Origin of the sequence: Paraburkholderia largidicola, assembly GCF_013426895.1 — a bacterium.
GTDB lineage: Bacteria > Pseudomonadota > Gammaproteobacteria > Burkholderiales > Burkholderiaceae > Paraburkholderia > Paraburkholderia largidicola.
This window is the reverse complement of sequence record NZ_AP023175.1, coordinates 2,167,053-2,223,392: the sequence shown is the minus strand read 5'-3', so window position 1 is coordinate 2,223,392 and position 56,340 is coordinate 2,167,053. Positions and strand designations below refer to the sequence as shown.

At 61.0% G+C, this 56,340-nt stretch carries 55 protein-coding genes, 1 pseudogene and 1 riboswitch (2 of these 57 running past the window's edge); of the genes and pseudogenes, 33 read left to right on the top strand and 23 right to left on the bottom strand.

The features are described 5' to 3' along the window. Both PPGU16_RS26570 and PPGU16_RS26565 read right to left on the bottom strand, forming a co-directional pair. Positions 1-512, bottom strand: partial view of a PDR/VanB family oxidoreductase gene (locus PPGU16_RS26570; RefSeq protein ID WP_180723362.1) — the 5' portion only. 481 nt of this gene lie to the left of the window's left edge; only the first 512 of its 993 coding nucleotides appear in the window; it begins with the start codon at positions 510-512; the stop codon falls past the left edge of the window. A 36-nt stretch (positions 513-548) separates the two neighbouring features. Next, a complete protein-coding gene (locus tag PPGU16_RS26565; protein ID WP_180723361.1) occupies positions 549-1,892 on the bottom strand; it encodes an aromatic ring-hydroxylating oxygenase subunit alpha in 1,344 nt (447 codons plus the stop codon). Positions 1,893-2,177: 285 nt separating this feature from the next. Between PPGU16_RS26565 and PPGU16_RS26560 the strand changes: the two genes are divergently transcribed. From PPGU16_RS26560 to gnd, 5 genes are all read left to right on the top strand, one after another. Continuing rightward, positions 2,178-3,296: an FAD-dependent monooxygenase gene (locus PPGU16_RS26560; protein ID WP_180723360.1), complete on the top strand. Its 1,119-nt coding sequence runs from the start codon at positions 2,178-2,180 to the stop codon at positions 3,294-3,296. A gap of 39 nt (positions 3,297-3,335) precedes the next feature. Next, entirely contained in the window at positions 3,336-4,115 is a 780-nt protein-coding gene (locus PPGU16_RS26555; protein WP_180723359.1) for an IclR family transcriptional regulator, read from the top strand. 335 nt (positions 4,116-4,450) lie between these two features. After that, positions 4,451-5,560, top strand: coding sequence for a porin (locus PPGU16_RS26550; protein ID WP_180723358.1), 1,110 nt, complete (start codon positions 4,451-4,453; stop codon positions 5,558-5,560). A gap of 83 nt (positions 5,561-5,643) precedes the next feature. Then, on the top strand, positions 5,644-6,630 hold the full coding sequence (locus PPGU16_RS26545) for an AraC family transcriptional regulator (RefSeq protein WP_180723357.1): 987 nt from the start codon (positions 5,644-5,646) through the stop codon (positions 6,628-6,630). Between the two features lie 336 nt (positions 6,631-6,966). Further along, positions 6,967-7,992 carry a phosphogluconate dehydrogenase (NAD(+)-dependent, decarboxylating) gene (gene gnd / locus PPGU16_RS26540; RefSeq protein ID WP_180723356.1) on the top strand — a complete coding sequence of 342 codons (1,026 nt, stop codon included), beginning with the start codon at positions 6,967-6,969 and terminating at the stop codon, positions 7,990-7,992. A 141-nt stretch (positions 7,993-8,133) separates the two neighbouring features. On the opposite strand, the gene betA is transcribed toward gnd, so the two are convergent. The 3 genes from betA to PPGU16_RS26525 all read right to left on the bottom strand — a co-directional run bounded on the left by betA (position 8,134) and on the right by PPGU16_RS26525 (position 13,021). Continuing rightward, entirely contained in the window at positions 8,134-9,825 is a 1,692-nt protein-coding gene (betA, locus tag PPGU16_RS26535) for a choline dehydrogenase (protein ID WP_180723355.1), read from the bottom strand. Between the two features lie 43 nt (positions 9,826-9,868). Then, positions 9,869-11,395 carry a purine-cytosine permease family protein gene (locus tag PPGU16_RS26530; RefSeq protein WP_180723354.1) on the bottom strand — a complete coding sequence of 509 codons (1,527 nt, stop codon included), beginning with the start codon at positions 11,393-11,395 and terminating at the stop codon, positions 9,869-9,871. A 117-nt stretch (positions 11,396-11,512) separates the two neighbouring features. Further along, positions 11,513-13,021: an aldehyde dehydrogenase family protein gene (locus PPGU16_RS26525; protein ID WP_180723353.1), complete on the bottom strand. Its 1,509-nt coding sequence runs from the start codon at positions 13,019-13,021 to the stop codon at positions 11,513-11,515. A gap of 193 nt (positions 13,022-13,214) precedes the next feature. On the opposite strand from PPGU16_RS26525, the gene PPGU16_RS26520 reads away from it, so the two are divergent. After that, positions 13,215-14,141, top strand: coding sequence for a LysR family transcriptional regulator (locus tag PPGU16_RS26520; protein ID WP_180723352.1), 927 nt, complete (start codon positions 13,215-13,217; stop codon positions 14,139-14,141). 24 nt (positions 14,142-14,165) lie between these two features. Here PPGU16_RS26520 and PPGU16_RS26515 read toward each other — a convergent pair whose 3' ends face one another. After that, positions 14,166-15,305: a branched-chain amino acid ABC transporter substrate-binding protein gene (locus tag PPGU16_RS26515; protein WP_180725218.1), complete on the bottom strand. Its 1,140-nt coding sequence runs from the start codon at positions 15,303-15,305 to the stop codon at positions 14,166-14,168. A 145-nt stretch (positions 15,306-15,450) separates the two neighbouring features. Here PPGU16_RS26515 and PPGU16_RS26510 point away from each other — a divergent pair, with 145 nt between their 5' ends. Then, complete coding sequence (locus PPGU16_RS26510) at positions 15,451-16,374, top strand: LysR family transcriptional regulator (RefSeq protein ID WP_180723351.1); 924 nt, start codon at positions 15,451-15,453, stop codon at positions 16,372-16,374. Positions 16,375-16,385: 11 nt separating this feature from the next. Here the strand turns inward: PPGU16_RS26510 and speB are convergent, their stop codons facing one another. Continuing rightward, positions 16,386-17,363: an agmatinase gene (gene speB, locus PPGU16_RS26505; RefSeq protein WP_180723350.1), complete on the bottom strand. Its 978-nt coding sequence runs from the start codon at positions 17,361-17,363 to the stop codon at positions 16,386-16,388. 294 nt (positions 17,364-17,657) lie between these two features. After that, positions 17,658-17,747, top strand: a riboswitch (glycine riboswitch). A gap of 146 nt (positions 17,748-17,893) precedes the next feature. Here speB and PPGU16_RS26500 point away from each other — a divergent pair. Together PPGU16_RS26500 and PPGU16_RS26495 are read left to right on the top strand one after the other, a co-directional pair. Then, a complete protein-coding gene (locus tag PPGU16_RS26500; RefSeq protein WP_180723349.1) occupies positions 17,894-19,171 on the top strand; it encodes a D-amino acid dehydrogenase in 1,278 nt (425 codons plus the stop codon). 220 nt (positions 19,172-19,391) lie between these two features. Continuing rightward, positions 19,392-19,703 carry a DUF4148 domain-containing protein gene (locus PPGU16_RS26495; RefSeq protein ID WP_180723348.1) on the top strand — a complete coding sequence of 104 codons (312 nt, stop codon included), beginning with the start codon at positions 19,392-19,394 and terminating at the stop codon, positions 19,701-19,703. 109 nt (positions 19,704-19,812) lie between these two features. Here PPGU16_RS26495 and PPGU16_RS26490 read toward each other — a convergent pair whose 3' ends face one another. From PPGU16_RS26490 to PPGU16_RS26475, 4 genes are all read right to left on the bottom strand, one after another. Next, positions 19,813-20,427 carry a hypothetical protein gene (locus PPGU16_RS26490; RefSeq protein ID WP_180723347.1) on the bottom strand — a complete coding sequence of 205 codons (615 nt, stop codon included), beginning with the start codon at positions 20,425-20,427 and terminating at the stop codon, positions 19,813-19,815. 48 nt (positions 20,428-20,475) lie between these two features. Then, the gene (locus tag PPGU16_RS26485; RefSeq protein WP_180723346.1) at positions 20,476-21,249 is read right to left on the bottom strand and encodes a molybdopterin-dependent oxidoreductase; all 774 of its coding nucleotides are present in this window, start codon (positions 21,247-21,249) and stop codon (positions 20,476-20,478) included. A gap of 2 nt (positions 21,250-21,251) precedes the next feature. Beyond that, positions 21,252-21,845 carry a cytochrome b/b6 domain-containing protein gene (locus PPGU16_RS26480; RefSeq protein ID WP_180723345.1) on the bottom strand — a complete coding sequence of 198 codons (594 nt, stop codon included), beginning with the start codon at positions 21,843-21,845 and terminating at the stop codon, positions 21,252-21,254. A 183-nt stretch (positions 21,846-22,028) separates the two neighbouring features. Next, positions 22,029-22,358, bottom strand: a complete 330-nt coding sequence (locus PPGU16_RS26475) for a cupin domain-containing protein (RefSeq protein WP_180723344.1) — start codon at positions 22,356-22,358, stop codon at positions 22,029-22,031. Positions 22,359-22,463: 105 nt separating this feature from the next. On the opposite strand from PPGU16_RS26475, the gene PPGU16_RS26470 reads away from it, so the two are divergent. Beyond that, positions 22,464-23,333: a LysR substrate-binding domain-containing protein gene (locus tag PPGU16_RS26470; protein ID WP_180723343.1), complete on the top strand. Its 870-nt coding sequence runs from the start codon at positions 22,464-22,466 to the stop codon at positions 23,331-23,333. 61 nt (positions 23,334-23,394) lie between these two features. Here PPGU16_RS26470 and PPGU16_RS26465 read toward each other — a convergent pair whose 3' ends face one another. After that, entirely contained in the window at positions 23,395-23,517 is a 123-nt protein-coding gene (locus PPGU16_RS26465; RefSeq protein WP_243460665.1) for a YciI family protein, read from the bottom strand. 129 nt (positions 23,518-23,646) lie between these two features. On the opposite strand from PPGU16_RS26465, the gene PPGU16_RS26460 reads away from it, so the two are divergent. From PPGU16_RS26460 to PPGU16_RS26450, 3 genes are all read left to right on the top strand, one after another. After that, entirely contained in the window at positions 23,647-23,991 is a 345-nt protein-coding gene (locus PPGU16_RS26460; protein WP_180723341.1) for a BON domain-containing protein, read from the top strand. Between the two features lie 145 nt (positions 23,992-24,136). After that, positions 24,137-25,096 (top strand): catalase family peroxidase, encoded by a 960-nt coding sequence (locus tag PPGU16_RS26455; RefSeq protein ID WP_180723340.1) that lies wholly within the window; start codon positions 24,137-24,139, stop codon positions 25,094-25,096. Between the two features lie 339 nt (positions 25,097-25,435). Beyond that, entirely contained in the window at positions 25,436-26,188 is a 753-nt protein-coding gene (locus PPGU16_RS26450) for a response regulator (RefSeq protein WP_180723339.1), read from the top strand. Here the strand turns inward: PPGU16_RS26450 and PPGU16_RS26445 are convergent. Beyond that, positions 26,130-27,983 carry a hybrid sensor histidine kinase/response regulator gene (locus PPGU16_RS26445; RefSeq protein WP_180723338.1) on the bottom strand — a complete coding sequence of 618 codons (1,854 nt, stop codon included), beginning with the start codon at positions 27,981-27,983 and terminating at the stop codon, positions 26,130-26,132. The genes PPGU16_RS26450 and PPGU16_RS26445 overlap by 59 nt on opposite strands. A 401-nt stretch (positions 27,984-28,384) precedes the next feature. Here PPGU16_RS26445 and PPGU16_RS26440 point away from each other — a divergent pair, with 401 nt between their 5' ends. Further along, positions 28,385-28,705: a DUF4148 domain-containing protein gene (locus PPGU16_RS26440; RefSeq protein WP_180723337.1), complete on the top strand. Its 321-nt coding sequence runs from the start codon at positions 28,385-28,387 to the stop codon at positions 28,703-28,705. Positions 28,706-28,754: 49 nt separating this feature from the next. Here the strand turns inward: PPGU16_RS26440 and PPGU16_RS26435 are convergent. The 3 genes and pseudogenes from PPGU16_RS26435 to PPGU16_RS26425 all read right to left on the bottom strand — a co-directional run. Further along, a pseudogene (locus PPGU16_RS26435) lies at positions 28,755-28,868 on the bottom strand (SDR family oxidoreductase); the annotation flags it as partial. Between the two features lie 188 nt (positions 28,869-29,056). Further along, a complete protein-coding gene (locus PPGU16_RS26430; protein WP_180723335.1) occupies positions 29,057-29,401 on the bottom strand; it encodes a DoxX family protein in 345 nt (114 codons plus the stop codon). Positions 29,402-29,403: 2 nt separating this feature from the next. Further along, positions 29,404-30,327, bottom strand: a complete 924-nt coding sequence (locus PPGU16_RS26425; protein ID WP_180723334.1) for an NAD-dependent epimerase/dehydratase family protein — start codon at positions 30,325-30,327, stop codon at positions 29,404-29,406. Positions 30,328-30,454: 127 nt separating this feature from the next. Between PPGU16_RS26425 and PPGU16_RS26420 the strand changes: the two genes are divergently transcribed. The 9 genes from PPGU16_RS26420 (at position 30,455) to PPGU16_RS26380 (ending at position 38,670) form a co-directional block, all read left to right on the top strand. Continuing rightward, positions 30,455-31,060 (top strand): TetR/AcrR family transcriptional regulator, encoded by a 606-nt coding sequence (locus tag PPGU16_RS26420; RefSeq protein WP_180723333.1) that lies wholly within the window; start codon positions 30,455-30,457, stop codon positions 31,058-31,060. Positions 31,061-31,366: 306 nt separating this feature from the next. Next, on the top strand, positions 31,367-32,242 hold the full coding sequence (locus tag PPGU16_RS26415; RefSeq protein WP_180723332.1) for a helix-turn-helix domain-containing protein: 876 nt from the start codon (positions 31,367-31,369) through the stop codon (positions 32,240-32,242). A 120-nt stretch (positions 32,243-32,362) separates the two neighbouring features. Next, positions 32,363-33,223: a PhzF family phenazine biosynthesis protein gene (locus PPGU16_RS26410; protein WP_345961187.1), complete on the top strand. Its 861-nt coding sequence runs from the start codon at positions 32,363-32,365 to the stop codon at positions 33,221-33,223. Continuing rightward, a complete protein-coding gene (locus PPGU16_RS26405; protein ID WP_197986840.1) occupies positions 33,220-33,732 on the top strand; it encodes a RidA family protein in 513 nt (170 codons plus the stop codon). The genes PPGU16_RS26410 and PPGU16_RS26405 overlap by 4 nt, the downstream gene beginning before the upstream one ends. Positions 33,733-33,763: 31 nt before the next feature. Then, a complete protein-coding gene (locus PPGU16_RS26400) occupies positions 33,764-34,516 on the top strand; it encodes a transporter substrate-binding domain-containing protein (protein WP_180723330.1) in 753 nt (250 codons plus the stop codon). Then, positions 34,513-35,169: a glutamine ABC transporter permease GlnP gene (gene glnP / locus PPGU16_RS26395; RefSeq protein ID WP_180723329.1), complete on the top strand. Its 657-nt coding sequence runs from the start codon at positions 34,513-34,515 to the stop codon at positions 35,167-35,169. The genes PPGU16_RS26400 and glnP overlap by 4 nt, the downstream gene beginning before the upstream one ends. Beyond that, positions 35,166-35,894, top strand: a complete 729-nt coding sequence (gene glnQ / locus PPGU16_RS26390) for a glutamine ABC transporter ATP-binding protein GlnQ (protein ID WP_274599984.1) — start codon at positions 35,166-35,168, stop codon at positions 35,892-35,894. Before glnP ends, glnQ begins: the two co-directional genes overlap by 4 nt. Positions 35,895-35,940: 46 nt before the next feature. After that, positions 35,941-37,125 carry a serine hydrolase domain-containing protein gene (locus PPGU16_RS26385; RefSeq protein ID WP_180723328.1) on the top strand — a complete coding sequence of 395 codons (1,185 nt, stop codon included), beginning with the start codon at positions 35,941-35,943 and terminating at the stop codon, positions 37,123-37,125. A gap of 669 nt (positions 37,126-37,794) precedes the next feature. Continuing rightward, on the top strand, positions 37,795-38,670 hold the full coding sequence (locus PPGU16_RS26380) for a lipid A biosynthesis lauroyl acyltransferase (protein WP_180723327.1): 876 nt from the start codon (positions 37,795-37,797) through the stop codon (positions 38,668-38,670). 200 nt (positions 38,671-38,870) lie between these two features. On the opposite strand, the gene PPGU16_RS26375 is transcribed toward PPGU16_RS26380, so the two are convergent. Then, positions 38,871-39,122, bottom strand: a complete 252-nt coding sequence (locus PPGU16_RS26375; RefSeq protein ID WP_180723326.1) for a hypothetical protein — start codon at positions 39,120-39,122, stop codon at positions 38,871-38,873. A 413-nt stretch (positions 39,123-39,535) separates the two neighbouring features. Continuing rightward, positions 39,536-39,952: a hypothetical protein gene (locus PPGU16_RS26370; RefSeq protein ID WP_180723325.1), complete on the bottom strand. Its 417-nt coding sequence runs from the start codon at positions 39,950-39,952 to the stop codon at positions 39,536-39,538. Positions 39,953-40,897: 945 nt separating this feature from the next. Here PPGU16_RS26370 and PPGU16_RS26365 point away from each other — a divergent pair. Further along, complete coding sequence (locus tag PPGU16_RS26365) at positions 40,898-41,221, top strand: DUF4148 domain-containing protein (RefSeq protein ID WP_180725215.1); 324 nt, start codon at positions 40,898-40,900, stop codon at positions 41,219-41,221. A 175-nt stretch (positions 41,222-41,396) separates the two neighbouring features. On the opposite strand, the gene PPGU16_RS26360 is transcribed toward PPGU16_RS26365, so the two are convergent. Beyond that, the gene (locus tag PPGU16_RS26360) at positions 41,397-42,107 is read right to left on the bottom strand and encodes a TetR/AcrR family transcriptional regulator (RefSeq protein WP_243460616.1); all 711 of its coding nucleotides are present in this window, start codon (positions 42,105-42,107) and stop codon (positions 41,397-41,399) included. Positions 42,108-42,125: 18 nt separating this feature from the next. Between PPGU16_RS26360 and PPGU16_RS26355 the strand changes: the two genes are divergently transcribed. Together PPGU16_RS26355 and PPGU16_RS26350 are read left to right on the top strand one after the other, a co-directional pair. Further along, the gene (locus PPGU16_RS26355) at positions 42,126-43,226 is read left to right on the top strand and encodes an NmrA family NAD(P)-binding protein (RefSeq protein ID WP_180723324.1); all 1,101 of its coding nucleotides are present in this window, start codon (positions 42,126-42,128) and stop codon (positions 43,224-43,226) included. 44 nt (positions 43,227-43,270) lie between these two features. Then, on the top strand, positions 43,271-43,810 hold the full coding sequence (locus PPGU16_RS26350; protein ID WP_180723323.1) for a DUF8737 domain-containing protein: 540 nt from the start codon (positions 43,271-43,273) through the stop codon (positions 43,808-43,810). On the opposite strand, the gene PPGU16_RS26345 is transcribed toward PPGU16_RS26350, so the two are convergent. Next, positions 43,803-44,228 carry a hypothetical protein gene (locus PPGU16_RS26345; RefSeq protein WP_180723322.1) on the bottom strand — a complete coding sequence of 142 codons (426 nt, stop codon included), beginning with the start codon at positions 44,226-44,228 and terminating at the stop codon, positions 43,803-43,805. The genes PPGU16_RS26350 and PPGU16_RS26345 overlap by 8 nt on opposite strands. A 1,248-nt stretch (positions 44,229-45,476) precedes the next feature. On the opposite strand from PPGU16_RS26345, the gene PPGU16_RS26340 reads away from it, so the two are divergent. Together PPGU16_RS26340 and PPGU16_RS43290 are read left to right on the top strand one after the other, a co-directional pair. After that, positions 45,477-46,406, top strand: coding sequence for a hypothetical protein (locus tag PPGU16_RS26340; protein ID WP_180723321.1), 930 nt, complete (start codon positions 45,477-45,479; stop codon positions 46,404-46,406). 240 nt (positions 46,407-46,646) lie between these two features. Then, complete coding sequence (locus PPGU16_RS43290) at positions 46,647-46,859, top strand: ParB/Srx family N-terminal domain-containing protein (protein WP_180723320.1); 213 nt, start codon at positions 46,647-46,649, stop codon at positions 46,857-46,859. On the opposite strand, the gene PPGU16_RS26330 is transcribed toward PPGU16_RS43290, so the two are convergent. After that, positions 46,794-46,991 carry a hypothetical protein gene (locus tag PPGU16_RS26330; protein WP_180722661.1) on the bottom strand — a complete coding sequence of 66 codons (198 nt, stop codon included), beginning with the start codon at positions 46,989-46,991 and terminating at the stop codon, positions 46,794-46,796. The two genes, PPGU16_RS43290 and PPGU16_RS26330, sit on opposite strands and share 66 nt — an antisense overlap. A gap of 175 nt (positions 46,992-47,166) precedes the next feature. Then, on the bottom strand, positions 47,167-48,384 hold the full coding sequence (locus PPGU16_RS26325) for a DUF2252 domain-containing protein (protein WP_180723319.1): 1,218 nt from the start codon (positions 48,382-48,384) through the stop codon (positions 47,167-47,169). A 362-nt stretch (positions 48,385-48,746) separates the two neighbouring features. Here PPGU16_RS26325 and PPGU16_RS26320 point away from each other — a divergent pair, with 362 nt between their 5' ends. Further along, positions 48,747-49,226, top strand: a complete 480-nt coding sequence (locus tag PPGU16_RS26320; protein ID WP_180723318.1) for a hypothetical protein — start codon at positions 48,747-48,749, stop codon at positions 49,224-49,226. A 589-nt stretch (positions 49,227-49,815) separates the two neighbouring features. On the opposite strand, the gene PPGU16_RS26315 is transcribed toward PPGU16_RS26320, so the two are convergent. After that, positions 49,816-50,634, bottom strand: a complete 819-nt coding sequence (locus PPGU16_RS26315) for an alpha/beta fold hydrolase (protein ID WP_180723317.1) — start codon at positions 50,632-50,634, stop codon at positions 49,816-49,818. 341 nt (positions 50,635-50,975) lie between these two features. Here PPGU16_RS26315 and PPGU16_RS26310 point away from each other — a divergent pair, with 341 nt between their 5' ends. From PPGU16_RS26310 to PPGU16_RS26295, 4 genes are all read left to right on the top strand, one after another. After that, entirely contained in the window at positions 50,976-51,893 is a 918-nt protein-coding gene (locus PPGU16_RS26310) for a LysR family transcriptional regulator (RefSeq protein ID WP_180723316.1), read from the top strand. A gap of 599 nt (positions 51,894-52,492) precedes the next feature. Beyond that, on the top strand, positions 52,493-54,172 hold the full coding sequence (locus tag PPGU16_RS26305) for an ABC-F family ATP-binding cassette domain-containing protein (RefSeq protein WP_180723315.1): 1,680 nt from the start codon (positions 52,493-52,495) through the stop codon (positions 54,170-54,172). A gap of 509 nt (positions 54,173-54,681) precedes the next feature. Continuing rightward, positions 54,682-55,989 (top strand): hypothetical protein, encoded by a 1,308-nt coding sequence (locus PPGU16_RS26300; RefSeq protein WP_243460615.1) that lies wholly within the window; start codon positions 54,682-54,684, stop codon positions 55,987-55,989. A 17-nt stretch (positions 55,990-56,006) separates the two neighbouring features. Further along, positions 56,007-56,340: the 5' end (the start) of an SEL1-like repeat protein gene (locus PPGU16_RS26295; protein ID WP_243460614.1), read on the top strand. 2,537 nt of this gene lie beyond the right edge of the window; 334 of the gene's 2,871 nt are visible here — the first part of the coding sequence; it begins with the start codon at positions 56,007-56,009; the stop codon falls past the right edge of the window.

The following is a 56,340-nucleotide window of genomic DNA, read 5'->3' as shown; positions in this document are numbered from 1 at the left end:
CCGTCGGACGTATCGAGTTCACTCAGATAGGCGGCCTGCGACCGCTCGCGCGCGCAGTACACGAGACGCACCGTGCGACCGGCTTCACGCAGGCGCCGGTACATGCACAGCATCGGCGTGATGCCGATGCCGCCCGCGATCAGCACGGTCGACGCGGCGTTTTCGTTCAGCGCGAAGTTGTTGCGCGGCGCGCCGATCGTAATGACCGCGCCGCAGCGCAGCTGCTCGTGCACGTACCGCGAGCCGCCGCGGCTATTCGCGTCCGCGAGCACGCCGATCACGTATCGGTCCACGTCGTCCGGCGAATTCACGAGCGAGTAGCTGCGCGTGATGCCATCCGGAAGATGCAGATCGATATGTGCGCCTGGCGTGAAGCGCGGAAAGCTTCCATTACCCGCCGGCACGAGTTCGATGCCCAGCACACGCTCCGCTTCGTGGCGCAGCGTGCGCACCCGCGCTTCGATACGTGTCTGCGCGCGATTGGCGGCTGCACCGCCTGTTGGCTGTTGCATGGTTGCAGACTCTCGGTGAAATGACGGCACGTGTGGTTACGATGCTTCGTCCACAGGAACGGCGTCGCACGCGCTTTCGGTCGAAGCCTGCCGAGCGCCGTGCACCGAGAAGAACTGCGCGCGATTCACCTTCTGCCCGATAGCCGCTTCGTACGCCTCGCGCACGCTCTCCGGCTGTCCGTACTGACCGATGAAATCGCGCAGATACGCGCCGAGTAACGGATGCGCGGACAGCTCGGCGCGCGTCATGCCGTTGATCATTTCGTCGCGGCATGCCGAGGGCAAAAACACGTTGTGATTGCGCGCGCTGTCGGTGATGAGGCCTTTTGGCGCCGCGCCCGCAGCGACCGCTTCGAGTTCCTCGAAGAATCGCCGGCGCAACATCACGATGCCGCGGTCGCTTGCGCCAAGCGTTTCACGCGTGCGGTCGGTGATCGCGCCCTGGCCGACCCATGCCGCAAAGTCCTGATTTGCGACGTGACTGGTGATCCACTCGCCGTTCTCGTCGCGCAGCGGTCCATACCATGCCGGTATGTGCTGCTGGACGTACGGCTCCTGCTCTTGCGGCACCTTGTTGTAAACCCACAGCACGCTCAGCGTGTTTTCATCGTCGATCGGCACACGCCATTCGAAATGATGTCCGAGATAAAAGGCGTTCGGCCACAGCGTGACGCGCCCCGTGGTCCACATCGGGTTCTGCTCGGTTTCGTGCGCGCGCAACCGCTTGTAGACGAAGCCAAACTCGAACTCTTCGTACTTCGTCTCGAGGTGTGTCGGCACGTGCTCGGAGTGGCTGTTCTGCTGCCGCTCAGTCCAGTTGTTGTGCGTCCACTCGAAATGGATCGGGTCGATCGAATTTTCCTGGCATTGAAACCAGTTGCATGGAATCTCGGCCATCACCACCTGCGCAAAACCGTTCGTGTAGCTGAACGGTTCCCAGTCCGGCAACTCGGGCGCGGGTGACGGTCCCATATACGCCCACACCATGCCCGCCTTTGCGCGCACCTCGTAGGCCGTGACACGGGTCTTCTGACGCAGGCGCGCCTGCGTGTCCACGATCTCTTCGTACGGCTGATGCGTGCATTGGCCTTTCGCATCGAATTCCCAGCCGTGGTAGGCACAGCGCAAACCGCATTGCTCGACAAAGCCAAACGCGAGATCGGCGTTGCGATGTGGACAGCGACGCTGCACCAGACCGAAATTGCCGCTCAGGTCCTTGAACAGCACGAGGTCTTCGCCGAACAGGCGGATCGGACGCACGGACTTGTCGTCGAACTCGGCAACGCCCGCGATGGGATGCCAATACCGGCGCAGGTAGTCGCCCATCGGCGTGCCCGGCCCCACTTCGGTGAGTAGCCTGTTCTTTTCCTGACTCAGCATGTTGTGTGTCCTCGAATGTCGGAAACGCCGCCCGCCCTGTCCGGCGAGGCTCCAGCGATGAGCGAATTCTTGGCGACGCGTGGAAGCCAGACAACCTCTACAAAATCCAAAAAGGTTGCCGTTCGTCCACGCTTCCGGTGCGTTTTTCAGGGACGGATTGCCGGGTTTCGCAGGATGCGTTTTTCCCTTGCGATCAAAAATAAATGACCGCACAATCTCCGTTCAGTTTTGTTCTATATGTTCATAAATGAACAGATCACCAGCACATCTGGTTTGAGGAAAAGCATGAAGATCGGGATCATCGGCGGCGGGATTGGCGGGTTGGCGGCAGCAATAGCACTCCACAAAGCGGGGCATCACGTGAGCGTGTTCGAGCAGGCGGAGCGTTTCGGCCGGGTCGGTGCGGACATCAACCTGACGCCGAACGCGGTGCGGGCGCTCGACGGGCTCGGCGTCGGCGCGCAGTTGCGGGAAACGGCGGCGCGCCCGAATGCGCGAATCAGCCGGATGTGGGATACCGGCGAAGAAACCTCGCGGCTCGCGATGTCGGACGAAGCAGAACGCAAATACGGCGCACCGCAGCTGACGATGCACCGTGCGGACGTCATGGCCGCGCTGGAGCAGGCGCTGGCGCCGGGCCAACTGCAACTGGGCAAACGCAGCGTCGCTTTCGCCGATGCGGACGGCCAGGCCAGCGTGACGTTCTCCGACGGGTCGACGCACGCATTCGACCTGCTGGTCGGCGCTGACGGCATCCACTCCGGCGTTCGCAAGTTCCTCTTCGGCGAGGAACATCCGCAGTTCACGGGCATCGTGTCGTATCGCGCGGTGGTGCCCGCCGAACGCCTGAGCGGCAGCGATCTCGGCGCGTTCGTCAAATGGTGGGGACCGACGGATGATCTGCAGATCGTCACGTTTCCGCTCAATCGCGGCCGGGACGTGTTCATCTTCGCGACCACGTCGCAGGCAGACTGGACACATGAATCATGGACCACGCCCGGCGATGCCGACGCGCTGCGCCGCGCCTACGCGAATTTCCATCCGCAAGCGCGTGCCCTGCTGGATGCCTGCGACACCGTGCTGGCGTCGGCGCTCTATGTCCGCGATCCGTTGCCCTGCTGGACGGGTGCGCGCATGGCGCTGCTCGGCGACGCCTGTCATCCGATGATGCCGTTCATGGCGCAAGGCGCGGGAATGGCGATCGAAGACGCCGTCGTATTGTCGCGCGCGCTGGCGGGCGTCGAGGCCGGCGGGCTCGGTGCCGCGCTCAGGCGCTATGAAAGCGCGCGCCAGGAACGCACCGCCAGGATCCAGATCGGTTCGCGCGGCAATAACTGGCTGAAGGCGGGCGGCAATGCCGACTGGGTTTACGGGTACGATGCCTGGTCCGTGGCGCTGCCATGAGCCTCTGACGTCACTTGAACTGTCCAGACCACCCAGAAGATGACCAAACCATCGGACACAGCCGCCACCGACGCGTCGGCGTCGCCCGTCGAACGTGCGTTCCGCCTGTTGCGCTATATCGCCGACGGCGGCTCGACCGCGAACCTGAGCGACGTCGCGCGCCAGATCAATGTGAATCGCGTCACGGTGATGCGGCTACTCGAATCGTTGAAAGCGGCCGGGTTGATCGAAGCCGTTCCGCCCGGCGGCGCGCACCGGCTCGGCATGCCGTTCCTGACGCTGGCGGCGCGCGCGCTCGGCTCGGCGGATCTGACGTCGCGCGCGCGCCAGGTCTTGCCCGGACTGGTCGCGAAAACCGGCTTGTCGGCCTATCTGGCCGTGCTCGAAGGCACTGAGCTGATCTATCTGCTGTGCGAGACGCCAGACACGCCGCTCGTCAGCCGCATTCGCGTGGGCAGCCGGATTCCGGCCCATCGCGCAACGCCCGGACTCGCGATGCTGGCCGCGCTCGATGCGTCGGCGCTAGCCGAACTGTACGCGCGTCATCCTGCCGCGGACGTCGCCGATCAGCCGGACTGGCAAGCGCTGAACGCTGCGCTCGCCATCGCGCGCGAGACGGGATGCGCGTGGAGCTTTTCGGGGCTCGAAGCGGGCATCGATTCGTGCGCGGCAGCCGTCACGGATGGCCGCAGCAATGTGCTAGCCGCATTGAGCGTGGCCGGCCCGAACACCGCGTTCTCGAACGATGAATCCCTGCGCGCCACCGTCGAAGCGAGCGTCAAGGCAGCCGCCAGCGAACTGTCCCGATCGAGCCTGTAACGGCCCCCTTTACCGGTCGCTTTTCTCCCCCGTTTCGTCCCTGAAACGCCGCGTTTCGCCGGTGGTTGTCATCATTTGACAATGAGACGATCGGCTACTTTTCAGAGAGCCACGGTCCTTGGCGGCGTTTTTTGCGTCACCAAGAATTTCCCCATTCGCCCCACGCATACGACTCGCATGCAGCGCTATTGCGACGGGCGATGCGCAACGTACGCGACGGCACCGGCAACCATACCGGAGCCGTTCGACGCACGCCGCTTTTGGGGAGGCCGTTCGTTGCGACAGTCTCCAAACCCACAACGATAAGCAGAGCTGCAAACAAAGGCTTGGTGAACATGAAAGTCACACGAACGAGAACGACTGTCTCCACCGCACTGCTCGCCATCATCGGCGCGACGGCAGCGCTCGGCGCCGCGAGTGCCCACGCGCAAAGCAGCGTGACGCTATACGGCATCGTCGATACCGGCGTGCAGTACTACAACAATGCTGCGGGCGGCGGCTCGGTGGTCGGCATGCCGACGCTCACGGGCGAGGTGCCGTCGCGGTTCGGCTTGCGCGGCGTCGAAGATCTCGGCGGCGGGTACAAGACGTTCTTCGTTCTCGAGAACGGCTTCGCCGTCAATAGCGGCGCGCTGAATTACGGCGGGCGGCTATTCGGCCGACAGGCGAACGTCGGCGTGAGTTCGCCTTATGGCGCGCTGACGCTCGGACGTCAGATGAACATGTCGATGTATGTGCTGCAGAACGCCGACGTGATCGGCCCGTCGATTCATTCGATGGCGAGTTTCGACAGCTACCTGCCGAATGCCCGCAGCGACAACGCAGCCGGCTATCTCGGCAAGTTCGGCGGCCTCACCGTCGGCGGCACCTACAGCACAGGACGCGACGCAGCGGGGCCCGCCGGACCGTCGGCCACCAATTGCGCGGGCAATGTCGCAGGCGACCCCGTCGCGTGCCGCCAGTACACGATGATGCTTGCATACGACGCCGCGCAATTCGGCGTGGCAGCGTCGTACGACGTGATGCGCGGCGGCACGGGCGCATCGGCGCCGCTGTCGAACCCCGCCTATACCGACACACGCACGATCGTCGACGCGTATGCGAATATCGGCCCGGCGAAGATCGGCGGCGGCTGGATTCGCCGCAATACGTCGGCGGCCGCGCATAGCCAGTCGGACATCTATTTCGTCGGGGCGACGTATCACGCGAGCGCAGCGTTATCATTCGATGCACAGGTGCTGCGCTATCTGTTGCGCGAAACGTCGGACTCGACGCTGTTCGTCGGCCGCGTGAACTACCTGCTGTCGAAACGCACGACGGTGTATACGTCGGTGGGCTACATGGAAAACAGTTCGCGCGGCGCGGCGGCTGTGGCGGCAGGCGGATCGGTCGGCACCGGGCAGAACCAGCTGGGCGTGATGGCGGGCATCCAGCAGCGCTTCTGATGCATCGGCGCGCCCGAACCGGGACGATATGCGCATACGGGTCCACCCCACACAACCCCGGTGCGAACAACGGAGACACACCCATGGCAACCGACCTGCTGAGCGACATCCTCGCCGACTTGCGCGCGGACGCCGTCGTCACTGGCCGTTTCACGTTGAGCGCGCCGTGGGCGATCCGCAAGCCGGCCGTGTCGGGTGCGCCGTTCCGCATGTGCTCGGGCACACCGTTCCATCTGAGCGTTGCCGGCGAGCCGCCCGTCTATGTCCGACCGGGCGACTTCGTGCTGTTGCCTCATGGGCACGAGCACATCATGGCGTCGTCGCTGGAAGAGCAGCCTGTGCCGTTCGATTCGCTGATGGCCGACAAAGGTATCCAGCCGCGTTTCGACACGCCGCTCGAATTCACAGCGGGCGGCGGCGGCGAAACCAGCGATCTCTATACGGGCATCGTCGTGTATCGCGACATCATGCGCAGCCCCCTCTTCTCCGTGTTACCGCCGCTGATTCATGTCCGCGCGAACGATCCCGCCGTCGCGCCGTGGCTCGCGAGCACGCTGCAAACGTTCATTCAGGAATCGATGACCTGTCAGCCCGGCTGGGCGATTGCAGCGGCGCGGCTCGCGGATGTGCTGTTCGTGCAGTTGCTGCGCGCGCACCTGCAATCGACGGCCAATCACACCGGCTGGCTGCGCGGCCTCGCCGATCCGCAGATCGGCCGCGCGATGGCACTGATTCATCGCGATCCGCGCCGCGAATGGAGCGTCGCGAGTCTCGCGACGGCCGCGGGCATGTCGCGTTCGCGCTTCAGCGCGCGTTTCGCCGAGCTGGTGGGCGACACGCCGATCGGTCATCTGACGGCGTATCGCATGTACCTTGCAAGCGGCGAACTGACGAATGGCAAACGCAAGCTGATCGAAATTGCCGAGCGTGTCGGCTATTCGTCGGAGAAGGCTTTTTCCCGCGCGTTTCATCGCTGGTCGGGTATGGCGCCGAGGCGCTATGCGCGCAGTCCGCACGATCTTCACGATCTGTCGAAGTCGACCGTGAATGCGGATTTGTCGAACACGTGAGGACGAGTAGGTTCTACGAGGTGCCTGAGCGACTTCCTACCCGAACCCTGCAGATGTATCCAGAACAGCCATTCGACGCTTGAGGTCCAGGTTTGATCGGATATCCTTGTGTGGTCGACCAGAATGTCTTGTCCGCGGACCAGAGAGGCGGCGCAACGGGATTGCATGCTTTGCGTGCGCCGGCTAAACGCGCTAGCCGGAACTTTTCCCGCTGTCACGCGCTCTCGTAGAAGCACACGCCACGGATCGCGCGCAACGATCGACCGACACGATGCCGCTCATGAAAAGAGGCTGCGCGTGTGAAATCTCGCTCAACACTTATTTTGGGAGCGGCACATGCAACTTGGAATGATTGGACTTGGACGTATGGGCGCCGACATGGTGCGGCGGCTTTCGCAGGGCGGTCAGCGGTGCGTCGTGTTCGACGTCCAGCCGGCAGCGGTGCAGCGCCTCCAGCAGGAGGGGATCGACGGCGCGACGACGCTCGAAGATCTGGTAGCGAGGCTCGAGAAGCCACGCGCCGTGTGGCTCATGGTGCCCGCGGCCGTGGTGGACGCGACGCTCGACAAACTGGTGCCGCTGCTGGAACCGGGCGATATCGTGATCGACGGCGGCAACTCGCACTATCACGACGACATTCGCCGCGGCAACACACTCGCCGGGAAAAAACTGCATTACGTCGATGTCGGCACGAGCGGCGGCGTCGCGGGCCGCGAACGCGGCTATTGCCTGATGATCGGCGGCGAGACGGACATCGTGAAGCATCTCGACCCGGTATTCGCCGCGCTCGCGCCGGGCGTCGCGGCCGCGCCGCGCACCGCGGACCGTCAACAGGACGACAGCACGGCCGAACGGGGTTATCTGCATTGTGGGCCGCAAGGTGCGGGCCACTTCGTCAAGATGGTCCACAACGGGATCGAGTACGGGATGATGGCCGCGTATGCGGAAGGATTGAACATCCTGCGACACGCGAACGCGGGCAAGCAGTCGCGCGAAATCGATGCGGAAACCTCGCCGTTGCGCGACCCGCAGTTCTATCAATACGACCTCAATCTGGGCGATATCACCGAAGTGTGGCGGCGCGGGAGCGTGATCAGCTCGTGGCTGCTCGACCTGATTGCGGGCACGCTGTCGCGCGACGGCGAGTTGACGGACTTTGCGGGTCGTGTATCGGATTCGGGCGAAGGCCGCTGGACGATCGATGCCGCGATCGACGAAGGCGTGCCCGTGCCCGTGCTGAGCGCCGCGCTTTTCGCACGCTTCTCGTCGCGCGGCGAAGCGGACTTCGCGAATCGCGTGCTCTCGGCAATGCGTAGGGACTTCGGCGGTCATGCGGAAAAGCCGGGGTCGGCGAAGACTTGAGGGGAAGGCGGGCGACCGAAGTCCGTATAGCATGCGACGGTCGCCCGCCGCGCCCTCGCTAACGCTCTTCGGTCGCGGACGTTGCATCCTCTCTACCTGGTCGCCGGAAAGCGCCCCCGGTTCTCCGAGCCCGCAACCAACTTACTCGACAAACAGACTTCGCGCCGGCGCATGCGTGCGTTGCCGTGTCTCCCATCCCTCGGCGAGGCCCACGTCTGCATCGGACGGCGGCAACATCGGGACCCCGCGAAGCAGATCGGACGCACGCTCGGCAAGCATGATCGTCGGTGCGTTCAGATTGCCATTGGGCTCGGTCGGGAAGACGGATGAATCGATGACGCGTAAGCCTTCCATGCCACGAACCCGCAGTTCGGAATCGACCACCGCCATGTCATCCTCTCCCATGCGGCACGAACCACACGGATGCATCGTGCTTTCCAGGTTCGCCCTGACAAAGGCGTCGATTTGCTCATCCGTTTGCACGTGCGGGCCGGGAGCGAGTTCGGCATCGCGAAACCGGTCCATCGCCGGCTGTCCGATGATTTCTCTCGTCAACCGGACGCAGCGTCGAAAGCCCTCGCGATCCTCTTCGCGATCCAGATAGTTGAAGCGGATTTGCGGATGCGTATAGGGATCGGCCGACATCGTCCTCACGTAGCCCCGGCTCTTAGGCTTGTTCGGTCCGGTCAATATCATGAACCCGTGTCCCTTGAACGGCTTGTCACCGTCGTAGCGCATCGCGGCGGGCAAGAAATGGAACTGGATGTCAGGCCACCGCAATCCTGCTTCCGAACGGATGAATCCACCCGCCTCGAAATGGTTGCTTGCCCCAAGTCCATCCTTGAACAGGAGCCACCGCAGCCCGATCATGAACTTGCTGAACGGATCCATTTTCGAGTTGAGGGTGACGGGTTCCTTGCAGGCGTACTGAATATAGATTTCCGCGTGATCCTGCAGATTTTCGCCGACGCCGGGCAAGTCATGCTTCACCTGTATCCCAGCCTTGCGCAACACCTCGGCCGGCCCGATTCCTGAGCGTTGCAGCAGATGAGGCGAACCGATCGGACCCGAGGCGATCAATACTTCAGCACGGCATCGCGCGACGTGCGTCTTTCCGCCCTGATCGTACTCGACACCAACCGCGCGCTTGCCTTCGAGAATCACGCGGCGGGTCATCGCATTCGTCACCACTGACAAATTGGGCCGCTTCATTGCCGGACGCAGATAAGCATTGGCAGTCGACCAGCGCACACCGTCCTTGACAGTCATATGCATGGCGCCGAAGCCCTCCTGCATATGACCGTTGCAGTCTTCCGTCTTGATGTATCCCGCCTCTGCGCCTGCCTCGATCCAGGCGCCGTACAGCGGATTCGCCATGTTGTTGCCATTGTTCGTGGACAGGGGTCCGGCCGCGCCCCGGTACTCGTCGCCTCCGAACTTGTAGCTCTCAGCGCGCCTGAAGTACGGCAAACAGTTGCGATAGCCCCAGCCTCGCGCACCCAGTTCCTCCCACTCGTCGAAGTCGTAAGCGTGGCCGCGAATATAGACGAGGCCGTTGATCGACGACGATCCGCCCAGCACCTTGCCGCGCGGACAATGCAACTGGCGGCCATTCAGATGAGTTTCGGGGGCGGTCTGATAGCGCCAGTTGTACTTCGACGTGTTCATCGGCATGGAAAACGCGCTCGGCATCTGAATGATGACGCTGCGATCGCTTCCGCCGAATTCCAGCACCAGAACACGGACGGCCGGGTCCTCGGTGAGCCGGTTGGCCAATACACACCCGGCCGATCCAGCGCCAACAATGATGTAATCGAATTGCTCGGTAGCCATGATATTTGCCTGCTTCCTGAATCTTGATGGGGTCGTCTAGGTTTCAGTAGCGACCTTTGTCGCCGGTGGTGTATTGCGGTGATGTCTTCTCGATGGACGCGATCACCGCCTCTTCGCGCTTCAGATCGAGCGAGCGTGATAGTGCGTAGTACGCGAGCCCGGACACCAGCAGACCGACCAGCCACGCCAGATCGACGCTGCCCATCGCGCGGGCAAGCGGCCCGACATACACCTCGTTAGCGCCGTCGAGCACGCAGAAGAACGGAATCATCGAAGCGAATCCGATTGCGTAAGCAGTCAGACCGCGCGAGCCCCATGTCCCGTACAGGTTGTTATGAGGCAGGAAGAAGTGTGGAATGGCGTAGCGACCCTTGCGGACGAAAAAGTAGTCCGTCAGATTGACAGCCGTCCAGGGCACCAGAAAATACAGCATGACGACCAGGTAGATATTCAGGACGGAAAGACCTTTACCCGACGTATAGATGCTAAGCGCCACACCAAGCTGAAGGATCACCACGAAGATAATCGCGAGAATGCGAATCCTGGGCGTAGGCTGGAGTTTCCGGAATGAATCGACTCCCGTGATGGCGGTCAGTTTTGCGCTATAGATGTTCATCGCGATGACAGGGAAAAATGCCAGGATCGTGACGCCAACCACAACGCTGCCCATCCCCGGCGCGAGGTCGTTACCCACCTGATTCAATGCAACCAGCACGTCGGTTGCATGCAGATGGTCGGCCAGCCAGCCGCCAATCGCGATCATCCACGCACCCGACAGCGAGGCGCCAAGAAACACGGCCGCAATCAGTTTGCCGCTCGGCGTGTTCTTCGGCAGGTAGCGCGAGTAGTCGGATACGTACGGTGCGTAGGCGATGTTGTAACTGGCGGCCGCTGCGAACTGCGCGATGAAAGCGATCCAGCCGAAGCCCAGCGGCGGCGGTGGCGTGGCCCCCGGCGCGACAGCGGGAAGCGGCACGTCATGCACCCAATGCATCAGCACGGCGACCGTGACGAGTCCATAGAGGGGCAGCGACAGATACAACGCCCATTTGAAACTCCGGTGCATCCAGTCGTGACCGAGAATCGCCAGAATCGAAGCCGGCACGGTCACAGCCAGCGCGATCTTGACAGGGTCCCAGTTGAACAGTGCTTTGAGGCCTTGCATCATCAGCACGAGGTTGACGATGTTGAATCCGGCAAACACAAATAACGTAGCCAACAACACGACGATGACCCCGCGATAGCCGAACTGCGCTCTCGACTGAATCATCTGTGGCAAACCAAGGTGCGGACCTTGCGATCCATGAAAAGCCATGAACAAGGTGCCGAACATGATGCCCAGCGTGCCGGCTATGGTGGTCCACAGCGCGCTCAGTCCAATGCTGGGACCTACGAAGCCGATGGTCATGGTAAAGAACGTGAAATTGCCCAGAAACCAGAATGGCCCCTGTCTGGATAGTCTGTCTGTTCGTTCGTTATCCGGAATAAAGTCGATAGAATGGCCTTCAATGGCGCCGTGCTCGACTCCCGCTACGGTGCCTTTCACTGTTTCGTCTGCTGCCTGCATCATGCACCCCTGACTCGAGTGAGAGGTTGATGGAATGAGATAGACCGGTCATCCATGCGACGCCCCAACGCCCGCTTGCTGGGCTATATCCGGTTGGGACGCCGTCAGCGGATTGACGCGTCAGTGCAACGTGATCCAGACCGCCTTGCTCTCCATCAGATGATCGAGTTGTTCGGAGCCGAGGTCTTTGCCAAAGCCGGATTCCTTGAAACCACCGAATGGCATCGACGGGTCGATGGTGCTGTGCGCGTTGACATAGACCGTGCCGGCGCGCAACTCCGGAATCAGCTTATGTACCCGATTCAGGTCGTTGGAATAGATGGCGGCGGCAAGACCGTATGGCGAGTCATTCGCGAGCGTCAACGCGTCGCTGACATCGTCGAAGGGTGCAGTCACCAGCACGGGACCGAAGATTTCCTCGCGGACAATCTTCATGTCATTGCGGCAATGCGCAAAGATCGTCGGTTCGACGAAATAGCCCGGCCGATCCATTGAACGGCCACCGTACGCCACTTCCGCGCCTTCGCGCCGCCCTGCTTCAATATACGACTCGACACGATCCTTCTGGAGCGCGGAAACGAGCGGGCTGATGAAGCAATCCCGATCGAGGCCGGGCGCGATCTTCATCTGACGCGTGCGTTCGATCAACGCATCCATAAACCTGTCGTGAATGCCGCGCTGGATGTACACCCGTGTTCCCGCATCGCACACCTGTCCGGAATTGAAGAAGATGCCGTTTGCGACAGCCTGCGCAGCCGCCTCGATGTCGGCATCCCCCAGCACCAGCACCGGCGATTTGCCGCCCAGTTCGAGCGTGATGCGTTTGATGCCACTCACGGCGGCGTGCCCGACCGTGCGGCCCACTTCGGTCGAACCCGTGAACGTGATCTTGTCGATACCCGGATGGGCGGCCATCGCCGCCCCGATGTCGCGGCCTCGCCCCGTGATGACATTGACGACGCCGTCCGGAATCCCGGCCTCGCGCACTAACTCCGCGAAGCGAAGCGTCGACAGCGACGTCAGCTCGGCTGGTTTGATGACGGTCGTGCAACCTGCGGCGAGCGCGGCCGCTACCTTCCACGCCATCGTTTGCAGCGGGAAGTTCCAGGGGACGATGACGCCGATGACACCAATCGGCTCCTTGCGCGTGTAGGCCACATAATCGCCAGGCAGGGAGGGTTCTACCGTACGGCCATGAAGCTTCGACGCCCAACCTGCAAAATAGCGGAACGTGTCGATCGTGCCCTGCACGTCGACGTCACGCGCATTGGCGACTGACTTGCCGACATCGATCGATTCGATCTCGGCCAGCTCGGTTGCATTCGCTTCGATCAGATCGGCGAGACGATGAAGCATCCGTTCGCGCTCGAGGGGCTTGAGCTTTCGCCACGGTCCCCCGTCGAATTGTTTGCGAGCCGCTTCGACCGCGTGATCCAGATCGGCAGTCGTCGCCAGCGGAATCTGCGTGATCACGCCCCCGGTGGACGGTTCGAGCACCGCGCACGATTCCCGGTCGCCTTGTGAAACCCAGGCGCCGCCAATCAACATCTTCTGCGGCCTGGAGAGAAACCGTTGAGTGGCTTCGCAGATCCCGAACGTCTCCAGATAATTTTGTACGACTTTATCCATCATTGTCTCCTGTGATACGGATTAACTGCTGCACGGCCTCTGGTGGGCCATCGGCAAACATCGATATAAACGTGGCTTGTGGCAGCGCGGCCTTTTGAGAGACTATGAGCGACACGGCCGCGGGAAAAAATCACGTGGATCAGATATTCATATCGGAAATTCCGAAGCAAGCGGGATAAACGGAGCGACGACAGTGATCCAGTTGCAGGACGTGGACCTCAAGCTTTTAAGGGTCTTCATGACGGTGGTGCGATGCGGCGGCTTTTCCGCCGCCCAGGCGACCCTGAACGTCAGCCAGTCGACCATCAGCGAACAGATGACGACGCTCGAAACGCGCCTGGGGCTCAAGCTGTGTGAGAGGGGGCGCAGCGGCTTTCGCCTTACCGAACACGGCCAGGCGACTTACGAGGCCGCGCAGCGGTTGCAACTGGCGGTCGAAAATTTCTGTGTGGACACGGATGCACTGAAGAAGAACGTCTCAGGCAGGCTGTACCTCGGCATCATCGACAACACGGTGACCGACTCGGCTTCACCTCTGCCGCAGGCACTGCAGGCGTTCGTATCGAGGGGGCACGACGTGCATCTGGATGTCTACGTCGGTATGCCTGCCGAACTGGAGGAGCGGGTGCTCGATGGCCGGTTGCACATCGCAGTCGGGCATTTTCCGCTGCACGTACCGGGGCTCACCTACACCGACCTCTATGGCGAACCGGACGGACTGTATTGCGGGAAGCATCATGTGCTCGCTGGCCTTCCGCCCGACGATGCCTCACTCAAACAGGCCATCGCGTCCAGTCGCGTAGTCGCGCGCGGCTATCTGCAGCAGCACGACCTGCGCATGCTCAGCGCCAGTAAAGCCGCCGCGACCGTGGACAACATCGAGGCGCAAGCCATCCTGATTCTATCGGGCGCGTACATCGGCTTTCTGCCGATCCATTACGCTGCCCGCTGGGTCGCGCGCGACGAGATGCATCGCATATGCCCCGACCAGTTCGGCACCCGATGGCCGTTCTGCGCAATCACGAAGCGGGCCGCCGTGCCCCCTACCATCCTGCAGGTATTCATGACGGACTTGATGGAAAGCTACCGTCTGACCCAGCAGCCAGCGAACGTGACGTAGGGATGGCGAATCGTCCGCTTCGATCTAGGGCTGGGAAGAGGCCAGCGGCGTTGGCTCACCGTTTCGATAGGTATAAATGGTGATCGGCGAATCCTTCAGGTCGCGATTCTGGTCGAAACGATAGTGCCCTGAAACCCCCTGAAAATCGATCCCAGCAAGTGCGGCGCGGTACTGTGCCGGCTCGATCGCATTGGCCTTTTGCATGGCCCGCGCGACGATGTTCATGCCGTCGTATAACGCAGCGCTGTAGGTCAATGGATCGGTATGGAAGCGCTGCTTGTAATCCGCCTTGAACTGCCGCCCTTCCTGCGTTTGATCGAGAACGGGGCCACCCTGCGGACAGTACACGCCTGCATCGACCGTGTCCCCGCCGACTTTCGCCAGTTCGGCATTGCACATGGCGTCGCCGCCAAGCAGGTAGCCGTTCATCGCGAGGCGTTTCATCTGCTTGCGCAGCGCCCCGGCTTGCGCGTAATAGCCGCCGTAGAAAATCCCTTCCGCGTTCGCGCCTTTGATGTGCGTGAGGATCGAGACGAAATCGGTCGCTTTGTCGGTCGTGTATTCCCGATCCACGATCTCGATGCCGTTGGCTTTGGCTGCGTCGATATATTCGTCGGCGAGGCCCTGACCGTACGCTGTCCGGTCGTCGATCACGGCGATCCGTTTGATCTTCAACTTTTTGGCCGCAAATTCGCCCATGCGGCTGCCAAGCTGCGTGTCGCTCGCGGAGATACGAAACACGTACGGATAGCCGTGTTGCGTGATCGACGGGTTCGATGCGACGGTCGCCATCACGATCCCCGCGACATTCACCAAACTTGAAATCGGAATTGCGACGCCCGAATTGAACGGCCCAAAGATGACCTTCACGTTGTCGTCGACGAGGCGCTGCGCAACCGTCATACCGGTACGCGGATCGGCGGCATCATCTTGCGAGACCAGTTCGAAGCGGGTCTTCCGACCACCGATCACGAGCCCCTGGGCATTCAGCCGCTCGATCGCCATCCTGACGCCGTTTTCATCGTCCTTGCCGATGGCGGCCTGCGGGCCGGTCAAGGGTCCCGTCAAGCCGATCTTCACCACCTGCTCCTCCGTCGCCGCGTGCGCCGACACCATCGTCAGAACGACTGCCGCCAACCATGCGCTTGCGCTCAATTTTTTCATCGTGCTCTCCTCACATCGTGAAGTATCAACTCGCCCTGCCTCCGGAGGCAGTTGAGAGCAATTCTGCGTAGCCAAATTCCCCAATAAAATGCACCATTGATGAAACACATTTCGGCAATTTCCGAAGTAACCGAGGGACCGTACGATGCAAGTTCAGGACACAGATCTCAAGCTGTTGCGGATCTTCGAAACCATCGTCCGTTGCGGCGGCTTCGCCGCAGCACAACCGATGCTCAACATCGGCGCATCGAGCATCAGCGAATACATGTCGCAACTGGAGACACGCCTCGGACTACGGCTGTGTGAGCGCGGACGCGCGGGTTTCCGGCTGACGGACGAAGGGGCGGAGCTGCACGCCGCCGCACAGCGTCTGCTCGGCGCGGTCGATACGTTTCAGATGGAAGCCGGTACGTTGCGCAATCAGCTTTCGGGTGTCTTGCGCTTCGGCATGATCGAAGCAACCTTGACCGACAAATACTCGCCGCTGCCGACAGCGATCCGTGAGTTCGGCCAGATGGCGCCCGACGTCCGTCTGCATGTGCAGATCGACACGCCTGGCAGCATGGAGCAGCACGTTCTGGACGGGCGACTGCATCTGGCCGTGGGGCCATTTCCCGCGCAGATTCCCGGTCTCGACTACTTGCCGCTCTACAGGGAGGAACAGGGGCTCTACTGCGCATCGACGCACCCGTTATACGAGCGGGCGAGCGGCCGTGTCCCGTTGTCGGTGCTAAGCAAACAACGCCTCGCTGCGCGTGCTTACCTTGGCAGCCAGGAACTCAAGCTGCTGCACATGACAGAGGCCGCGGCCTCGGTCGACAACGTCGAAGGCCGCGCGATGCTGATTCTATCGGGCAACTACGTGGGCTTTCTGCCGCCTCACTATGCGCAGCCCTGGGTCGACAGTGGACTATTGGCACGCATCGATCCCGAGCACTATGTGACGCATCTGGATTTTCAGATCATCACGCGCAAAGGCGCCGAATCGGCGCGAGTCGTGCAGGCGTTTAGCAACCAGCTGCGAGCGGCGGCCAGGAAAGTCAGCCGGACCGCACGCAGCAGCAAATAGCTAAACAGAACTTAGCGGGAAAGGTTTCGTTTGACTTTGCGTTGATGCATTACGCGGCCAATCGTATTCAGCAGCAGTTGCGCCGCCAGGATCGACGTCGAGCCCGAATGGTCGTAGTCCGGTGCGACTTCCACGAGGTCGATACCGATCACGTCACCCTGCTCGGCAAGACCAGCGAAGAGTTCGAGTCCTTCGTAGTACAGCAGGCCGCCGTGGCTCGGCGTGCCCGTGCCGGGCGCGATCGACGGATCGAAGCCGTCGATATCGATGGTCAGGTAATAACGGACGCCCTTCGGGATACGGTCCAGGACGCCCTGGATGCCGAGGCGTCTAAGGTCGCGCACCGAGATAATGTCCGAGCCCATCTCGCGTGCCTGGGCGTAGCCTTCGCGCGCAGTCGACGAGACATTGCGGATGCCGATTTGCGTCATGCCGGACACCACGCTTTTTTCCGCCGCGCGCCGCAGCGGATTACCGTGGCCATGGCGCACACCATGGCGCTCGTCGACGAAATCGAGGTGGGCGTCGATATGGACGATGTGAAACGGCTCCTGACCTTCGAACGCATTGATGCACGGAATGTTGATCGAATGATCGCCTCCCATCACCACCGGCAACGCCCCCGCCGCCAGGATCTTGCGCACGCCGTATTCGATGTTGGCGTGACTCTTCTCCGTATTGGTGTGCACCATGTCCGCATCACCGATATCGACAATGCGAACTTCGTTGGTGGGCAAGTACACGACGTCGTCTTCGAAGTCGTACGCGCCGCCGTGTCCGAATGAGAACAGCGTCGACGCGTCCCGGATCGAGCGCGGACCAAACCTTGCGCCCGCCCGCCACTGCGTGCCGCAGTCAAAAGGAGCGCCCATCACTGCGACATCCGCATCGATTTTGTCCCAGTCGAGACACAGCGGAGACTTCGCGAACGTGCAGATTCCAACAAAGGGCAAATTGAGCCGACCGGTTTCGTAGCTATTTTCAGACATGATATTGCACTCGTCCTGTTGATCGTTCAGATAGGTGCGGCGCACCAGGCGCCTTCTTCACGGCCGGAGCATCGTCCGTTGTGACGAGCCGGCTGTGCATCTGGAACTGAGTCTAGGCAAACAGATTCGACGGAAAAATGCCCAATATCAGAAACACACTTCGGGAGAATCCGAAGCATCCCGGACACCGCCTGATCGCGACGGGGCCGCCACGCACCGATCATGATGTTGAGTACCGTCTATTTGAAAAGACTTGCCGTCGTTTCTTTGAGGTAGTAGCCTTGCGCTGTTCTACAACGAAGCACGGGAGAGATCGTCCACCGCGACGACGCCGACGGAGCAACCGCCCCGGAAACTCTCAGGCAAAAGGACCGTGCAGCGAGAACATCTGGAGAGCGGCGCTTGCGCGCCCACCGAAGGGGAGCGATTACCGTAGCCGGTAATGGCGAAACTCTCAGGTACATGGACAGATGGGGCATTGACGCCGGTAAACATCGGCCGGCGATGCTCAACCAACACTGGACCATGTCATGTCCCATATTGCCATCATTGGCGCCGGAATTACGGGCGTCACCACTGCTTATGCCCTCGCCCGGCGCGGTTATCGCGTCACCGTTCTCGAACGTCATCGCTATGCGGCAATGGAAACGTCATTTGCCAACGGCGGTCAACTATCGGCCAGCAACGCCGAGGTCTGGAACAGCCGCTCCACAGTGCTGAAAGGCCTGCGGTGGATGTTCAACCGCGACGCGCCTCTCCTGATGAATCCGAAGCCGAGCTGGCACAAGTACAGCTGGATCGGCGAGTTCCTGCGCCAGATTCCGAACTATCGCAGCAACACGATCGAAACGGTGCGGCTAGCCATCGCTGCACGCGAGCACATGTTCTCTATCGCGGAGCGAGAGCACATCGATTTCGACCTCGAACGACGTGGCATCTTGCATTTCTATGCCACCCGCAAGGAGTTCGACGCCGCGACAAAGGTCAATGCATTGCTACGTGAAGGCGGTCTTGACCGGCGCCCGGTGACACCCGACGAAATCCGCGCCATCGAGCCGACGCTTCATGGGCAGTTTCACGGCGGCTTCTTCACCGAGTCGGATTCGACGGGCGACATTCACAAGTTCACGCGTGGACTTGCTGAAGCCTGCGTGCGTCTGGGTGTCGAGTTCCGCTACGACACGACCGTGCAGTCCATTTCCGAAGCCGCAGCGGGTGAATTGACGATTGCTTCCGTGCACGAAGGTCAGATTGATACGCAGAGCTTCGACCGCGTAGTGATCTGTGCGGGTGTCGGAAGTCGTGCGCTAGCCGCGTATGTGGGAGACCACGTGAACGTTTATCCGGTGAAGGGTTATTCGATCACCGTGTGCCTCGACGACACAGCAAGCCAGCACGCCGCGCCTTGGGTCAGCCTGCTCGACGACAACGCCAAGATCGTCACCAGCCGTCTCGGCGTCGATCGCTTCCGTGTTGCTGGAACGGCTGAGTTGAATGGCCTGAACCGTGACATCCGCTCGGATCGAATCCAGCCTCTCGTCAATTGGACACGCACGCATTTTCCGGACATGTCGACGGCGCGCGTCATTCCGTGGGCTGGGCTGCGCCCCATGCTGCCAGGCATGTTGCCCAAAGTGGGCCCCGGTCGTCGACGCAACGTTTTCTACAACACTGGACACGGGCATTTGGGTTGGACCCTCTCGGCAGCGACTGCGGAGGCCGTGGCGGAACTCGTGGCCGGTAGTCTGCCCAACTTGACGAGCGTGAAGCCCGCGAGAAAGCGGACGGGCCTGCCCGTCAACGTCTGATAAGCGTCTCCTGCCGACAGCATAGGCCCCGCGTCGCGCGGGGCCTCGATTGTTTTCAGAAGTACGATGATCATTCGAGACGCTGACGTCTGACCTCCTTCTCTTTGTATAGCGCGCCACTTCTGGTGACTGAACTGAGGCACAATAAACGCGGAAGTCACGCGCGACCGGCGATATCGCACCGCTTGCGTTGCGCCAATCGGATGCATGGAGACGCGCTATGGAGAATCTCCCGAGAAACTGGTCGACGCATGCTGCGTTGGCGCTCCTGCTGACTGGATGTGCCGCTGCCGGCGCGCCGCAAAGTGGGCCACATCTGAGCCCAACAGAGTGCCGTGACCTTGCCGCGCTTAAAAGCAACGCGCCTCCGACGAGAGCGCAACAACAAAGCGAGCTCTCGGCGCTGAGGAAAGCGGGCTACAACCCGTCACCATGGAACGACGACCCGAAATTCCCAGAGGATCTACACGCCGCGCAACGCCTCGTCGACCATTGGTTTCAAACGGAGTGCCAGCAGTCTCAACCCGGGTGAAGCTCCGGAGCCGCCAAGAATCTCCTCAGCCCCCGCGAGCAGCAACCGCGCGTCGTATTGCAGCGCAGCGATGTGCCGCCAACGACGCGGGGTCACCCACAAGGCACATTTACATCGGCGGTGCGACGCCGTCCTTTTCAACCACGACGAATTGCGCGCCGTAGCTCCCGCCGCTGGCCGGAGCCGCCACCACGAACACTTTCTTTCCCGCGATCAGATCAGCACGCGTGGCGGGCGCGAGCGTCACGACGGGCACGTTGGCCGGCACCGTGATCGAGTTGCTGCCGCCCTTGTACGAGAGTTTCAGGTCGCGTCCGCTGGTGCTCTCGACAACCGTGTCCACGTTCGCATTCGTCATCGAGCTGTTGGCGCCGAGGTCCCACGCATAGTGACCTTCGCCTGTGCCGCGCGCAGCATCGGGGAACACCAGCACTTCCTTCGCGGTCAACTTGCCGTCGGGACCGGGCGTGGCCGCTGCGCCGACATAGGAGCCCGGATTGATATCGGCGAGCTGGATCGCCTTCACGGCGCTGATCTTCGACGCGTCGCTCATGGCGATCGTCACGGTTTCGCCACTGCGGCGATGCACTGTCAGCGTATTGCCGGAGAACGACACGATGTCCCCACGGATACGCTCGGGCTTCGCCGAAGGAGATTGAGCGAACGATGCACTGGCAAGCGTGAGCGCGACGACGGAAGCAGCGAGCTTGAAACGAATGGACATAAGGACTCCGTTGGTGTGATGTGATTAAAGATATCTGCGGCGTGCGGCTCAGGATCCGCCGAACCAGTTGTAGCCCTGGTTTTCCCAGTAGCCGCCGGGAAATTCGTTCGTCACCGTGATGGCGACAATATGTTTCGGGTTCTTGTAGCCGAGCTTCGTCGGGATGCGCAGCTTCATCGGAAAGCCATATTTCGCGGGCAGAACATTGCCGTCATACGTCAGCGTGAGCAGCGTCTGCGGATGCAGCGCCGTTGGCATGTCGATGCTCGTCCAGTAGTTGTCGGCGCAATGCAGCGCGACGTATTTCGCCGTGGTATCCGCGCCGGCCAGCAAGAGAAAATCCGAGAAACGCACGCCGCCCCATTTGCCGATCGCGCTCCAGCCTTCGATGCAGATATGCCGCGTCACCTGGCTGCGTTGTGGCAGTGCGCTCAGTTCGCCGAGCGTCCACACGCGCCGGCCTTTGACGAGACCCGCGAGCTCGAGCCGATAAGTCCTGGCCTCGACCTCCGGCACCTGATCGATGTCATAGAAAGCGTTGAACGGAAATGGCCGCGTGATCATCGAGTCCGGATACGTCGGCGCGAGCTTGCTTCGATCGAAGAGTCGCGCCTGCGCGTCGTCGTTGAACGAGGACATCGTGCGTAGCAGGTTGTTCACCGACTTGTCGTTCGTCAGATCGCAACCCGACAACAGCGCCAGGCCGCCCAGCGTCAGGATTCGCTTGCCAAAGAGGCGCCTCGAAGAGGAGCCCAGTTCCTTCTGCGCGTCCTTGACGATGGATGCGGCGTCGAGTGTCCGCACGTCTTTATCTGACTTCATGGTTAGCGGCCCCGGATCATGGTAAGCAGCGATCGCGGCACGAGCGCAACCATCACGACATGGATCGCGAAGAATCCAGCGAGCACGCTCATCGCAACGAAATGGACGATGCGTGCATTATCGAAGCCACCCATCAGCGTCCGGAGAACCGGAAACTGCACCGGCTTCCAGATCGTCACGCCGGACACGATCACGAGCGCAATGTCGACGATGACGACGAGGTACGCCAGCTTCTGCACCGCGTTGTACGCGCTGAGATCGCTGTGGCTGAGCTTGCCGCGCAGGGCAGCGACGAGGTCGGTCGCAATCGCGCGCAGGGTGAGGGGGAAAATGGTTCGGCGCAGTCGCCCGGTGAATACGCCTAACGCCAGGTACGCAACGAAGTTGGCGACCAATACCCACATGATCGCGAAGTGCCAGAGCAATGCGCCGCCTAGCCAGCCGCCGAGCGTGATAGCCGCCGGAAAGCGTATCGCCGCGAAGATGGGAGACGCTTCATACACCTGCCAGCCGCTCATGCACATGAGGATCACCGCTGCTGCGTTGATCCAGTGAAAAGCGCGGACCCATACGGGATGAATCGTGGCGTGACTCAAGAAATCCTCGTTGTCTACGGTATGGGAAGCACGTTGCGCGATGCTTCAACGCTCAGCGCTGGCACTACATTTCCGCAGCGGCTTCCGGTTGACTTGAGGATCAGGATCGCAGGTGAATGGCAGCGAGGGTATCGGTCAAATGACCGATGAGCGTAAAGGCGATGTCCGTCGCCCGAACTTCCTTTAAGCGAGCACGATGTCGCGCTCTCCTCCGGACTGGATGTTGATGTACACCACATCATCGAACGTCTCGTTCCTGACGTGGTGAATCACTCCGGGTTCGACCGTGTAATGGTCATCGACGTGTCTTTTGTCGATCAACGCGCCTGTTTTCGTTTCGACAGTGAGCACGCCTTTAACGACGACAAAGCGGTCTCTCACGTTCGTATGGTGATGCCATTCCGTTTCGCCGCCGGGAAGGACCGTGGTCTGGGCGACGGAGTAGTCTTTCTCAATCAGCAGCGTCTTATACCGTACCTTGCTGTTCGCGAGGGGAATGTCCTTGTCATCCAATTTAGCCTCCTGTGAGATGAGGTCTCACTGTAACGTCGAGCTTGCAATCCAGGGTAGCGACGAATTTGTGTACGATGATGTGAGTTAATTCGACGTCTCGACCTCATGCGCCGACTTCCCCCGCTCAATGCGCTTCGCGCCTTTGATGCAACCGCTCGCCAACTAAGCATCTCGGCCGCCGCGCAGGAGCTGCATGTGACCCACAGTGCGGTGAGCCATCAGGTGCGTCAGTTGGAGCAATGGCTAGGAAAATCGCTATTCGTTCGGCATGCAGGGGGCGTGCGCTTGACCGCTGAAGGACAAAGTCTGAAGCAGGCTGTCGATCAATCGTTCTCGATGCTGGTGGCCCGATGCGAGGAGATCGCGGAGCAAGCGCCGATCGCCGAAATCGTGCTCGGCGCACCCGGCAGTTTTTTGGCGAACTGGCTTATCCCGCGGCTCGACCGGTTCGAGGCGAACTACCCAGGTATTCGCGTTCGCTTGCAGACGAGTACGGCGATGGACGATCTGCGACGACAGGTGGTGGACTGTCTGATCGTCAGCGATCGAAACTGGCCAGCGGATGTCGAGGTGGTGAGCCTCTTCGACGAAACCGCCGGCCCTGTCTGCGCGCCGTCGTGGCCTCATCGCATTGCAAAGCCGACGGATCTGCCCAGTCAGCCGTTGCTGCACACCAGTTCACGCCCGCACGCGTGGATGGAATGGGCGTCACGGAACGGCGTTGAACCAGCAATGTTCGCTGAGGGCCGTCGATTCGACCACTTGTCGTTGCTTCTCGAAGCGGCTGCGGCCGGACTGGGTGTTGCTATCGCCCCTGCGTTGCTCGTCGAGCGCGAACTGTCGCAGGGGAAACTGATCGCGCCGCTAGGCTTCGAATCGAACGACGCCGTCTTCGCCTTGTGCGCGATGCGCGGTCGATCGGACAAAGCGTTCTGCGATCTACGTGAATGGCTTGTGAAGGAGAGCGCTGCGTGATCCGGCAGCGGCAGGTAACGCTGCTCACCGAGCAATCGCGCTCGGTGAGCTTCCAGTGATGTCAAGTATGGAAGGGCACCCAAAACATCTTGACTTCGACATTGAGCAAGCCTGACTCCACTGTTGGGTCGTCTGTCGCGATCTTTTGAGCTTCTGCCAGATCCGCTGCCTTGAAAATTGTCATCCCGCCGTCAGCGTCCTCTTCTGCGTAAAGCTGCACTATCATGGTGGACACAAGGAGGGCACACAGGTGTGCCTGCGAAGCCAACCCGAGCGAAGCGCGTTGTGCACGAATCAGGATGTCATAACCGACATGCGAGAACGCAAATACATCAAGAGCCGGTTGCTGATCGTCGCGGCGTTCGCATTGCCTGCGTTCGCTTTCATCGACGGTTGCAAGTCGACCGCGACGCCGGCCGCGAGCGTACCAGGGCAGATCGCCACTGACGACGCGGCACTCGCCGCCCGGGTGAAGCAGGCGCTCACCGCGGACTCAGGTCTGAGATCCTTGCCGATGAGCGTCGCGACGTATCGAGGCGTCGTGCAGTTGTCCGGATACGTCGATTCAGACGTACAGATGCAGAAAGCGCTTGCCGTGACCCGCAGCGTGCCGGGGGTGCAATCCATCAGCAACGATCTCCACCTCAGGCCGCAATAAGACGCCCTCGCTGGAAGCATGATCGTTTCCTCCGGTTCATAAGTGTTTGTCCGTAACGGAAAGTCGGATTCGACGGTAGAGCGCCTAGAGTGGATGTACGCGTTCGATCCGCGACGAATCCCTTCCGATGACCCGGAGGTTTTGCATGAGCCATGCACCGGCAGACAGCCTGCCAGGCCCGGCAGCAGCCGGAGAAGACTACGCTACGCTCGCGAGCGAGATCGTTGACATCTTCTACAAAATCTACGGAAACCATCCGGGTTTCCGCGTCAATCACGCGAAAGGAATCGTCGCGGAAGGCAGCTTCGTCGCGACGCCCGAAGCGGCGGCATTGAGCCGCGCCGCGCTCTTCGACGGCAGCAGCATTCCCTTCACCGTGCGCTTTTCGAACGACGGCGGCTTTCCGGCCGTCCCGGACGGCGCACCGGGCAACATCAAAGGCATGGCCGTCAAGTTCCATCCGCCTGGCGGAGGCGAAGTCAATATCGTGATGCTGGCGGTAAAGACCTTTCCGATGGCGACCGGCGAGGGGTTTCGCGATCTGCTGGCGGCTATCAGCGAGAGTCCTGAAGATGCACCGACACCGACGAAGCTGGATGAATTCGCCGCCATCCACCCGACCGTTCCCGCGTCGTTCAATTCTGCCGGGACGCCCGACAGTTTTGCGCACGAGGCGTACCGCGGCCTCAACGCTTTTATTTTCGTCGACAAGGCCGGGCGCAGGCAGCCGGTGCGTTACATCATGAAGCCGGAAGAACTCGTGTATCTGACTGCCGACGAGGCCGCCGGACAGCCACTGGATTTTCTTATCGACGACCTGCGGACGCGCATTGCGAACAAGCCAGTCGTATTCCACTTCACAGCGCAGCTTGCTGAACCCGGTGACCAGACCAAAGATCCAAGCCAGCCCTGGCCCAATGATCGTAAGGTGGTGGACCTCGGTGTATTGACACTTCACAAGGTACGTGACGATAGCCGGCAGGTGCAGAAGGATTTGCTGTTCCTGCCGACCAACCTCATCGACGGAATCGAGCTCTCTGACGACAGGATGCCCGTGATCAGGTCCGCGGTTTATGGAGTGGCGTTCGGGCGACGTAACGGGTGAGGCGGATCACTGTTGTAATGGTCGCCGGGTGGTATCAGCGCCTTCACGCTAGCCGCCTGGCAGCTCCGCAACCCATCTTCCCATGTCGCATTGACATTTTCAGACACTTAAATTTCTCGCGCTCGCCGGAACTGCTGTCGGCGTGACTCTATGTGAACGGCAACTTCGTCTGTCACGGCACACGGTACCGACTTTTCCCATCCTGGCGACACTTTGCTGTCTCAACGGCAAAGCACGTGTAAGATTGTTTGAACACCGCCCATGTGGCTGATTGAGCCGTCATTCGAACGCCGCGCGCTTCATGCGTATGAATGGCATGTGTTGCCGGGAGACGATGCGATGCGCGTACTGCTCGTCGATGATCACGAACTCTTCAGAGCCGGTCTTGCGCTGCTCATTAAAGAGCTTTTCCCGGATGCCGAGCTGCTGCATGCGAATACGCTGTTGCACGGAATCGATTCAGCGATGACGGGGAATCCGGATATTGTCTTTCTGGACCTGGAACTCCCTGACGGGCACGGTTGCGACGCGCTGGCCCGCTTGAAAGACGCACGGCCGTCCTTGCCCGTGGTCGTCATATCGGCAGACGAACGTATGGAGACGGTCGGTCGATGCCTCGAACTCCGCGCGATGGGCTACGTGCCGAAATCGTCGTCGCCTGAGGCACTCCATGCCGCAATCGTTGCCGTGCTCTCGGGTGGCGTATTCCTGCCCGCGGCGAGCATCGCCGGGCTGAGGCACGCGATCGACATGGCCGAGTCACCGGCACGCCAATCACAAAACGCACAGCCTGCGCACCGCAGCGCCGAACCTTGGGACGCTCCCCGCCTCGGACTGACGCCGCGCGAGTACGAAACGCTCGCCTGGCTCGTACGCGGGCTCCCTTCCAAAGCCATCGCATCGAAGATGGGCCTCGAAGACATCACAGTGCGCAAGTACATCAGTCATCTGCTCGCGCACTTCAACTTGCGGCGCCGCACGGAACTTATCGTCATGCTGGCGGACAGGGGCGTTACGCTCGGAACGCTGCCGGTCACAGATCCTTCGCCAGATCAAGATTCATCGGCCGATGAGCGGCAACGAACCGGCTGATCTCAGCGAGCAGATCTTCCGGCGCGGAGGACTTGCGCAATAGCACGAACGGTTCGGGGAAATCGCGAAGGACGCGGTCGGACAGCAATTCGCCCGTGATAAATGCGACCGGAATGACGCCCGCCCACGCGAAGTGACGCCTGATCCGATCGGCAACCTCCTTACCGGTAGCGCCATCGCACAGGCGGATATCCGTGACGATGAGATCGGGAACGCGGCTGTCATCGGCGAAAATGGCCTCGAATCCGGCCATCGAACCGGCCGCCAGCACGAGCGAACCCGCGCTCGAGAAAAGCCGTCGCAGGCCTTCGAGAACGGTTGGCTCGTCGTCACACAGCAGCATGAACGTGCCGTTGAGATCGGAACTGTCGAAGTCGCCGTACTGGTTCCTCCCGACGGCGGGTGTCGATGCCGAGACGGACGCGTAGAGCGAAAAGCGCGATCCTCGCCCTTCGACCGATGCGAAGCTCATGGCGTGTCCCGGCAGCATACGAACCACACGTTGCACGATCGACAACCCCAGTCCCAGCCCTTTCGAACGGTCGCGCCCCGGATTGTTGATCTGATAGTACTCGGCAAAAATCGCCTCCCGATGAGCGGGCGCAATGCCGATTCCAGTGTCCCAGACATCGACGCGCAGCCGGTCATTCAACTGCACCCAGCCAAGCACGACGCCGCCCGACGACGTGTTCTTGATCGCGTTGGAAACGAGATTGGACACGGCTCGCTTGAAGAGCGAGCGGTCGGTCTCGATCGTCGGCGCATTCGCTCGCCGCGCCGCGATTCTGAAATCGATTCCCCGCAACCTTGCCGTCTCCCGATACTGCTCGAAGATCTCAGTCAACAGGTCACGCGTACTGACGGGCGTAACGCGAGGAAAATACGAACCCAACTCGCTATAGGTCTGAATGTCCTTGAACATGCCGACCATGTCGGATGCCGTTTCCTCGATGACATCGAGGTCGCGATCCACCGCGTGTCCTTCTCCGATCTTCGTCCGGGCGCTGCGGATGAAGAGGTTGATCGCGGCGAGCGGCTGCTGGATGTCGTGATACGCGGACGAGAAGAACCGCTCCTTCTCCTTGACTAGCTCCTGCATGCGTCTGTTCTGTTCGTTGACCGCACGCGACGAAGCTTCGACGCGTGCCTTGGCCTCGCGCAAGTCGCGCTGATACATGAATTCGCGCCTTGCCGAACGTTCCAACGGAATACTGACAACGAGCCCGATGGCATACGTCAGCGGCAGGCTCGTGGCGTGCGCAAGCATCGACGACAGGTGCATGCCGAACTTCTCGCCCGGAGGCTGGAAGAACAGCATCAGCAGATAACTCACGACACAAAGCCCGACCAGCCACGCTGCCGTGATCGCCCGAAGCCGGAAGGCCATGAAAATCGTGAACAGGGTAAGTGTCAGGATCGAATAGTGTTCATGCCACGGCAGGTCTACGATCTGCAGCATTCTCAGCGTGGTGAACCAGGCGCTGAGCGTCCACATGCTGAGCAGCCCGACGGCCCAGCGCTCGTCGAGTGCGTACGGAGTCCACAACAGAACGGGCACACCCATGCCGATCGCCCCGGCGATTCTCACCAGAATGAGTTCGTTGTGGTGCAGATAGGTCGGATCGAGTATGTCAAGCCGCGCGAAATCACGGATAGAAAAAACGATCCATAACGCGGTGAAGATTGCGATTGCGAGTCTTCGCTGTCCGGAGAAGCGCTGCGCGTAGTCCATCCGGAACGCGCGTTCCTGAACCACCGAACTGAACCTGCGCACTCCGAAACCTGCCGATCTCATGACGATGCTCGATCAGGAATGTCGCCGTCCGCGGATACGGCAGCGTGCCATCCAGACAGAATAGCAGCACGTCCTTCGAATCCGTATATACAAATGTAGCGGTATCAATGTGCCTGCCGTGCCTGCGAACACCTACATCTTTCGCAGCCCGATTTGCGTGCCTGCCTACTTGCGTGGCTTTCGACGGCATCGGCACTGGCCGACAATCGATGTAAGAGCACCGGGAAACGAGAGTTGAGCCGTCTTCGTAGCGGTCGATCGTCTCAAGAGACCCTCCTCTTCCGAAAATCTACGACAGGCCGAGAGCGGCGAAAGCTCACGGATTGTCCACCAGAGTTCAACTGCCAACTACCGGACCTTGCGCCCGAAACCTGCGCCCGGTCGCTCATGAGGAGGTTGTCATGAAATCCATTGCTATCGCGGTCGCCGCGGCATCCGCGCTTTCGATCCCTCTTGCCGCGTTCTCTCAGAACGATCGGACACCGACGCGTGCCGAGGTACGTGCCGAACTACAGCGGCTCGAGCAGGCTGGATATGATCCAGCCAAAAGCGACGATGCGAATTATCCGAGCGACATCCAGGCGGCGGAGGCACGGATATCGATCGAGGACCCAACCGCGTATGGCGGGGTGGCGTCCGGTTCATCGACGTCCGGCTCTCACGCCGTCGTTCGCCCGGCCTCTGACGAAGAAATGAAGCAGCTTTATTCTGGAGGCCAGTAGCAGCTTCCGATCTGGAACAACCCGGCGCGGTGCCGCCAGATAGCGCAGGTCAGACGTTGTAGCCCCCGTCCGCGTCGAGAATCGTGCCGGTGATGTACGACGCGGCAGGGCTCGCCAGGAAGAGGATCGGAGCGACCACTTCCTCGAGACGGCCAAACCGCTTCACGCACAGCAAGGGACGCCTCGATGTCATTCGGTGCAGGTCCGCTGTTCGATGCGGCGTCGCCGCTCGGGTCGCGCGAAATGATCGAACCTGGCCGCCCACTGCCCTCGCATGAGGGACCGCTTTCCGTGGCACGAGCACGGCCTGTCGGCGTCCCGGCCTCCGTCGCCCTTATGGCGGAGCAAGCCTCAACCGCGGAGCGCCACAGTCGCCACGATGAGCGCCGAGAAGATCAGCGCCGGGGCGAGATGGCGGAACGGCTCCCGATTTCGTAGCAACGTGAAGAGCGCGCCAAACATGATCGCACCCGCCAGCGTCAGGCCTAAAGCTCTTGTGTGTTGTCCAGGAAGAAGTGCTGCACTCAGCAGTTCGAGAGCGCCACAGAGCAACCGAAACCACGCCGGGTAACCCCAGCGCGCGAAGTCGCGCTTCACCGCGCCAGGTCCTGCGAGATTGACAACCCCAGCAACCGCAAACAGAACCCCCGCGATCGTCGCAAGAATCGATTCGAAAGATGCAGTGTCTATGGCCATCGTCATGCTCCGTTACTTTGCTGAAAGTGCTTCTGTATAGCGAGGTCCGCAATCAGACCGGGGCCCTGGGGTTCCCACGCGAGAACTCGCCGGGCGTGTTGACCGCTTACCGTCTGGTCGAGCGCCAGCGCGTCAGCGAATGGCCCAAGCGATTTGCGAGCATCGTCGAGCGGCCAGCATTCGACGCGATCGGCGCCTACCGAGGCCCGAATCGCTTCACCCATTTCGGCAACGGCAACGGCATCTTCCGCGACCACGTTGAAGATCTGTCCCGCGACTCGACCATCCCCACTTGCCGCCCGCTCCACCGCGCTCAGGTAGGCCATGGCGAGATCATCGACGTGGACGGCAGGCCAGTGGTTGCGACCATCGCCGACGACTCTCACACTGCCCGTCTGACGGACCATGCCGGCAAGCATGCCAAAGATGCCGCCGCCGTAGCCGTGCACCATCGCCGGCCTGAGGACTACGGCAGCAATCGAGCGGCGTGCGGCTAGCGCCAGCACCTGTTGCTCCACTGCGGGCCGCCAGGCGACGAGTGGTGTCGGGTTCAGCGCCGATGCTTCCGTCGCGGGCTCCCCCTCCGTATTGCCATAGACCCAGGTGCCCGACGTATAGACAAACGCCGCGCCCGGATGCAAATGCGAGAGCATCGCGACAGCCGCAGCCTCATCAGCAGCGGCGGCGGAAGCATCGTTGGTCGACGCCATGTGCATCACGCCATCAGCGGCGCCGGCTGTCGCAGCGAAAGACTGTGGCTCGCGCAGGTTGCCGGAATGCAATGTCACGCCGAGACGTGCCAGCGCGCTGGCGGCCGCCGAACTGTCGTCGCGCACCAGCGCCGTCACCTGATGGCCGAGGCTGATAGCCTTGCGCGCGACCGCTTGCCCGATGAAGCCAGTACCACCTGTAATGAACAGATTCACAGCGCTCTCCATGAATGGTTGCGAAGTTGACGAGCCACACAAACGAGACTTATCGGTCTCGTTTTGACCAATCTAAACGAGACTGACCAGTCTTGTCAACCACTCGACGATCTGTTATTTATCTGACATGGACACGCCCTCTCTCCCCGACCTGAGCCCGCTGCAACGCCGTAAGCGGACCGCCATCCTCGACGGCGCGAAAACTGTTTTCTTGAGCCAGGGTTTCGGCCTGGCAACCATGGACGATGTCGCCGCGGCCGCAGGCGTCGGCAAACAGACGGTCTACCGCCACTTCAAGTCGAAGGAGGCGCTCTTCGTTGGTCTGGTGAGCGCGATGTGCGCTCAGGTGGGTGGATTTCTCGCCAGCGCTCAGAACGAGCAATCCGATGGCTCACCGGAAGTCGCGTTGCGTGAGTTGGGATGGGTGTTGGCACAAGCCCTTATCGCGCCGGATAATCTGAGGCTTTACCGGGCCATTGTTGCTGAGGCTGAGCGTCTTCCGGAACTCGGTCAGGTGTTTTACGAGAACGGTGCAAAGGTCGTGCGTGCCTTCGCCGCAAAAATTCTGCGAAAGCGATTCGACGAATCGACTGCCGCATTGCGGGCAGCGACATTCGTTCAGCTGGTGTTAGGCGACGCGTATCTTGAACTGTCAATCGGTTACACGGTCCCCGATGTGGAGACGCGCTTTGCGCTGCAGATTGACGAGGCGGTGGCGGCTGCACTTCGCTAAGGAGCGCAGCATAAGTTGTCGAATCACCGCATGCGAAGCGCAACGTCGTGCAGTGCGTGAGGCAAGACACCGCGCTTCAGATTCCGAACGTATTCGCCCGCTATCCGCCACACCATCACGCCAGACATCTCCCCCGGAATCGCAACAGCACGCAAAACACAGCCGCATTTTGCGCTGGTATCCTTCCCGCATCCCATCGAGGTTGTGTCCGTCCCTCGCGACTCCGCGCTGCGCAAGGCGCTTCGATCGCAACCCGGTCACGGCATGACCCGCTTCTGAATCGCATGAATTGCATGGAGTATGGCCATGCTACGAACGTTCACACAGCTTTGTCAGCCTGCCAACAAGGCTCTGCTCGTCGCTGCCGATGAAGGGCACGCAACGCTCACCGGCAGCGGCACCTACGCGATGCCGTGGCACTGGCACGACTGCCTGATGTTCATCCTGCCTGGCCAGGGCGCCGTCGAACTTCGCCACGAAGACCGGCGTGCGGGCACCTGGCTGTCTCAGGATCGCTTCGCGGTCGTACCGTCAGGGCGCGCCCATCAGACCCGCGCCGGATGCGCAACTCACACTCACGTGGCCGTCTATGTGACGGGCGACGCGTTGCACAAACTCGATACCGGTGTCGGCTCGCTCAGCGAATTCAGCCGGCGCACCCGCACGCCGATTCTCGTCCGAAGGACGGCCGCAATCCGCGCGCTGCAGGAACTCTCGCAGCGCGACGACATGAGTAGCTATGGCAGCGCGGCAACCCGCCAGGCCTTGTCGTCGGCCCTGCTGATGCAGTGTATCGGCGAGGTCATCGCCGGGAAGACGGAACTGGGGACATCGCCGCGCGAACACGGCATGGCGCTGGTCGCCGACATCGAAGCCTTCGTCGCCCAGCGCGCCGACCAGGAAATTCCTCTCGACATGCTGGAAGAGCGTTTTGGCGTGTCCCGGCGTCACATCACGCGCCTGTTCCGCGAGCGCACGGGCGTCTCGATCGGCGAGTTCCACCAGCGCACGCGTTACGACAATGCCTGCCGCCTGCTCGCTGAAACCGATCTGCCGATCGGCGAGGTGGCGTTCCGCGTCGGCTTCGAAAGCGGCGCCGCCCTCGCGCGTGCGATGCGCCGCGTCGGCGGCCATTCGCCTTCCGGTCTGCGAGCAAAGATGGCCCGTTCGGTCAAAACGTAGGGCCCGTTGGAACGCGCGGCGCGGCGCCGCTCCCCGTAATCTGACCGGACAGCAACACATCCCCCGGTCAGCGGGGCTCACGCCGCCATGTCTTTGCGCCCTCAAGTCGAACTCGTCAGCGTGTTTGCCGCCGGTCCCGGCGGCGGCAACCCGGCGCCCATCGTGATCGACGCCACCGGCATGTCCGACGCGGACATGCAGGCCGTCGCGCGGCACTACGGCCACGAAAGCGGCTTCGTCCTGCCCGCCGCGCCCGGCTCCCGCTGCGATTACGAATTCCGCTTCTGGGTCCCGAATCACGAGATGTCGATGTGCGGCCACGCCACGGTCGGCGCAGTCTGGCTGCTCCATCAGGCCGGACGCCTGCAGCGCGACCGCCTGACCATTCAGACGCGCAGCGGCGAGGTCGCCGTCCGCATCACCGGAGACACGGATCAAGGCGCTGCCGTCGAAATCTCTCAGCCCATGGGCCGCGTCGAGCCGCTGCCGCAGCACCGCCAGGACGAGATCCTCGACGCGCTCGGCATCACCGACGCGCAACTCGCGCCCTTGCCGATTCAGAACGCCTGCACCAGCCGGGTCAAGACGCTGATTCCGCTCAGCAGTCCCGCCGTTCTCGACGCCCTTCAGCCGCGCTTCGACAGAATAGAAGGCGTGTGCGAGCGGATCGGCTCCACGGGCCTCTACCCGTACGCGATCTCCGATGCCGGCCGGCAGATCTTCGATGCCCGTCAGTTCCCGCGCGCTTCAGGCTATCCGGAAGACGCAGCCACCGGGATCGCAGCCTCCGCGCTGTCGTTTGGCCTGCTCGCCAGTGGCATGGTGGAAGCGTCCACGCGGACCATCACGATCCGTCAGGGCCGCGCGATGAAACGACCGTCGCAAATCTCGGTGCGATTCAGCGTCGAGTCCAGTCACGTGGACGGTTGCTGGCTCGGCGGACCGGTCTGCTTCGAAACGCGCATCGGGGCTCCGTCATGACGATCGATATCGCGGACCGGCTTGCGCGACTGGGCATGACACTGCCGCCTGCACCGTCGCCGCGAGGCGCCTACACGGGCGTAGTGATCCATCACGACATCGCTTACGTCAGCGGCCAGGTCAGCCGCGTCGGCGAACAGGTGATCGCCGGGCCCGTCGATCGCGCGACGCCGCCCGAAGTAATCCGGCACGCCGCACAGACCTGCGTGCTGCGCGCGTTGAGCGCGCTCGCGGCAGCGCTGCCACCCGCGACGACAGTCGAACGCATTCTCTTTCTGCGCGGCTTCGTCAATGCCGTACCTGACTTCGTGAACCACAGCCAGGTGATGGATGAAGCCTCGTCGCTACTGCACGAAATCGTCGGCGACACAGGCCAACACGCGAGATCCGCAATCGGCGTTGCCAGCCTGCCTGGCGGTGGGCTGCTCGAAATCGAACTCACTGTTTCGCTGACGCATGAACCTGAGCGGCATCAGCGTAGTGCAACGCCACCACAACACGCCAGATAGCCCGGCACGATCACTCAACGAGGAGGAAACCATGAATCGCCGTCAATTGCTGCAACTGGGTCTCGCAGCCGGGCCCGCCATCGTGTTGTCCCGTGCTGTCCGCGCGGCCGATGCCGAACTGGTGGTCGGCTCCAACGTGGGCGCCCCGCCGTTCGCGTTCAAACAGGGCGATAGCTATTCCGGTTTCGACGTCGAGGTCTGGAGCGAAGTCGCGAAAGGATTGAACCGGAAATGGCGCCTGCAACCGATGGAATTCGGCGCGCTGATCCCGGCGCTACAGACCCACAATCTCGACGTGATCGTCTCGCAGCTGTTCATCAAGCCGGAGCGGCAGCAGGTGATCGATTTTTCGACGCCGTACTACAAAAGCGGGCTGATCGCGTTGACCCGCATGGACAACACCAGCATCCGCACACCAGCCGATCTCGCCGGCAAACGCATCGGCACCGAGACGGGCACGGTCGCGGTCAACTACATCAAGGATCACATCAAGGACGCCACGCTCGAGCAACTGCCTAGCATCAATAACGCGCTGCTCGCGCTGGAAGCGGGCCGCACCGATGTCGTCGTCTATGACAAGCCGCAACTGCTCTACTACGCCAACACCGCCGGGAAAAACAAGGTCCGGGTAATCCTGCCCGCCCTGGAAGGCCTCGACGTCGGCATGGGCTTCCAGAAAGGCAGCCCGCTCGTTGCAGCGGCCAACGTGCAGCTCGCTGCGATGAAAGCCGATGGACGGCTCGCCGCGCTCAACCGTAAATGGTTCGGCGAGGCGTCGTCATGAACTTCGACTGGGCGGCCCTCATTGCTGCATTGCCGGACCTGCTGCAAGGACTTCGGCTGACCCTGCTGATCGCGCTGACGGGACTGGCGGGCGGCGTCGCACTCGGTGTCATCGCGGGTGTGACGCTGACCTATGGAAGTCAGGCCGCGGCGTTTCCGGCGCAGATGTATGTCGCGTTGATTCGCGGCACGCCTATCGTGGTCCAGGTCATGTTCGTGTACTTCGCGCTGCCGATCATGATGGACATCCGCATCAGCGCGACCAGCGCCGCCATCATCACGTTGATCGTCAATTCCGGCGCCTACAACGCGGAGATTATCCGCGGCGCGCTCCAGGGCGTGCCGGGCGGATTGCGTGAGGCAGGCATGGCGATGGGGCTGCCATTCCATACCACGCTGGCTCACGTCATTGCACCCATCGCATTCAGACGCGCGCTGCCGGCAATGGGCAACCAGTTCGTCAATCTGGTCAAGGACACCTCGATCTTTCTCGTCATCGGCGTGGGCGAACTGACGCGCAGAGGACAGGAAATCATGGCCGAGAATTTTCGTGCAGTGGAGATCTGGACTGCGGTGGCGGTCATCTATCTGCTCGTCATCAGTCTGCTTGCACTCGGCCTGCGAGTGCTCGAACGGAGAGTACGCCTGCCATGAGCATGATCGAATTCCAGCAAGCCTCGAAGCGTTTCGGCCAGCACGTCGTCCTGCATCCGCTGGACCTCAGGATCGAACGAGGTGAAGTCGCCGTCATAGTCGGCCCGTCCGGCTCCGGCAAATCGACGCTGCTTCGCTGTATCAACGGGCTCGAGACGATCAGTTCCGGCGATCTGCGCGTCGACGATATCAGCGTGTTGGGTTCGGCCCGCGACGTCCGTCGCATCAGGCTCGAAGCGGGTATGGTGTTCCAGCAGTTCAATCTGTTTCCGAACCTGACGGCAATGCAGAACGTCATGTTCGGGCCGATCCGCGCGCGCCACCAGACTAAAGCCGAGGCACGCGATATCGCGACCGCGCTGCTGGAGAAAGTCGGCCTCTCGCAGCGGATGCATCACTATCCGTCGCAGCTTTCCGGCGGGCAGCAGCAACGTGTGGCCATCGCGCGAGCGCTTGCTGTGCAGCCCAAGCTGATGCTCTTCGACGAGCCCACTTCGGCACTCGACCCCGAGTTGCGCCAGGAGGTGCTCAAGGTCATGCAGACGCTCGCTTGCGAAGGCATGACGATGGTCGTCGTGACACATGAAATGGGTTTTGCACAGCGCGTGGGTTCGCGTCTGCTTTTTATGGAAGGGGGCCGTGTCGTGCACGACGGCAAGCCCGTCGAGATGTTGTCCACGCCGCCCGGCGAGCGCTTTCGCGAGTTCCTTCAACATGTTCATTGACGTCCGTGCAATTCACGCCCGTACGCGATAGGAGTCTGCAGTCAAGATGAATCCGTCACGTTTTGAAAGCGACTACGGCTTTCGCCGCGACAGTGTCCGGCACGACAACTGGCGTGAAGCGCCGTGGAATGTCTGGTCCTTTCGCCATGTCCACGAAATCATCCCGACAGCGCGTATTGCTGCCACACAGGGTCTTGCTGAAGAACCCATAGTCAGTGCCGATGCGTTGACGGAGCATCTGCTGGTGGTCGATGGTGAACGCCGCACGGTTGCGCAGATCCTGCAACAGACTTCGACCGACGCCATCACCGTGATGCGAGCCGGTCGTTTCGTCGCGGATTTTCATGCGCCGCACTTCACGCTGCAGAGCCGCCATATCCTGTTCTCGGCCAGCAAGTCAGTCGCCGGCCTGCTTGCGGGTATGCTGTTCGGCGACGGTCTTCTGGATCCTGACGCTCCCGTCGCGCAATACGTGCCCGAACTCACGCGTTCGGCCTTCGGCGATGCGCGCGTCAGGCATGTGCTGGATATGCGGACCAGCGTCGCATTCAACGAGGACTATCTCGATCCGAATGGTATCTATGCACGCTACCGGCGTGCAGGTCTGCTGGACCCGCGCCGCGAAGGCGAACCGGCAGAGACGGTGATCGATCTGCTCGCCTCCCTGCCCAAAGGTGCGGGCGAGCATGGCGGCCCGTTCCATTACTGCTCGCCCAACTCGGACGTGCTCGGCCTCGTAGTGGAGCGCGCCTCGGGCCAGCGTTACGCCGAGTTTGCGGCCATCCGTCTGTGGCAACCGCTCGGCTTACGACACGACGGTTGCATCACGGTGGACATCGCCGGCACTGCGCGCTCCGGTGGCGGCTTATGCATGACCGTGCGCGATCTGGCGAGAATCGGCGAGCTGGTCCGTCTGGGCGGCGAGATCAATGGGCGCCGGCTGATACCCGCGGACTGGATGAGCGATACCCTCACGGGCGGCAGCGCAGAGGCATGGCGACAAGGCAATTTCTCCAGCTGGCTGCCGAACGGCAAGTACCGAAACAAGTGGTATCAGGTGGGCAATGTCAGCGGCGCGTGCTTTGCGATTGGTATTCACGGCCAGTGGCTCTATGTCGATCCACGACGCGAGACGGTGATCGCCAAATTCTCATCACAACCCCAACCGACCAACGACGCAACCAAGCACCTGAATCTCGCATTGTTCGAAGCGATTGCGGCAATGGGATGAGGCATGTGTGGTCGTTGAGCTGTATGGATGTGTTACCTTTCGACCGTCAGCCCATTACCGATCCCCTGCGGAATATTTTTACGAAACGGCCAACCAGTTAAGGTCGCGTTAATGTTCGACGTGTACAGTTAACAGACCAGATCTTCCACGAATGGTCCGCGTGACCAGCCCCTCTTTGCAAAGGCCGCATGTTCCTTACGGGGAATTCCAATTCAGTAGACGGACTGGCTGCCTGAGCGCAAGCTAGCCGAAGGTAGGACCAGGGGGCTCCTTCCACTCATCATGCACGAGACAATCCGGTCGCTCGCTCACGTCGAGTCGATGTCGGATTGTCGTCCACGTATCGACGTTGCATAAAACTGCCACGGCGGCAGCAATAACTGTCGCACCAGATATCCGCCTGTTGCGTGCCAGAGATGGCACGCCAGGATCCGAGCCCCTTACACGCGTTTCACGTCCACCGCCAATCTTCGTCGCTTCCGTCAGACCTCGCGTGGGTAGCACCGGAACGACGGGCGGGAGTCTAGCTTTCGCCCCTTTCGATGCTGTTCTTCAGTGTGGTACGCCACGATAGCGACATCGCCTTGGCAGTTTTACCTGATCAAGGTTTGTGGTCAGCGAACAGAAGCGTTTCAGTCGGCAAAGCCGACCACCACACAGGAGCTGGTCTTGCAACAACTTGGTCATTTGCTCGTCGTCACTTTACTGCGCGTCCTCTCAATTCTTCCATATCAATGGGTCGCGAGGCTTGGCAGCGGGCTCGGCGCGGCTCTGTATGCGCTTCCTAGCCGTCGCAAACATATCGTCCTTGTCAATCTGCGTCTCTGCTTTCCGGAAAAGTCGATACTGGAGTTCGACGAGCTTGCCAGGGAACACTTCCGGCACGTCGTCCGCAGCTATCTCGAACGAGGCATTCAATGGTTTGGTAGCGCGCAAAGAATAAGAAATATCGTTCAGGTCGAAAGCGCGATTGATCTCGAAGACAGGAATGCGCCGCCCACCATCTTCATGGGGTTTCATTTCGTGGGCATCGAGGTCGGGTGCATGCTTTACTCACTGAAGATGCCCGCCGCTTCCTTGTACACACACATGTCCAACACGCGACTTTGCGATCTGGCCAAACGGCAGCGCGGCCGATTCGGCGCAGAGATGATCGAACGCTCGACAAGCGCCAGGAAGATCGTGAGACTTCTTCACGAGGGTAAGCCTGTGATGCTCGCTGCGGACATGGACCACGGCATCGAAAATTCTGTTTTTGTGCCTTTTTTTGGCGTCCCTGCGTGCACGCTGACTTCTGTTTCGCGCCTTGCGAAAATGGGCCGCGCACGCGTTGTGCCGTTCGTCACGGAAGTACTTCCGGATTTCAAAGGGTATCGGTTGCACGTTTTCGCGCCACTCAGCGATTTCCCATCGGGAAGCGAGACAAATGATGCGCGTTCCATGAATGCGTTTCTTGAGACCCAGATACAGAAATTTCCTGCCCAGTACTACTGGGTGCATCGACGCTTCAAACATCGTCCGTTGGGCATGCCCGCAGTATATTGATTGGTCGCCCTGCTGTTCGCCGATGTGCCGGACGTGCCCATCGTCAATCTCCGATTCGCAGCACGAGAAAGTCGCCAGCATGAGTAGTGAAGCGCTCGCATACGCAATCGACGAGTTTCCCGCGACGCGAACTGATATTGACGCGCGGTCCGGTCCGGCGGTCGACTGCAACCGTCCGCTAAAGACGAATACGGCAAATGTTAAGTTACGCTTATTTGCGACTCGATTGCAGAAAAATATAGTTCTAAAGACGGATCCTCGGAGGCCGATAGACCATCTGCCAATACGGCGTAATTTTTGGAGAGGAATATGTCAATCCAGTCTATCGGGCAAAGTATGGCCCAATCATCGAGCACCACGCAAAGCGCACAATCTGTAGCAGATACGAAACCGGCCGACACAAAGTCTTCATCAACGCCTTCGTCGCCATCACCGTCATACACGGTGAGCATCAGCAATGCTGGCCGAGCCGCAATGCTCGAGGCAAGCGAGACGTCGGTCCAGACTGCACAAGAAGCAGGTCGCGGTGACCTTCAGGCGCAACGGCTTTTGTCGCGGGAGCAGGCAGCAAAGGCACAGTAATCCCGTTTTTGTTTTCGCGCTCATCATCTCGTTTTGATAAAACGGGGATCTTCCATGCAGCGCCTGGCAGATCCCCGAAGTCAGATGATGATGGTCGACAACAAACTGTTCATTCCCCAGTGTGCGATCTCTGCACGCCGAGCCTCTCTCGCGCTCTAGCGTGATCCTCTTAAGGTTGCCTTAAGGTCTTGCATTTGAGCGCCGAAAGAAGCAGGAGCGAAGTGATTGCGTCAGCCTAGAGTCAAAGGGTTGCATCGCAAAGGCGAGACAGGCGTGTCTCGCCTCAGCGCGCAACGACGAACGATGTATGCATGCCCATTTCATAGTGCCCCGGTCTGTTGCAAATCAGCACGTAGTGTCCTGGCGCAAGCTTCAGTGACAGGCGTCTGGTCGAACCCCGCGCCAGATCCTCCACTTCGCCCATTTTCTTGAACCGGCTTTCCGTGACCTGGCCTTTGTGGACAGGCAGACGTGCGTCGTCCATATCTGTCTTCAGCACCACGAATTCATGTTCCGTCTCGCCGCTCGCTGCGTTGTTCACTTCGAACGTGACAAGTCCCGCATTCGCCGTGCCGGGATCGAGCTGAATCATCTTGTCCGTGAGCTTGACATGAATCGTCTCGTCCGCATAACCGCTCAGCGGCGCAACGCCGAGCACAAGCACCGCCAGCACGTACACAGTATGGTTTCTGTCGATCATGATGTATCTCCTCGAAAGGGCCACATTGCCGCAAGACCGGTCGAAGCACAGTGCGAGAATCCCCGGCCACGAAAACGCGTAAATCAACTGTTCACTTGATGAGCGTCGCGCGTCATCCGGCACGTTCACCAATATGAATGGGTAAGTTCCCCCGCCATCGATCGTGGCCGCTGCAGAGTTTTTATCGGGGCGCTCATAGCTCCACCTTCACGCAACGGCACAAGCAGACTTGCACGCGTTGCGCGCGTGTATTCATCGTGGATGAAGTATTCGGGTTCGTCAGTGCAGACCAACCTCGCTGGAAGAACGTGAGCTGGCATCGAAATATTCCGTTCGATGTCGCGCGGGAGGTCGCTTTCTGGCCCGCTGTACTGGCGAACAAAAGCGATTCGAGTGGCTTGGAAGGCGCCGTGCTTCCATAGCCCCTCGTGATCGTGTTGCGCCCGTTACTGCGGATCTCTGTCGCGCCTTACGACCGGATGACAAGTGGAAGTTTTTGAAGAACAGGGGAATATTTGCAGGACAGCGGTCGTATAGCCTCTTGGGGCGTCAACGCGGAACAGTCTCTCACCAGTCAGATTAAGGAGGGTGATCATGTCGCAGGTCTCGCGGGCATAGACCTCTCCCACTTCGGTCGCCGTACCCTCCGGAGCCTGCGCCCTCCTTCGGGAAACCGGCGACCTTGCACGACACGTCTTCGACATGCACCGATGATGATGCTGTCCTGACGATGTCGCTCGCTTTTCATCACACGCCTGTCGCAGCGTTTGCGTTGCAGGTTGCATCAATCGTCTTGTTTGTGTCGATGTGTTCATCGACGGTGTGCATGACGTGCGGTGTCATTCGTATGCGCGTGCATAGTTCAGAGTTTTGGCAGATCGAGCGTCGGTGGCTTCGCGGGATCACATTCATTTGAAGATTGCCGACGACCAGAAGGAGCTGATCATGAAATCTTTCGTTTTCACAACCGTCGCCGCCTCAACGTTGGCAATGTCGGTCGCCGCCTTCTCGCAGACCGATTCCACTGCAACGCGAGCGCAGGTGCGGGCAGAGCTGATGCAATTGGAACAGGCAGGCTATGATCCCGCGAAAGGCGAGAACCCCAATTACCCTGCAGATATTCAGGCCGCTGAAGCGCGTGTGTCCGCAGCCAACAGAGCGACCGAATACGGAGGGACAGCTTCTGGATCGTCCTCGTCCGGATCTCGCGCAACGACCCGTCCGGCGTCCGGAGACGAAATGCGCCAGCTCTACTTTGGCGGAGAGTAAGCCAGGCCAACCACGCCGGCTAGCCGCGAGCGTCTTCGGCTGTAACAAGATGATCGCTCGCGGCGCAACGTAGCTGTTTCCCCCGTCGCAATGAACTTCCCGAGGTCGAAACAAACCACGAGCTGACGATTTTCCTGTGTCATCCAATCGACAGCTTGAAATGGCCATCGCAGCGCTACCGAAGCGGATGAAGCTGAAGAAACACAGCAGTGGCGTTGCGGGCACGCGCCGCGATTTCACGTGAGTTCGGCCGCTCGACGACGCCAAGCAGCAGGCTGACCATCAAATTACCCCACAGCAACCCGCCGTACTGTTCGGCAAGTTCGGCAGGACGGCCATTGAGAAGTCCGGACGTCTGAGCCCGGGCCATGACCTGACGCAAAGCAGCACGACTTGTCTCTCGCCCGGTCGAATCGAGCGCTTGCGCCACCTCGGGCGCGTGGACTGCCTCGGCGATCGCCAGTCGAAAGACCGCAATGACCGTTGGATCGGTGATCTCGCGGACGAGCTGCGTCCCGAGAGTAGTCAATACGCGCGCGAGTGTCTCGCGGTCGTGCGGCACGGGCAAGTCAGCGGGTACCTGCAATCTCGTGGCGCGCTCGCTGATGCAGGCGACCAGCATCTCTTTCTTGTTGCCCACCAGTGCATACAGTTCCCGTTTCGAAACTCGTGCGCGCGTGGCGATCTCGAGCGTGCTGGTCGCCGCGTAGCCACTCGTCATGAACGATTCGAAGGCGGCATCGAGAATGCGCGCACGCACCTCGGTTTCGTCGCGGCCTTCCTGACGCTCCTTTGACAGCGATCCCGTGGTCATCGTCATCTCTCTTGACATTCGGTACCGCATAGTACCATACTGGATCAACCGTCTGGTACCTATGAGTACCATGACTGCTCGGAGGCGATCATGCTCAAGCCAAGGATCCTCGTAACCGGTGCGACCGGGAAGACAGGCAGCGTCGTCGTTGCCGAACTGCTGAAGGCCGGCTATCCCGTACGCGCCATGGTGCACCGGGAAGATGGCCGCAGCGTACGGCTGAAGGTGCAAGGGGCCGAGATAGCGGTCGCCGACATGAGTGATGTCGAGCGCGTCGCCGACGCACTGAGAGACGTTCAGCGCGCCTACTATTGCCCGCCCTTCGATCCCCACATGATTCAGGGCGCGGTCGCGTTCGCCGTCGGTGCCAGGGAATCCAGGCTCGAACACATCGTTGGCCTGACCCAGTGGCTGTCGAGTCCCTCGCATCCCGCTCTCATGACCCGGCAGCTCTGGCTCGTGGATCGGCTGTTCTCGATGACTCCCGGAGTCGCGCATACGATCGTGAGGCCGGGCTTCTTCGCTGACGCTTATCTCGCCTTGACTGGATTTGCTGCACACCTCGGCGTATTTCCCTGGATCTATGGGGATAGCCGTAACGCGCCACCGTCCAACGAGGATATCGCGCGAGTCGCCGTCGCGGCCCTGATGGATCCTGCGCGGCACGCCGGGAAGCACTATCGCCCCACTGGGCCTAAGCTCCTGGGCTCGGAGGACATGGCTAAGGCGATCGGGCGGGCTGTCGGGCGATCGGTCAAGGTCGCTCCGATCCCGATCTGGCTATTCATGAAGGCCGCGCGGATGGGCGGCTTGCCGATCGACCTGATCAGCGGCGTTCGCTACTACATCGACGATCACAAACGCGGTGCCTTCGAACTGGGCGCACCGACTACAGACGTGCTCGATGTGACCGGTCAACCCGCCGAGGACTTCGAGACGATCGCGCGTCGCTACGCGGCGCTTCCAGGCAACCAGCGGACGCCTGGTAATTGGCTTCGCCAGTTCGCGCAGTTCATGATCGCTCCGCTCAGCCCCGGCTTCGATCTCGAGCGCTACGACCGTGAACTACGTCGCCCCTTCCCGGCGGAACCGCAGTTTGCGTCTGAGTCCAAGGTCTGGCTGCGCGAGCATGTCACGGGTCACGCACAGCGAGACGCTGTGATTGCAGAACTCAGCACACTACGCGCTTAAGTTTTCACGGTCGATCGCGGAAATTTGAATCAAAGGAGAGACTCATGCTGCCCCAGCTCTGGTTTTTCGTTAGCATCGCATTCAGCCTCACCACATGGGGAGTCGTCACCAGGCGATACGTCTGGCCAAAACTCCGCCTGCTGCGACCGGTTGAAGCGCTGCGGCCTCTTCTCATCCTGCACAGCTTCCGCTTCATCGGGTTGGCATTCCTTGTCCCAGGTGTCGTGTCGCCCGAGCTACCCACCGCGTTCGCAAATGCCGCCGGCTATGGGGACCTCGTTGCGGCGATACTCGCGTCGCTATCACTGGTGTTGCTGCCACGCGGGGCTGGCATTGTGGTCGCCTGGATCTTCAACGGGTGGGGCCTGGCAGATCTCCTGAATGCTTTCTATCAGGCCAATCATGCTGGGCTCGTGGCGGGGCAGTTGGGCGCGACCTACTTCATTCCGACTCTCGTTGTGCCGCTACTGCTGATCACGCACGGACTCATCTTCCGCATTCTTCTGCAACATCATAATCAGCCCGCCACACGGGGAATGATCACCCCAGACGGCATCGAGGGCCCAGCCCCGTCGATCAGATGAAGCGAACGTGATGGCGGTTTTCCTGTGTGATCGAAAGCGCTTCTCGCGCTGCATTCATCTCACGCCTGCCGCCCGACTGGGCATGCCCCCTGACTTCTGGCATCAGAACCCATCCGAAAACGCGAGCGATTGCACCGAGAACCAGGATGCAGGCGGGCGTCGCAATACCGAGAATAAGGCTCCATTCAACAACAGTACCCGGGTCCATTCCCAAGGCGTAGCAAATACCCGCCAACAACAAAGACGCGCCAAGCAGAATCGGTACGCAAGCGAGTTCCCAGCGCGCGCTTGCGACGAGCGCGGTGCGTGCCAGATAAACCGAGCCATCGGTGTGGTTGCGGATGCCGTAGATCTCCAGACGATCCGCAAACTCAAGACACGCGACCTCCAGCTCATCACCTTTTTCGATATGCATCACGCTGTGAGATATCCCGACTCGGTCAACAGCGGCGCGGATCAACTGGCTCCGAAGCGCGGCAGATTTAATGTGGTCAATACGTATTGTCTGGGACGCGAAAGGCGACGAACTCCGGATTAGCACGTCCATCCGGACATTCATCACAATGCACGTATTGTCCAGGTGAGCGTCGTCTCTGTCCTAAGCGCTCAATGCGCGCGTTTGAATTGGTTTCTCTACAGGTTCACGCGATCGACCAATCTGCGCGGCGGAGAAAAGTCTGCCTACCGATACCATTCATGTGAAGAAGCCGGGGTGGTTAAGTAGCGTGTCAAGCTGGCAACCCGTCCGGATCGGCCAGGAAGATGGCGAGTCTTCTTCGCGCAAAAGCTTACGATAGAAAACCTGGTACACCGCTTCCATTGCCATGGGGGCGCCAGGGGGTCGACACGCAGAACGGTCCCGCGGCTCATTTCGATGAGCACTCCGCGAGGGGACGGCACATGAACGTAGTAAATGGAAGGATCAGACGAAACGATCCGAAGCGGATCGTAATGTTCAGACATGTCGAGCTTGCGCATTCGGGTGCAGGTAGCCCGGATGCTGGGTTCGAGGCTGCACGGCCAGCGCGAGGCAGACGCCTTGCGCTTTGGGTTGCGTCAGCAAGTGCATTGGCTGCCGGGATCATGGGTATCGTCGCGTATGGCGATCGGTTCGCCCATGATCAGGCGCCCGGGATCATCGAACCCACGTCGCCGGCGCAGCACGGGTCCTGGTCCGGTCAGGTCGCGAAACCATCGTCGCTTCCCGCCCGCGGAACCGCGCTTGCCAGTACGGAGCTCGCCCCGCCTGTGTCTTCCACTCCGTCCGACCACCCCGTTGGACGTACTCCGGATTATGCTGCGCCGCAGTCGGTTAAACGACTGCCAGGTCAAGCAAGCCATGCGGCGGCACAGAATCGCCGCTATTCGGCGCCGCACGCGAAAGCGATCGCACGGCATGCGCCCGAGATCACCCGACCTACGTCGTCAGCGCAACAAGCGCCTTCGTCTGGTCAGGTCACGAGTTCATCGTCACCTCCTGCTCGGGGAACTGCAATTGGCAGTGCCGGGCTCGCCCCACCGACCGCTTCCGCTTCGTTCGATCACCGCAGCGCACTTTCTCCGAATGCTGCTTCACTGAGGCTGGCTGAAGGACAGCCTGCGGGCGGTCACGTCGGAGGTGGTTCGGGCACAGGCAGTTCAGGTGCAGGTGGCGCAGGCGTAGGCGGTGCAGGTGCAGGCAGTTCAGGTGCAGGTGGCGCGGGCGCAGGCGGTTCAGGTGCAGGTGGCGCAGGCGCAGGCAGTTCAGGTGCAGGTGGCGCAGGCGGTGCAGGCGCAGGCAGTTCAGGTGCAGGTGGCGCAGGCGGTGCAGGCACAGGCAGTTCAGGTGCAAGCGGCCACGGCGGTAGCGGCTCGGGTGCAGGTGCAGGTGCAGGTGCAGGTGCAGGTGCAGGTGCAGGTGCAGGCGGTGCGGGTGCAGGCGCAGGCGGTGCAGGTGCAGGTGCAGGTGCAGGTGCAGGTGCAGGCGGTGCAGGTGCAGGCGGTGCGGGCGCAGGCGGCGCGGGCGGTCACGGCGGGGGTAACTCGGGCGCTGGCGGTGCAGGCGCCGGTGGTGCAGGCGCTGGTGGCGCCGGCGCAGGTGGCGCAGGCGCTGGTGGCGCAGGTGCTGGTGGCGCAGGTGCTGGCGGCGCGGGCGGTCACGGCGCTGGTAGCTCGGGCGCTGGCGGCGCAGGCGCAGGTGGTGCTGGCGCAGGCGGCGCTGGCGCTGGCGCTGGCGCAGGCGGTGCTGGCGCTGGCGGTGCTGGCGCTGGCGGCGCAGGCGCTGGCGGCGCAGGCGCTGGCGGTGCTGGCGCTGGCGGTGCTGGCGGTCACGGCGGAGGCGGTTCGGGCGCAGGCGGGAACGGCGGAGGCGGTCACGGCGGGGGCGGGTCAAGGTAATCGGCCGCCTTCCCACGGCGAGGCGGATTCGCCCGTCGTGGTGGACGCAAGCAGCGACGGCAAGCATCTGGCTCTCTCAGTCATCAACGATGAAGAGCCTATTGCGCCGATATCTGCAAGCAGATTGTCCAAGCGCACTCCGGAAAGCTCGAATCGGCATCTACAACCAACGCAGGCACCCGTTTTGCGACGCGTATCCCGTAGCCTGAACAACCGATAGCTGATTCTGGTTGCGCTCGCGAAGGTGGTCACGCGTCGCACGCGCCTCTGGTATCGCGTTCAATTCGGATGGCGTCTCACATTCGCCGTTGCCGACGTGACCGTGGCTCGCAAAGGAGCCAAATTGAAAACAGTCGCCATCAAAAACATCCGCCCAACTCAGCTAACGCACGGTCTTCGCGAGATCGCCCAAAAGACGCAGTTCTATGAGCTATGAGTCGCTGCCGGTCACGATCCGGAAATGGCGACCACTGAGAAGCCGGTGCCCGTCGTGCCTGGACCAAGCGGCGCATCCTTCGCGCTTGACCATCATCATGTGGCAACCGCTTTGTGGCGTGCTGGAATAGAAACGATGCCCGCAGTGCTCGTGGCGAATGTGTCGCGGTTGTCATATCAGGATTTCTGGTTGTCGATGGATGACCACCGCTGGACCTACCCACATGACAGCATGTAATACAGGTTCGACGATCAGACGGTTGGGAACAATGATCTCGTTCACGTAGGACGAGTGCGTATTGAGCATCAACTGCATTGGCGTCGACTGGGAACACGTATAAACCATTTCATATCCGACGCGCAGTTTCATACGAGGCATCCGCAAGTGCTGGTGCGAGATGTCATGTTGATTCGTAGCGCAACCGCCGGCCCCGCGAAGGCATCCGCAAAAAAATTGCGGTCTGACATGCCGCTATGCAATCGGTCGCGTCACACGAGTTGTTCAGTCAGCTTTCGGCACGGGACGCCCTCCGCTCCGCAGCGAATCAGCCCGCCTCCAGCGCGTAGCGTCGACAATGTTCGAGATAGCCGACCTCGTGACTCCCTACCAGTTCGACAACGCTTTTCCACAGCCACGTGGGTGCTTCGATCGATTTTGATTTTGTACGTCGCAACTCGGATGTCCAGCGCTTGCGATCCGAGTGATTCATTTGCCGTGCATGTGCCTGGCCCACGACTAGGGCAAGGTAACGCGCAACCTCCATGGCTTCTTTCGGCCCGACCTGGTCGATTTCCAGCTTAAGATCCTGCGGCAACAACTCGCGCAGCACGACCGGCCGCTCCTGAAGCGTCGCTGAACGCATGCGCTCGCCGAGATGCGGCGACAGGTGACGGGCACCCTCGACGACGCGCTCCGCGTTGTCTCGGGGCATTACGGCGTCCTTGTAACGCGGAGCCGCTGCCTGCACACCTTCCTTGATATCGATCAGGCACAGGTCGTCGCCCTCTACCGCGCCACCATCCACATCGAGAAGAACCGCATAGCGGAGTCGCCCGAGGGAACTGCAGCCCTTGACCCAGTACGCGGCGTCTAGCACCGTCACATCACCCGTGTCTGGACGCCCGCGCAAACCTGTCGCGAGTTCCGCCAGGGTATGGATCTGAAAAAGCGATTCGATCTCGGCTCGCTCTTTTTCGCTGACAGGCCAGAAACGCTTGCCAAACGGTATGGTGGGTTGCGCATCGTCCAGTCTCTCGCGCGCAAGATGCTTCCACGTGCGTCGCACGGCCTCGCGCATTACCACACGCACCACTTCCGGTCGGTCGCCAGGATCTCGCGACGCCGTCTCTTTCGCGAACGGTTGCAAGTATCCCTCGAAGAGCGCTTCGATCATGTTGATAGTGGTAATACCCGGAAGTGCAGATCCGCGCGCGGCGGTCGCCAGGGACAATCCGAGGCGAACGAGATCATGCACCGGGTTACCGATGACGGTTTGATCGAGGTCGCGAATCTGAACTTCGATCTTTCCCTGGGAATTCGCTATCGGGCCAAGATTGCCGGTGTGACAGTCGCCACAGATCCAGATGGCAGGGCCTTCAGGCAAACCCCGAATTTCCGCCTGCTTCAACCAGTCATAAAATTTGACCGTGTTGCCACGCACGTAGGCGTGCGTAGAACTAGCCATCTTTGCATTGCGTTTGGCCGTCAATACGTCCTGCCGCTTCGCGTGGCGTGGCGGTTTCGGTTTCAGAGGTTTGCGCATGGCCTCATCACGAGTCTGGAAAGTGGAACATGAGTCATTCGAACGATGCGGGCTTACGGAGGAACAGCGTCCAGCAACGTAGTGCGCGAACAGGTTTGGCAACAGCAATCGTCGTGCCGCGTCTGGCAGGCTGCTGAAATATCCCTTCGAATCAGCGGTAGCCACTTGTGAACCTGGAAACTGACGTGGATCCCGACGCGGCCACTATGGTGGCTGTGCGTCACGGGCGTCGCCGATAAGCAGTTGGCGTCGCGTCCCTGGCCTAGTTACCGTTTGTCACGAGATCAGGGTCAACGTCCGCGAGTCGACTAGCGTTGATACAGACAGCACTGCCCAGTGCAGTGCATTTCCAGGGAGGAAATATGAAGAAGATTGTCGCAGCACTCGCATCCGTATTGCTCGCCACCACGGCACTCGCACAGACCGCCGCGCCCTCGGACGCTACCAAAGCCCAGATGAAGGCAAACAGCGAGAAGAGTGAAGCACAGGCTACCGCCAATAAAAAGAAGGCTGAAGCTCAGAGTGACGCCGACAAGGCTCAGGCTTCAGCGAATGAAGACAAGGCTTCTGCTCAAGCCAATGCTGACAAGAAAGCGGCGAAGATGGAAAAGGCAACAACGCCGAAAGAAGCGTCTGACGCACGCGGGGACGCAATGAAAGCACAGGCCCGAGCCGACAAGAAGAAGCACGACGCGCAGGTAAAGGCAGACAAGAAGAAGCATGAAGCCGCCCAGGATGCCAACGTGGCTCAAGCAAAGGCAGACAAGGAGAAGGTCGAAGCTCAGAACGACGCAAACAAAAAGTCGGCCGACGCCAAGGTTGACGCCACGAAAAAGCAGTAAATCCGGCGTTGCCAGTGGCCGGAACCGGTCAACACACAACACAAAGTGAACCGTGATCCGCTCCGAGGGCGAGACCCCGTGCTCGCCCTTTTCTTTTTCTGACGAAGCACATTTCTGCAAATCGTGGATCCGCACGGCTTCCTGATGCGATCACATCTACGCGTGAATGGCTACCGCCGGAGAGCAGTCCTTACCATACCGAACTTGATTGGCTTCCTGAACATTGCTCAAGTAACTTTCGCTTCAGTTAATTCAGACGTCAAAAAACCACTTCATTCATGACACTTCCAGAGTTGCAGATGATTGCCAGTTGACACCGCAAACGTTCCACGGGAGCCGCGTCACTGCCGCAACAAAATTATGTCCCAGCCGAGCGTCTCAGGATCGGCCAGAGCCGACGGTCAACGGTCAGCCGCTGTGCGGCGGCTGAAGGTCGCTTCACTGACATTCGCAAATCCATGCCGACGAATGCCTCTTCTCTCCATCGACGAATGAGTCTTCACGACCCTACGTGGACACGTAGGTCGAGTGGCACACCCGTTGAGCGCGCCACTCGAATTACCTGGTTCTGGTTCGGGCTGGCGTCCTGTCAAGATTTGATGAACTCGAGAAGGTCGGGGTTGAGGACTTCCGCGTGGGTGGTCAGCATGCCGTGCGGGAAACCAGAGTACGTCTTCAGCACACCGTTCGCGAGCAGGTCGACCGCGCGGGGCACCGAACTGGCGAACGGGACGATCTGGTCGTCTTCGCCATGCATGACCAGTACCGGCACAGTGATCTTCTTCAGATCTTCGGTGTAATCCTCCAGCCAGGAGAATACGGTCTCGTAGTGGGCCTGGGCGCTGCCGGCCATGCCCTGGCGCCACCAGTTCGCGATCACCGCCTCAGACGGCTTGGCGCCCGGACGGTTGAATCCATAGAACGGACCCTCCGGGACTGCCCGGTAAAACTCCGACCGGTTGCCAAGCACGCCTGACTTAACCGCGTCGAACCACTCCCGCGGCTGACCTCCAGGGTTCGCGTCGGTTTTCACCATGTTCGGCGTCAACGAGGCCACCAGCACTGCCTTGGCGACCCGCTCCTGGTGGCGAGCGACGTAGCGTGCCACCTCGCCGCCGCCGGTGGAGTGCCCGATGTGGATCGCGTCGCGGACGCCGAGGTGTTCGGTCAGTGCAGCGAGGTCGGCGACCCAGTGGTCCATGTCGTTGCCGGTGCCGACTTGCTCGGACCGACCGTGCCCACGCCGGTCATGGGCGATCACCCGGTAGCCGTGGTGAAGGAAAAACATCATCTGGGCGTCCCAGTCGTCGGCCGACAGGGGCCAGCCATGGCTGAAGACGATCGGCTGACCGGACCCCCAGTCCTTGTAGAAGATCTTTACGCCGTCCGGAGTGGTGATCGTAGGCATCGCTGGTACCTCCTATAAGAGATTGATTGAAGTGTTGGTGCTCCGCGAGGCATCGAGAATGCTGCCAGCGGCTTCCTTCGAAGTCTTATTTCACAGTGCGCATCTGAAAACGTGCGAGCGGAGCACACTCCGACAACGCTGCGATGGAATGCTGTGGCAGAACACGATGCTAAGCTTGGGATCTATAGACATTGCCCTCTCCTTCCAGGATTCGACTGGTTTGACCGCGGTGCTTCCGTCGATGCACACACGGAAGCTACTGCAAAGATAGGCGTCCCATTCCCTGAGGACAAAGGCTTTGTAAGTCTTCACCTATGCCTTGAAGGCATATCGGAGATCCAATGGAACTTCGACATTTGCGATATTTCGTTGCCGTTGCGGAGGAAGGCAGCCTATTGACGGCCGCTCAGCGGAGACTGCACACGTCGCAGCCGTCGTTGAGCCGGCAGATTCGCGACCTGGAATCCGAAGTCGGTGTGAAGTTGCTGGAGCGCCAGGCACGTGGCGTGGCGCTCACCGCCGCCGGGAGAATTTTCCTTGATCACGCGCGCCTGGCGCTGTTGCAAGTTGATGCGGCTACTGACGGCGCGCGGCGGGCGGAACAGCCGGAAAAGCCCGTCTTGTCCATGGGCTTCCTTGCCGGGCAGGAAGTCGTGTGGCTACCCCATGCTCTACGCATCCTCCGGGAAGAGGCGCCGGAGGCCGAAATAACGCTGTGCAGTCAGTCCTCCCCAGAACTTGCTCTCGGGCTGATGCGAGGGAACCTGGACGTTGCCTTTCTTCGCCCGGAGACGCAAACCTCTGGCCTGTCCTTCAGGTTGTTGGCAAAGGAGCCCCTGATCGCCGTGCTGCCGGCGGATCATCGCCTGACGTCACGCAAAAAGATTCGGCCGCAGGATCTCGCCCGCGAAATTTACGTCAGTTCAGCGAGGACGTCTCCGGTATTGAAATCCGTGATTGAGGATTACGCATCGAAAGTCGGGATCACGCTCAGGGCGGAGTATGAAGGCGAGAATCTGCCGTCGGCAATGTCACTCGTCACGTCCACGGGTGGCGTTACGCTTATCCCCCTGTATGCGCAAAATATGCTGACACCGAATGTTGTTGCCCGGGCGCTTGACGACGTGCCTCCGACAATTGATCTCGTCCTGGGATACAACAACGCAAATACGACTCCATTGCTCCTTCGGCTTTTATCTCGTGCCGACGAGTTGGTCGCAAACGTTCAAGATCAGAGCATCATCCGATATGCCGTCTAGAAGGGCCGTCCTGGAAGCATCCGTTCGTGGCCGGATGTCGATCTACGCCAATCGCGCAGGACCGGCAGGCGCCGACCGTGAGTAGGCCGTGGTCACGTCGAACGCGGCATCCCGCGCGGATTATTCTATTTCGACAGGACGACATGCATCGCGTGGGGCACGGCGACGTGCCCGGTGCCCGGCGCCGTCCGATCGACGCGTGACAGCAAGCCCTCGCCTTACCCTAACAATGCGGGAGACGGAGATCGAATGGCCGCTTTGCCGGACTGTGCCGCCGTCTGAATGCAGAGTGGCACAAAACGCGAGTGCCGCTTCATGGCCGGAAATACGCATTCTCACGACCCGCCTGAAAGCTGCCATCGAGAATTCCAACATCGTCACGCGGCATCTTCATCGAACTGATGCTATCGCCCAGAAGCCGTCACTCACTGTCTGTTCCCTGGCCCCGCAGCCGGAACGCCCGGTGCGCTAGTGTCCGCCTCCCTTTGCGGCCGATGGACGCCGTGAAGCACGAGCGGCTCGTCACTCGTGCGGCCAGAAAAAAACAGCCCCGCGCATCCGGTCGGCTATCATGCCTATCCTCTCCGAAGTAGCCCCATATGATTTCCGTCCGTAATCTCACATTGCGCCGCGGCGTTAACGTCGTACTCGACAACGCATCCATCACCTTCACCCCCGGCGAAAAGATTGGTCTGGTCGGCCGCAATGGCGCTGGCAAGTCGTCCTTCTTCGGCCTTCTGAACGGCACGCTGCACGAAGATAGCGGCGAGTTCTCGATTCCCGCTGCGTGGAAGATGGGCCAGGTCGCGCAGGAGATGCCGGAGACCGAGCAGAGCGCGACCGACTTCGTGGTCGAAGGTGACACCGTGCTGCTGGCTGCGCACGCCGAAGTAGCCGCCGCTGAAGCCAGTGACGACGGTATGCGCATGGCGCACGCCTACATGGACCTGCACGACGCCGGTGCGCACGATGCCCCCGCCCGTGCCCAGGCGCTGATCCTGGGCCTTGGCTTCACTGATGCGCAGCTTAGCCAGCCGGTCAACAGTTTCTCCGGCGGCTGGCGCATGCGACTGCAGCTGGCGCGCGCGCTCATGTGCCCGTCCGACCTGTTGCTGCTCGACGAGCCGACCAATCACCTCGACCTCGACGCGCTGGTGTGGCTGGAGGCGTGGCTCAAGCGCTATCAAGGAACCCTTGTCGTGATCAGCCACGATCGCGAATTCCTCGACGCGGTAACGCAGGTGACGGTGCACGTCGACAACGCCAGGCTCGTACGTTACGGCGGCAACTACAGCAAGTTCGAAGAGATGCGCGCTGAGCAGCTCGTGTTGCAGCAGGCCGCGATGGCCAGGCAGGCGGACAAGATCGCCCACCTGCAGAAATTCATCGACCGCTTCAAGGCCAAGGCCTCGAAGGCGAAGCAGGCGCAAAGCCGGGTCAAGGCGCTCGAACGCATGGAGAAGATCGCACCCGTGCTTGCCGACGCAGAGTTCAGCTTCGAGTTCAAGGAACCACTCAACGTCCCGAATCCGCTGCTGTCGATGCTGGACGCGAGCTTCGGCTACCCGGCGCCGACCGACGCACTGCCGGGCACGCCGCCCACGGTCATCGTGCGGGGCATCAACCGATCCGTGCTGGCCGGACAGCGCATCGGCATCCTCGGTGCCAACGGCCAGGGCAAGTCCACGCTGGTGAAGACGGTGGCGCACGCACTTGCACCGATCGCTGGTGAGATCAGCGAAGGCAAAGGCCTGAACATCGGCTATTTCGCACAGCAGGAACTGGACGTGCTGCGTCCGCTCGACACGCCGATGGAACACATGATCCGCCTTGCCAGAGACACGCCGCCCCACATGCGCGCACCCGGCCAGAGTGGCACCGAACAATCGCTTCGCACCTTCCTTGGCACCTTCAACTTCAGTGGCGACATGGTCCATCAGGCGGTCAAAACGATGAGCGGCGGCGAAAAGGCGCGGCTCGTGTTGTGCATGATCGTGTGGCAGCGCCCCAATCTGCTGCTACTCGACGAGCCGACCAACCACCTCGACCTGGCCACACGCGAAGCGCTAGGCATGGCGCTCAACGAATTCGAAGGCACGGTGATGCTGGTCAGTCACGATCGCGCCCTGTTGCGCGCCGTATGTGATGAATTCTGGCTCGTCACCAAGGGTGGCGTCGAGCCCTTCGACGGCGATCTGGACGATTACCAGCAGTTCCTGCGCGACGAAGCCCGTCGCATGCGCGAGCAGGCTGCCGGGGAGCAGAAGGTCATCGCCTGAGTTCTCGGGTTGCTCGATACCGTCGCCCTTCCCTCGCACGCGATGATGCGCCAAGAGGACGCACATCATGTCTTTGTTCGAAGATTCGTCGGTGCCACCGACACGTTGGGCGGCAAAGCATGCATCGCGAAGCCGAGTCAGGCGGAACAAGCTCGGTCTGCGGCGCCCGACGTAGCCGACGTACTGTTTTCCAGCTATCGAAACGCATAGGCCAACGTGACCCACAACTGCCTTTCGCAATAAAACCTCGGCAAAGACAGCGCTCGGTTGAGTAGCGATCATTCGTCCACGAGTTGGCAGAAGCCGGCCATTGTTCAAGAATCTCCCCGACTTGCCGATATCTCATCCTGCCGCATCCGCGTCATGCATGCCGCTTGAATGAATCGGTGAGCCTGGGCGTCGGGTTGCCGGTTCAATGGCCATTTGAACATTCGAACAAGATGAAGCTAAAGACCAGGTTCTACGGGGTAGTGCTGTTTTTCACGGTAGCAAGCGCATATGCACTCGATATGCGAAGCACGCAGCCTGTTGCGCCCGAATCACCAGCGTCGACAACCGCGCCGGTCAATCCCGCGGCTGTGAGCAACGAGCGTATCCGCCAGTTCTTCAGCCAGTCGGGACTCGATCCTGCTTCGGACAACGGCCGCTTGCTGATGGATGTATTCACGCGGATCGCGGCGGACGCAGAGTACCGCGAGAAGTTCAGCAAATTTTCGCAAGCGCGAGGGATGTTCGGCGGTCAGCTCTCGCCGGACGACCGCTTGCGAGTGCTGCACTTGATGAAAGACCTGGCGCAAGGTCAGAAGGGCGATTGCGATGCCATCGCCGCCAACGGCCGCGACTTCGTCCTGCTGGCAAAAACGCTTTCGCCACATGGCTTCAAGGATTTGCTGGAAATCCTGGAGATTTCGGTCGGTCGCAGCATGCCCGACTCGTACGACGAGCGATACACCACTTCGGAACTGCTAGCCGCTGAATCGGACCTCGAATCGGGACTCGTAGCAAAACTGACGCCACAATTCAGCGAGAAGCGCACACCGAACTTCTGCGACGTAGTGGTCGCAGGTGTGGACACGATCGATGCAGTACCACCGGCGTCGCGCCAGCGCGCAACGTACGAGTTTTTCCAGACTCTCGACCACAAGCCGTCGGCGCGCACGAAGGTGCTGACCGACCCGTCCGCGTACCTCGACGACATGTTCGACGAACGGCGCTTGCCCGATTCGATCCGCCGGAAGTTGCCGGCGAACGGCAGCCGGCCGCTGCCGTACGCGCGTCTCGTGATCGACGCAGAATGGCACCATCGGACGAAACCGAACAACCCGTCGCCGTTCAAGGACACGTTCGTGAACCGCCGCAACAATGGCGTGATCGCCGAACTCGTCACGCCGGGCGCAGACTCCACCCCAAAGGACTGGTCCGACTTCTATCTGAGCTTCGGTGTCGCGGACCTGCTGCGGCAAAACGTCGGGTCTGGACTGACGCCGCTCGGCACGTTGAAGGACGACACGGCCGTCGAGGTCGCGAGTCTGCCGCTTCTCGAAGGGCACAGCATCGCATTCCCCGTTCCCCTCCCGTCGGAGTACGGCGAAACGGCCAGAACGTGCGAGGTCGGCAAGACGGTTCCCGCGTCGACGGTTTTCAGGTCGCTCGATGGAGACGCGGTCGAGCTGCATTGCAAATTCGTGAAGAAGAGCGGCAGCACGGAGCGCATCAACATCGCGTTGCTCGTGAACTATGGCATCCCATGGTGGACATCGTATGACGACGAGGACGACCACACCGACATCGTCGTCAAAAACGTGACCGTGCAGTAGCCATGAAGGTGCGACACATGACACGCGAAGGCGCGCGTCGCCATGTCGGCACGTTGCTGGGCGCTGCGTTCGCGGGGCTCCCCGTCGTGGCCATGGCGTTACCCGCGCCGCCGCATGCAACTCCCGTCGCGCGGCTTTCCAGCACCCAGCTTCCTGCCGGGGTGCCACTAGTGGCGATCGAAGACAGAACGACGCCCTGCGCCCTGGCGTTCGACTATCGCTTCTGGAGCGCGTCGCCGCTCGACAAGTCGCAAGACGAACTCACGCGTTGCAGGGACGAAGCCGCGCGCGGCAATCTGACCGCGCGAGCGCTGTACGGCCAGATGATGACGTACGGCTACGGCGGGCAGC

What these genes read in the sequence shown, in the direction of transcription:
- PPGU16_RS26495 (WP_180723348.1), top strand. Translation starts at nt 19,392, where the DNA reads ATGGAGAATCTCCCGAGAAACTGGTCGACGCATGCTGCGTTGGCGCTC.
- speB (WP_180723350.1), bottom strand. Translation starts at nt 17,363, where the DNA reads ATGTCTGAAAATAGCTACGAAACCGGTCGGCTCAATTTGCCCTTTGTT.
- PPGU16_RS26560 (WP_180723360.1), top strand. Translation starts at nt 2,178, where the DNA reads ATGAAGATCGGGATCATCGGCGGCGGGATTGGCGGGTTGGCGGCAGCA.
- PPGU16_RS26465 (WP_243460665.1), bottom strand. Translation starts at nt 23,517, where the DNA reads ATGACAATTTTCAAGGCAGCGGATCTGGCAGAAGCTCAAAAGATCGCG.
- gnd (WP_180723356.1), top strand. Translation starts at nt 6,967, where the DNA reads ATGCAACTTGGAATGATTGGACTTGGACGTATGGGCGCCGACATGGTG.
- PPGU16_RS26305 (WP_180723315.1), top strand. Translation starts at nt 52,493, where the DNA reads ATGATTTCCGTCCGTAATCTCACATTGCGCCGCGGCGTTAACGTCGTA.
- PPGU16_RS26445 (WP_180723338.1), bottom strand. Translation starts at nt 27,983, where the DNA reads ATGAGATCGGCAGGTTTCGGAGTGCGCAGGTTCAGTTCGGTGGTTCAG.
- PPGU16_RS26330 (WP_180722661.1), bottom strand. Translation starts at nt 46,991, where the DNA reads ATGAAACTGCGCGTCGGATATGAAATGGTTTATACGTGTTCCCAGTCG.
- PPGU16_RS26530 (WP_180723354.1), bottom strand. Translation starts at nt 11,395, where the DNA reads ATGATGCAGGCAGCAGACGAAACAGTGAAAGGCACCGTAGCGGGAGTC.
- PPGU16_RS26365 (WP_180725215.1), top strand. Translation starts at nt 40,898, where the DNA reads ATGAAATCTTTCGTTTTCACAACCGTCGCCGCCTCAACGTTGGCAATG.
- PPGU16_RS26525 (WP_180723353.1), bottom strand. Translation starts at nt 13,021, where the DNA reads ATGGATAAAGTCGTACAAAATTATCTGGAGACGTTCGGGATCTGCGAA.
- PPGU16_RS26385 (WP_180723328.1), top strand. Translation starts at nt 35,941, where the DNA reads ATGAATCCGTCACGTTTTGAAAGCGACTACGGCTTTCGCCGCGACAGT.
- PPGU16_RS26325 (WP_180723319.1), bottom strand. Translation starts at nt 48,384, where the DNA reads ATGCGCAAACCTCTGAAACCGAAACCGCCACGCCACGCGAAGCGGCAG.
- PPGU16_RS26510 (WP_180723351.1), top strand. Translation starts at nt 15,451, where the DNA reads ATGCAAGTTCAGGACACAGATCTCAAGCTGTTGCGGATCTTCGAAACC.
- PPGU16_RS26320 (WP_180723318.1), top strand. Translation starts at nt 48,747, where the DNA reads ATGAAGAAGATTGTCGCAGCACTCGCATCCGTATTGCTCGCCACCACG.
- PPGU16_RS26375 (WP_180723326.1), bottom strand. Translation starts at nt 39,122, where the DNA reads ATGCTCACCGTGTATGACGGTGATGGCGACGAAGGCGTTGATGAAGAC.
- PPGU16_RS26460 (WP_180723341.1), top strand. Translation starts at nt 23,647, where the DNA reads ATGCGAGAACGCAAATACATCAAGAGCCGGTTGCTGATCGTCGCGGCG.
- PPGU16_RS26315 (WP_180723317.1), bottom strand. Translation starts at nt 50,634, where the DNA reads ATGCCTACGATCACCACTCCGGACGGCGTAAAGATCTTCTACAAGGAC.
- PPGU16_RS26355 (WP_180723324.1), top strand. Translation starts at nt 42,126, where the DNA reads ATGCTCAAGCCAAGGATCCTCGTAACCGGTGCGACCGGGAAGACAGGC.
- PPGU16_RS26555 (WP_180723359.1), top strand. Translation starts at nt 3,336, where the DNA reads ATGACCAAACCATCGGACACAGCCGCCACCGACGCGTCGGCGTCGCCC.
- PPGU16_RS26485 (WP_180723346.1), bottom strand. Translation starts at nt 21,249, where the DNA reads ATGAAGTCAGATAAAGACGTGCGGACACTCGACGCCGCATCCATCGTC.
- PPGU16_RS26405 (WP_197986840.1), top strand. Translation starts at nt 33,220, where the DNA reads ATGACGATCGATATCGCGGACCGGCTTGCGCGACTGGGCATGACACTG.
- PPGU16_RS26550 (WP_180723358.1), top strand. Translation starts at nt 4,451, where the DNA reads ATGAAAGTCACACGAACGAGAACGACTGTCTCCACCGCACTGCTCGCC.
- PPGU16_RS26450 (WP_180723339.1), top strand. Translation starts at nt 25,436, where the DNA reads ATGCGCGTACTGCTCGTCGATGATCACGAACTCTTCAGAGCCGGTCTT.
- PPGU16_RS26400 (WP_180723330.1), top strand. Translation starts at nt 33,764, where the DNA reads ATGAATCGCCGTCAATTGCTGCAACTGGGTCTCGCAGCCGGGCCCGCC.
- glnQ (WP_274599984.1), top strand. Translation starts at nt 35,166, where the DNA reads ATGAGCATGATCGAATTCCAGCAAGCCTCGAAGCGTTTCGGCCAGCAC.
- PPGU16_RS43290 (WP_180723320.1), top strand. Translation starts at nt 46,647, where the DNA reads ATGGCGACCACTGAGAAGCCGGTGCCCGTCGTGCCTGGACCAAGCGGC.
- PPGU16_RS26545 (WP_180723357.1), top strand. Translation starts at nt 5,644, where the DNA reads ATGGCAACCGACCTGCTGAGCGACATCCTCGCCGACTTGCGCGCGGAC.
- PPGU16_RS26300 (WP_243460615.1), top strand. Translation starts at nt 54,682, where the DNA reads ATGCGAAGCACGCAGCCTGTTGCGCCCGAATCACCAGCGTCGACAACC.
- PPGU16_RS26515 (WP_180725218.1), bottom strand. Translation starts at nt 15,305, where the DNA reads ATGAAAAAATTGAGCGCAAGCGCATGGTTGGCGGCAGTCGTTCTGACG.
- PPGU16_RS26565 (WP_180723361.1), bottom strand. Translation starts at nt 1,892, where the DNA reads ATGCTGAGTCAGGAAAAGAACAGGCTACTCACCGAAGTGGGGCCGGGC.
- PPGU16_RS26415 (WP_180723332.1), top strand. Translation starts at nt 31,367, where the DNA reads ATGCTACGAACGTTCACACAGCTTTGTCAGCCTGCCAACAAGGCTCTG.
- PPGU16_RS26440 (WP_180723337.1), top strand. Translation starts at nt 28,385, where the DNA reads ATGAAATCCATTGCTATCGCGGTCGCCGCGGCATCCGCGCTTTCGATC.
- betA (WP_180723355.1), bottom strand. Translation starts at nt 9,825, where the DNA reads ATGGCTACCGAGCAATTCGATTACATCATTGTTGGCGCTGGATCGGCC.
- PPGU16_RS26350 (WP_180723323.1), top strand. Translation starts at nt 43,271, where the DNA reads ATGCTGCCCCAGCTCTGGTTTTTCGTTAGCATCGCATTCAGCCTCACC.
- PPGU16_RS26490 (WP_180723347.1), bottom strand. Translation starts at nt 20,427, where the DNA reads ATGTCCATTCGTTTCAAGCTCGCTGCTTCCGTCGTCGCGCTCACGCTT.
- PPGU16_RS26370 (WP_180723325.1), bottom strand. Translation starts at nt 39,952, where the DNA reads ATGATCGACAGAAACCATACTGTGTACGTGCTGGCGGTGCTTGTGCTC.
- PPGU16_RS26360 (WP_243460616.1), bottom strand. Translation starts at nt 42,107, where the DNA reads ATGGTACTCATAGGTACCAGACGGTTGATCCAGTATGGTACTATGCGG.
- PPGU16_RS26500 (WP_180723349.1), top strand. Translation starts at nt 17,894, where the DNA reads ATGTCCCATATTGCCATCATTGGCGCCGGAATTACGGGCGTCACCACT.
- PPGU16_RS26420 (WP_180723333.1), top strand. Translation starts at nt 30,455, where the DNA reads ATGGACACGCCCTCTCTCCCCGACCTGAGCCCGCTGCAACGCCGTAAG.
- PPGU16_RS26455 (WP_180723340.1), top strand. Translation starts at nt 24,137, where the DNA reads ATGAGCCATGCACCGGCAGACAGCCTGCCAGGCCCGGCAGCAGCCGGA.
- PPGU16_RS26310 (WP_180723316.1), top strand. Translation starts at nt 50,976, where the DNA reads ATGGAACTTCGACATTTGCGATATTTCGTTGCCGTTGCGGAGGAAGGC.
- PPGU16_RS26470 (WP_180723343.1), top strand. Translation starts at nt 22,464, where the DNA reads ATGCGCCGACTTCCCCCGCTCAATGCGCTTCGCGCCTTTGATGCAACC.
- PPGU16_RS26430 (WP_180723335.1), bottom strand. Translation starts at nt 29,401, where the DNA reads ATGGCCATAGACACTGCATCTTTCGAATCGATTCTTGCGACGATCGCG.
- glnP (WP_180723329.1), top strand. Translation starts at nt 34,513, where the DNA reads ATGAACTTCGACTGGGCGGCCCTCATTGCTGCATTGCCGGACCTGCTG.